General features: G+C 69.4%; 44 protein-coding genes and 1 tRNA gene (2 of these 45 only partly in view). 18 read left to right on the top strand and 27 right to left on the bottom strand.

The features are described from left to right. A protein-coding gene (gene mfd, locus LR394_RS31015) for a transcription-repair coupling factor (protein WP_269330051.1) crosses the window boundary here: on the bottom strand, positions 1-1,327 show its start. Its footprint begins 2,267 nt before the window's first position; only the first 1,327 of its 3,594 coding nucleotides appear in the window; it begins with the start codon at positions 1,325-1,327; its stop codon lies off the left edge, out of view. Between the two features lie 382 nt (positions 1,328-1,709). Between mfd and LR394_RS31020 the strand changes: the two genes are divergently transcribed. Continuing rightward, the gene (locus tag LR394_RS31020) at positions 1,710-2,897 is read left to right on the top strand and encodes an IS701 family transposase (RefSeq protein WP_456238334.1); all 1,188 of its coding nucleotides are present in this window, start codon (positions 1,710-1,712) and stop codon (positions 2,895-2,897) included. 294 nt (positions 2,898-3,191) lie between these two features. Here the strand turns inward: LR394_RS31020 and LR394_RS31025 are convergent, their stop codons facing one another. After that, positions 3,192-4,229, bottom strand: coding sequence for a glutathione S-transferase family protein (locus LR394_RS31025; protein ID WP_231448146.1), 1,038 nt, complete (start codon positions 4,227-4,229; stop codon positions 3,192-3,194). 136 nt (positions 4,230-4,365) lie between these two features. On the opposite strand from LR394_RS31025, the gene LR394_RS31030 reads away from it, so the two are divergent. Both LR394_RS31030 and LR394_RS31035 read left to right on the top strand, forming a co-directional pair. After that, complete coding sequence (locus LR394_RS31030; RefSeq protein ID WP_231448147.1) at positions 4,366-5,313, top strand: sulfite exporter TauE/SafE family protein; 948 nt, start codon at positions 4,366-4,368, stop codon at positions 5,311-5,313. A gap of 199 nt (positions 5,314-5,512) precedes the next feature. Next, entirely contained in the window at positions 5,513-7,858 is a 2,346-nt protein-coding gene (locus LR394_RS31035) for a fibrinogen-like YCDxxxxGGGW domain-containing protein (RefSeq protein ID WP_231448148.1), read from the top strand. 48 nt (positions 7,859-7,906) lie between these two features. Here LR394_RS31035 and LR394_RS43325 read toward each other — a convergent pair whose 3' ends face one another. The 3 genes from LR394_RS43325 to LR394_RS31050 all read right to left on the bottom strand — a co-directional run bounded on the left by LR394_RS43325 (position 7,907) and on the right by LR394_RS31050 (position 11,225). Further along, positions 7,907-8,794, bottom strand: coding sequence for a WecB/TagA/CpsF family glycosyltransferase (locus tag LR394_RS43325; protein WP_231448149.1), 888 nt, complete (start codon positions 8,792-8,794; stop codon positions 7,907-7,909). After that, complete coding sequence (locus tag LR394_RS31045) at positions 8,787-9,386, bottom strand: hypothetical protein (RefSeq protein ID WP_231448150.1); 600 nt, start codon at positions 9,384-9,386, stop codon at positions 8,787-8,789. The genes LR394_RS43325 and LR394_RS31045 overlap by 8 nt, the downstream gene beginning before the upstream one ends. Before the next feature lie 201 nt (positions 9,387-9,587). Next, positions 9,588-11,225 (bottom strand): hypothetical protein, encoded by a 1,638-nt coding sequence (locus LR394_RS31050; RefSeq protein WP_231448151.1) that lies wholly within the window; start codon positions 11,223-11,225, stop codon positions 9,588-9,590. 359 nt (positions 11,226-11,584) lie between these two features. On the opposite strand from LR394_RS31050, the gene LR394_RS31055 reads away from it, so the two are divergent. Genes LR394_RS31055 through LR394_RS42235 form a run of 8 tightly spaced genes read left to right on the top strand, consistent with a single transcriptional unit; the run spans position 11,585 to position 19,964 of the window. Beyond that, the gene (locus tag LR394_RS31055) at positions 11,585-12,640 is read left to right on the top strand and encodes a glycosyltransferase family 2 protein (RefSeq protein ID WP_269330053.1); all 1,056 of its coding nucleotides are present in this window, start codon (positions 11,585-11,587) and stop codon (positions 12,638-12,640) included. Beyond that, positions 12,640-13,974, top strand: coding sequence for an O-antigen ligase family protein (locus LR394_RS31060; protein WP_231448152.1), 1,335 nt, complete (start codon positions 12,640-12,642; stop codon positions 13,972-13,974). The genes LR394_RS31055 and LR394_RS31060 overlap by 1 nt, the downstream gene beginning before the upstream one ends. Next, the gene (locus tag LR394_RS31065) at positions 13,971-15,488 is read left to right on the top strand and encodes an oligosaccharide flippase family protein (RefSeq protein ID WP_231448153.1); all 1,518 of its coding nucleotides are present in this window, start codon (positions 13,971-13,973) and stop codon (positions 15,486-15,488) included. Before LR394_RS31060 ends, LR394_RS31065 begins: the two co-directional genes overlap by 4 nt. Position 15,489: 1 nt before the next feature. Further along, positions 15,490-16,368, top strand: coding sequence for a sulfotransferase (locus tag LR394_RS31070; RefSeq protein ID WP_231448154.1), 879 nt, complete (start codon positions 15,490-15,492; stop codon positions 16,366-16,368). Further along, positions 16,365-17,342, top strand: coding sequence for a glycoside hydrolase family 26 protein (locus LR394_RS31075; protein WP_231448155.1), 978 nt, complete (start codon positions 16,365-16,367; stop codon positions 17,340-17,342). The genes LR394_RS31070 and LR394_RS31075 overlap by 4 nt, the downstream gene beginning before the upstream one ends. After that, complete coding sequence (locus LR394_RS31080) at positions 17,339-18,544, top strand: hypothetical protein (RefSeq protein WP_231448156.1); 1,206 nt, start codon at positions 17,339-17,341, stop codon at positions 18,542-18,544. The genes LR394_RS31075 and LR394_RS31080 overlap by 4 nt, the downstream gene beginning before the upstream one ends. Continuing rightward, positions 18,541-19,458, top strand: a complete 918-nt coding sequence (locus LR394_RS31085; RefSeq protein WP_231448157.1) for a sulfotransferase domain-containing protein — start codon at positions 18,541-18,543, stop codon at positions 19,456-19,458. Before LR394_RS31080 ends, LR394_RS31085 begins: the two co-directional genes overlap by 4 nt. Next, on the top strand, positions 19,455-19,964 hold the full coding sequence (locus LR394_RS42235) for a serine acetyltransferase (RefSeq protein WP_269330054.1): 510 nt from the start codon (positions 19,455-19,457) through the stop codon (positions 19,962-19,964). The genes LR394_RS31085 and LR394_RS42235 overlap by 4 nt, the downstream gene beginning before the upstream one ends. Before the next feature lie 31 nt (positions 19,965-19,995). Here LR394_RS42235 and LR394_RS43330 read toward each other — a convergent pair whose 3' ends face one another. The 11 genes from LR394_RS43330 to LR394_RS31145 form a co-directional block, all read right to left on the bottom strand. Continuing rightward, complete coding sequence (locus LR394_RS43330; RefSeq protein WP_231448158.1) at positions 19,996-21,612, bottom strand: carbohydrate binding domain-containing protein; 1,617 nt, start codon at positions 21,610-21,612, stop codon at positions 19,996-19,998. 386 nt (positions 21,613-21,998) lie between these two features. After that, on the bottom strand, positions 21,999-23,552 hold the full coding sequence (locus LR394_RS31100; protein ID WP_231448159.1) for a PQQ-binding-like beta-propeller repeat protein: 1,554 nt from the start codon (positions 23,550-23,552) through the stop codon (positions 21,999-22,001). A 137-nt stretch (positions 23,553-23,689) separates the two neighbouring features. Next, positions 23,690-24,625, bottom strand: a complete 936-nt coding sequence (locus LR394_RS31105; RefSeq protein WP_231448160.1) for a sulfotransferase — start codon at positions 24,623-24,625, stop codon at positions 23,690-23,692. A gap of 180 nt (positions 24,626-24,805) precedes the next feature. Beyond that, positions 24,806-26,050, bottom strand: coding sequence for a sulfate adenylyltransferase subunit CysN (cysN, locus tag LR394_RS31110; RefSeq protein WP_231448216.1), 1,245 nt, complete (start codon positions 26,048-26,050; stop codon positions 24,806-24,808). Between the two features lie 8 nt (positions 26,051-26,058). Then, positions 26,059-26,967, bottom strand: coding sequence for a sulfate adenylyltransferase subunit CysD (cysD, locus tag LR394_RS31115; protein WP_231448161.1), 909 nt, complete (start codon positions 26,965-26,967; stop codon positions 26,059-26,061). A 12-nt stretch (positions 26,968-26,979) separates the two neighbouring features. Beyond that, positions 26,980-27,747, bottom strand: coding sequence for a 3'(2'),5'-bisphosphate nucleotidase CysQ (locus LR394_RS31120; RefSeq protein WP_231448162.1), 768 nt, complete (start codon positions 27,745-27,747; stop codon positions 26,980-26,982). Between the two features lie 37 nt (positions 27,748-27,784). Then, a complete protein-coding gene (locus LR394_RS31125; RefSeq protein ID WP_231448164.1) occupies positions 27,785-29,314 on the bottom strand; it encodes a sugar transferase in 1,530 nt (509 codons plus the stop codon). 190 nt (positions 29,315-29,504) lie between these two features. Further along, positions 29,505-30,137, bottom strand: coding sequence for an aminoacyl-tRNA hydrolase (gene pth, locus LR394_RS31130; RefSeq protein WP_231448166.1), 633 nt, complete (start codon positions 30,135-30,137; stop codon positions 29,505-29,507). Positions 30,138-30,457: 320 nt separating this feature from the next. Continuing rightward, positions 30,458-31,057 (bottom strand): 50S ribosomal protein L25/general stress protein Ctc, encoded by a 600-nt coding sequence (locus tag LR394_RS31135; RefSeq protein ID WP_231448167.1) that lies wholly within the window; start codon positions 31,055-31,057, stop codon positions 30,458-30,460. A gap of 441 nt (positions 31,058-31,498) precedes the next feature. Beyond that, positions 31,499-32,935, bottom strand: a complete 1,437-nt coding sequence (gene glmU, locus LR394_RS31140) for a bifunctional UDP-N-acetylglucosamine diphosphorylase/glucosamine-1-phosphate N-acetyltransferase GlmU (protein ID WP_231448168.1) — start codon at positions 32,933-32,935, stop codon at positions 31,499-31,501. 30 nt (positions 32,936-32,965) lie between these two features. Then, positions 32,966-33,037, bottom strand: a tRNA-Gln gene (locus tag LR394_RS31145). 347 nt (positions 33,038-33,384) lie between these two features. Here LR394_RS31145 and LR394_RS31150 point away from each other — a divergent pair. The 7 genes from LR394_RS31150 (at position 33,385) to LR394_RS31180 (ending at position 40,380) form a co-directional block, all read left to right on the top strand. Then, positions 33,385-34,377: an acyl-CoA desaturase gene (locus tag LR394_RS31150; protein WP_231448169.1), complete on the top strand. Its 993-nt coding sequence runs from the start codon at positions 33,385-33,387 to the stop codon at positions 34,375-34,377. Between the two features lie 107 nt (positions 34,378-34,484). Next, positions 34,485-35,198, top strand: a complete 714-nt coding sequence (locus tag LR394_RS31155) for a TetR/AcrR family transcriptional regulator (RefSeq protein ID WP_231448170.1) — start codon at positions 34,485-34,487, stop codon at positions 35,196-35,198. Continuing rightward, positions 35,195-35,698, top strand: a complete 504-nt coding sequence (locus tag LR394_RS31160) for a MarR family winged helix-turn-helix transcriptional regulator (protein WP_231448171.1) — start codon at positions 35,195-35,197, stop codon at positions 35,696-35,698. Before LR394_RS31155 ends, LR394_RS31160 begins: the two co-directional genes overlap by 4 nt. A 460-nt stretch (positions 35,699-36,158) precedes the next feature. Then, on the top strand, positions 36,159-36,926 hold the full coding sequence (locus LR394_RS31165; protein WP_231448172.1) for a DeoR/GlpR family DNA-binding transcription regulator: 768 nt from the start codon (positions 36,159-36,161) through the stop codon (positions 36,924-36,926). A gap of 189 nt (positions 36,927-37,115) precedes the next feature. After that, a complete protein-coding gene (locus LR394_RS31170) occupies positions 37,116-38,459 on the top strand; it encodes an ABC transporter substrate-binding protein (protein ID WP_269330088.1) in 1,344 nt (447 codons plus the stop codon). A 41-nt stretch (positions 38,460-38,500) separates the two neighbouring features. Further along, complete coding sequence (locus tag LR394_RS31175) at positions 38,501-39,496, top strand: carbohydrate ABC transporter permease (RefSeq protein WP_231448174.1); 996 nt, start codon at positions 38,501-38,503, stop codon at positions 39,494-39,496. Beyond that, entirely contained in the window at positions 39,493-40,380 is an 888-nt protein-coding gene (locus LR394_RS31180; RefSeq protein WP_231448175.1) for a carbohydrate ABC transporter permease, read from the top strand. The genes LR394_RS31175 and LR394_RS31180 overlap by 4 nt, the downstream gene beginning before the upstream one ends. 21 nt (positions 40,381-40,401) lie before the next feature. On the opposite strand, the gene LR394_RS31185 is transcribed toward LR394_RS31180, so the two are convergent. The 11 genes from LR394_RS31185 to LR394_RS31240 all read right to left on the bottom strand — a co-directional run. Next, positions 40,402-42,216 carry an ABC-F family ATP-binding cassette domain-containing protein gene (locus LR394_RS31185; protein ID WP_231448176.1) on the bottom strand — a complete coding sequence of 605 codons (1,815 nt, stop codon included), beginning with the start codon at positions 42,214-42,216 and terminating at the stop codon, positions 40,402-40,404. Between the two features lie 2 nt (positions 42,217-42,218). Continuing rightward, on the bottom strand, positions 42,219-43,166 hold the full coding sequence (locus LR394_RS31190) for a 4-(cytidine 5'-diphospho)-2-C-methyl-D-erythritol kinase (protein WP_231448178.1): 948 nt from the start codon (positions 43,164-43,166) through the stop codon (positions 42,219-42,221). Between the two features lie 55 nt (positions 43,167-43,221). Further along, positions 43,222-46,692: an ATP-binding cassette domain-containing protein gene (locus LR394_RS31195; protein WP_231448180.1), complete on the bottom strand. Its 3,471-nt coding sequence runs from the start codon at positions 46,690-46,692 to the stop codon at positions 43,222-43,224. A 94-nt stretch (positions 46,693-46,786) separates the two neighbouring features. Next, complete coding sequence (locus LR394_RS31200) at positions 46,787-46,927, bottom strand: hypothetical protein (RefSeq protein WP_231448181.1); 141 nt, start codon at positions 46,925-46,927, stop codon at positions 46,787-46,789. A 131-nt stretch (positions 46,928-47,058) separates the two neighbouring features. Beyond that, entirely contained in the window at positions 47,059-47,424 is a 366-nt protein-coding gene (locus LR394_RS31205) for a VOC family protein (protein ID WP_231448182.1), read from the bottom strand. Between the two features lie 10 nt (positions 47,425-47,434). Then, the gene (gene rsmA / locus LR394_RS31210; protein ID WP_231448184.1) at positions 47,435-48,289 is read right to left on the bottom strand and encodes a 16S rRNA (adenine(1518)-N(6)/adenine(1519)-N(6))-dimethyltransferase RsmA; all 855 of its coding nucleotides are present in this window, start codon (positions 48,287-48,289) and stop codon (positions 47,435-47,437) included. Between the two features lie 102 nt (positions 48,290-48,391). Further along, positions 48,392-49,510, bottom strand: a complete 1,119-nt coding sequence (locus tag LR394_RS42245; RefSeq protein WP_331283115.1) for a ubiquitin-like domain-containing protein — start codon at positions 49,508-49,510, stop codon at positions 48,392-48,394. 360 nt (positions 49,511-49,870) lie between these two features. Further along, positions 49,871-50,731, bottom strand: a complete 861-nt coding sequence (locus LR394_RS31225) for a TatD family hydrolase (RefSeq protein WP_231448186.1) — start codon at positions 50,729-50,731, stop codon at positions 49,871-49,873. Between the two features lie 106 nt (positions 50,732-50,837). Then, on the bottom strand, positions 50,838-52,637 hold the full coding sequence (gene metG, locus LR394_RS31230) for a methionine--tRNA ligase (protein ID WP_231448188.1): 1,800 nt from the start codon (positions 52,635-52,637) through the stop codon (positions 50,838-50,840). Positions 52,638-52,951: 314 nt separating this feature from the next. Continuing rightward, positions 52,952-55,777, bottom strand: a complete 2,826-nt coding sequence (locus LR394_RS31235) for a DUF6493 family protein (protein WP_231448190.1) — start codon at positions 55,775-55,777, stop codon at positions 52,952-52,954. Between the two features lie 3 nt (positions 55,778-55,780). Beyond that, positions 55,781-57,671 carry the 3' portion of a DUF6493 family protein gene (locus LR394_RS31240; protein ID WP_231448192.1) on the bottom strand. It continues 800 nt past the right edge of the window, so only the last 1,891 of its 2,691 coding nucleotides appear in the window; its start codon lies beyond the right edge, outside the window; the stop codon is at positions 55,781-55,783.

Below are 57,671 nucleotides of genomic sequence, written 5' to 3' on the forward strand. Positions count from 1 at the left end.
CGGCGAGGTCGGCTTCGGTGAGCATCTCGACCACCCGGCGGGCCAGACCACTGCCCTCGGTGATCACCACGACCCGCCAGCCCTCGTGCAGCCAGCCGGTGATGTCTTCCAGGGTCTTCTCGCGGTCGCCGCGGTAGGGCTCGGGGGCGACGATCTCGGGGACGAAGACGACCGCGCCCTCGTCACCCTCGTCATGGGCGGCCTGACCGGTCTCGTCCAGGCCGAACGGGGAGATCGTCCACCAGGGCAGGTTCAGTTTCAGGGCGTGGGCCCGGACGTCGGCCAGGGTCCAGAACGAGCCGGTGCCCAGGATCGGCTCCAGGTCGACCGGGACGGCGCTGCCCGCGGCCGCGCTGAGCCAGCTCGCCTGCAGGAACTCCTCGCTGGTGGCGACCAGGTCGTGGGCCCGGGCGCGGATCCGCTCCGGATCGGCCAGCACCACGTGGGTATGCTCGGGCAGCACGTCCAGCACCGATTCCATGGCGTCGACCAGGACCGGGGTGAGCGACTCCATGCCCTCGACGGCCACGCCCGCGGCGACCTTGCCGAGCAGGTCGGCCACGCCGGGCAGGCGCTCGGCCAGCTCGGCCGCCTTGGTCTTGACCTCCTCGGTCAGCAGGAGCTCACGGCAGGGCGGGGCCCACAGCCCGGACTCCGCCACCTGCAGGCTGCGCTGGTCGGCGACCGCGAAGTAGCGGATCTCCTCGACCTCGTCACCCCAGAACTCCACCCGCAGGGGGTGCTCCTCGGTGGGCGGGAAGACGTCCAGGATGCCGCCGCGCACGGCGAACTCCCCGCGCCGCTCCACCAGGTCGGTACGGCTGTAGGCGGCCGCGGCCAGGCGCTCGACCACGTCGGTCAGCTCGGCCTCCTGGCCGGAGTGCAGCGCCACCGGCTCCAGGTCGCCCAGCCCGCGGACCACCGGCTGCAGCACCGCGCGCACCGGGGCGACCACCACCTGCAGGGCGCCGTGCTCATCCTGCTCGGGGTGGGCCAGGCGGCGCAGCACGGCGATCCGGCGGCCCACCGTGTCGCTGCGGGGGCTCAGGCGCTCGTGCGGCAGGGTCTCCCAGGCGCCGAACTCCGCCACAGCATGTTCGGGCAGGAAGCAGCGCAGCGCGGCGGCCAGGTCTTCGGCCTCACGGCCGGTGGCGGTGATCGCCAGCACGGTGCGCCCGGCGCCGGCGATCCCGGCGGTCAGGGGGGCGCGCAGCCCTGGCGGGCCGGTCAGATCGAGGAGCGGTTCGCCGCCTTCGCGGGCGATCCGCAGGACTTCGCTCACGGCGCGGTCGGCGCCGATCAGGTCGAGGATTCCGGTGAGGCTCATGGCTCCGGTGACTTGACGCAGGGTTTTTCCGAACAGCACAACGCGCCGGGCTGCGCGGGCAGTCCGGGCCGTTGTCAGCTTACGGCGATTTCCGGGACGAGGCGGCGGGTCCGGCCCGGTCCGCCCGGCCGCGATTTGTGCAGGCAGTGCGGTCGAGGGCGGATTTCGGGCAGGTTCGGGCGCCGAAAATGAACGACATCTGGCGGACATCTGCGCTTGCTGGGGTGGCACTCTTCCGGCCATCAGAATTCTTGGATCTGGCGCAAACCGGTGCGACTCATAAAATGATCCGGATCCGGAAACGCACTCGGCACGGGGCCGGGATTCCGGCTGGTCGAATCCCCTCGCGGGAAAGCGACGCCTGGCACTGTGGAGGGGGCACGTGCACGATCCCGGGTACGAGAGATCCTTGAAGGTCGTCTACGATCGGATTGCACACAATTTCAGCCGAGCCGAACCTCGCAAGCGCGCCTGGAACTATCTGGTCGACCTTCCGAAAGCTCATTCAGCCGGGCTGCGGCGGGGCGAGACGGTCGGCCACTATTCCGGGGAAATCCGCGCCGACGGGGTGCAGCGGCTGCTCACCTCGGCCCGCTGGGACGAGTTCTCGGTGCGGGAGGAACTGCGCGCCATCGCCATTCAGGCCGGTGGGCGGACCGGCGGCACGCTGTTCCTGACCGAGATCGCCTTCCCCAAGAAGGGCCGCAACGCGGTCGCGGTGGAACGCCAGTACAGCCACGACACCCAGCGGGTGGAGAACTGCCAGATCGGCCTGCTGCTGTTCTATCTGACCGCCGACCGGCAGGCATTCCTGATCGACTCCGAGTTGTATCTGCCGCCGGCCTGGGTGAGCGACCCGAAACGACGTGAGCAGGCACAGATCCCGCCCGAAGTGGTTTACCGCAGCAAGTCGGCAATCGCGGCGGAGATGATTCGCCGGGCCTGGGAAAGCTCGATCCGGCCGGTCTGGGTGGCCTGCAATCTCGTCTGCACCGAGAAGCCCATCCTGCATCGCCTGTTGCGTCGTTACGGGGTTCAGCACCTGGTCGCGGGCAGCGCCGGAGAGATGCAGGCGGGCGGGGTGGGCCAGTTCGGGCAGTTCGGCAAAGCCCTGACCGACGAGTCGCAGAACCCGCCGGCGGCCGGCACCGTGCCCGGCCACGAGATGCTGCAGCTGCGCAACACCGTGCTGCATCGCTTCTCCACCCGCAGCCCCGATCCGGCCCGGATCGAGATGTCGTATCTGATGCTCTCGGGCACCAACCGCAACGCCCGGGCCCGCTCGTACTACACGGCCTACCTGCGCCCCCATGCCGGGCTGGCCGAGGTGGTGCCGATCGTGCAGTTGATCGAGGGGGCGGCGGCGCACTGCCGGGCGGTGAAGCAGAAGACCGGGCTGGGGCACTACGAGGTGCGTAGCTGGCGGGGGTGGTACCGGCACGTCACGCTGGCCTCGGCGGCCCAGATGGCGCTGGAGCTGGCCCGGCACGACAACCACGGCGATCTGCGGCCGCAGTACGTGGACCTGCGCGATGTGGCGTACTCCGGGAAGGGGCAGACCGCCGTCTGATCCTCCCTTGGTCTTGTCCGCTCCCCAGGTTGTGCTTGCAGCTGGGCGAGGGGCTGCTTCGGCATGCCATCCATCGAGCCGGATTCGGACTGGCTGCGGACCCATACCCACCCGCCCCCTTCCCCTCCTGCTCCGGCTTCACCAGCGCTGGTCGCCTTTGCCAGCTCTGGTTGCGCTGGAAGCGCCCGATCCGTGCTTCCAGCGCGACTAAAGCTGGCAAACCTGGGACGGATGGGGGGTGGGGATGGGAGGGCGGCGGAGTGCTGAGCCGCCGCCCTTCCTTAGCTCGGCCAGTTACAGGGGATTGTGTTCGGAGGGCACCCGCTCGCTCTCGCGGACAGGGCTGGGAGGGGTGCCGTCACCGAACGGGCGGCCGCCCAGCTGCTCCCGGTGGTGCGGGGTAAGCCAGTTCGAGAGGTCCGGGCCGGCGGGGACGATCTGGGTGGGGTTGATGTCCTCGTGGACCACGTAATAGTGCTTCTTGATGTGGTCGAAGTCCGTGGTGTCGCCGAAGCCGGGGGTCTGGAACAGGTCGCGGGCGTACGCCCAGAGCGCCGGGAACTCGCTCAGCTTCTGGCGGTTGCACTTGAAATGCCCGTGGTACACAGCGTCGAACCGGGCCAGGGTGGTGAAGAGCCGTACGTCGGCCTCGGTGATGGTGTCGCCGACGAGGAAGCGCTGGTTCGTCAGACGTTCCTCCAGCCAGTCCATCGCGTCGAACAGGCGCTTGTAGGCCCGCTCGTAGGCCTCCTGGCTGCCGGCGAACCCGCACCGGTACACGCCGTTGTTCACGTCCTTGAACACCCGCAGCGCGACCTCGTCGATCTCGTCACGCAGGTGTGAGGGGTAGAGCTGGGGCGCACCCTCGCGGTGAAACTCCGTCCACTCGGTGGAGAAGTCGAGGGTGATCTGGGGGTAGTTGTTGGTCACGACCTGGCCGGTGGGCACGTCGACCATGGCGGGGACGGTGATCCCGCGGGGGTAGTCCGGGAAGCGGGCGAAGTAGGCGTCCTGGATGCGGGGGATGCCAAGCACCGGGTCCACGCCGCCCGGGTCCAGGTCGAAGGTCCAGCTGCGGCGATCGTGGGTAGGGCCGCACACCCCCATGGAGATCGCGTCCTCCAGGCCGAGCAGCCGGCGCACGATGATCGCGCGGTTGGCCCAGGGGCAGGCCCGGGCCACCACCAGGCGGTAGCGGCCGGCCTCCACCGGATAACCGTCGGCGCCGTCCCGGGTGATCCGGGTGGCGATGTAGTTGGCGTCGCGGGTGAACTCCTGTCCACTCGTCACGTAGGCGCCGGCCGTCGAGTTCTCCGAGTTTTCGTTGCTCACGCAATCATTCTGCCTCCTCGGCCGCCCCGCCGCCTCCCCCCGTCCCCCGGTTGACATCACCCCAGCCCAGCCGGTCCTTCGTAACAGTCCCTTCACAGGGGTGTGCAGAATCTTCTCTACCTTTTATAGTCACCCGATGGACTTTGATCCGTTGATGGCCCTGGCCGCGTTCGGCATCGGCATCGTGGTCGGCCTGACCGGGATGGGCGGGGGCGCCCTGATGACCCCGGTGCTGGTGCTGTTCTTCGGGGTGACCCCGATGGCGGCGGTCTCCAGCGACCTGGTCGCGGCGGCGGTGATGAAGCCGGTCGGCTCGTGGGTGCACCTGCGCCGCGGCACGGTGAACCTGAAGCTGGTGTTCTGGCTGTGCGCCGGGTCGATCCCCACCGCGTTCTGCGGCGTGCTGGTGGCCCGGGCCTTCGGCAGCGGCGAATCGGTGCAGCACGCGATCAAGATGGCACTCGGCGTGGCCCTGCTGATCGCGATGACCGGGCTGTGCGTGCGGATGTACCAGGGGTTGCGCGAGCGGGCGGCGCGACGCGACGGCCGGGTGGAGCCGGAGACCGAGGCCTTGCCCCAGGTGGCGGTCCGGCCGATCCCCACGTTGCTGGTCGGGGCGCTCGGTGGGCTGATCGTCGGGATCACCTCGGTAGGCAGCGGATCGCTGATCATCATTGCCCTGATGGCGCTGTACCCGGCACTCAAGGCGGCCCAGCTGGTCGGCACCGACCTGGTTCAGGCTGTGCCGCTGGTATTTTCGGCCGCGCTCGGGCACATCCTGTTCGGCGACTTCCAGCTCGACCTCACCCTGGCCCTGATCGTCGGCAGCGTGCCCGGCGCCTGGCTCGGCGCCCAGCTCTCCACCCGACTGCCCGGCGCCCTGGTCCAGCGCGCGCTGGCGTTCGTGTTGCTGGCCTCGGCGCTGAAACTGTTCGGTGTGGGAAATGTGGAAACCGGGATCATTCTGCTCTCGGCGCTGATCGTGGCTCCCCTGGTGTGGATGGGACTGCGCCGTCGTCACGGATTCACTGCGCTCGCAGTGGCCGGCGAGGACGAGGCGCGCGAACCAGAACCCGTCCCATAAAACCTGACATCGATGGCACGAGAACGGCCGCTCCTCAGGGGATCTGAGGGGCGGCCGTTCCGCTTTGGTGAGCATCAATCCGTAGTCGGGATATACGCGTAGTAGTTTGTTTTACATATTTCTAGTTTTCTTCACCCAAGGGTCACGTACAGGGCAATACTGACTCCACTTTCTTCTCCCTTGGACAGCTGGAGATCTCATGCGTACAGCTCTCTCCGGCCGACAGCGGACGCTTGCGGGGTTACTGGTCACGGCAATGCTGGGCGCTGCCCTCACCGTGACTGCCCCGATCGCGAATGCCGCTGTCGTCCGCGACGGTTCGTCGTCCGCTGCGGCCGCCGCCTCCTGTTACGAGATCAAGCAGGTAGCTCCCACCTCGCCGGACGGCGTCTACTGGCTGCAGACTCCCACCCTGGTCGCCCCCGCCCAGTTCTACTGTGACCAGACCACCGACGGCGGCGGCTGGGTCCTGGTCGGCCGTGGCCGGGACAACTGGACCTTCCAGTCCGACGGCCAGGGCACCCCGGCCGAGATCAACGCAACTCCTTCCGGCACTGATGCTTTCACCCCGGTCACGCTGCCCGCCAAGACCATCGACGCGCTGCTCGACGGCGGCCGGCCGGACGCGCTCACCGAGGGGGTGCGACTGAAGCGGGCCCGCAACGTCGACGGAACCACCTCCCAGGAAGTGCGTTTCCGGCTGTCCAACCGCTCCCGCTGGACCTGGGCGATCAACGCCGCCCTGCCGATCACCAACTGGTCGATGACCGCCACCGGCAACAGCGGCACCGGCACGGCCTCCGGTAACAGCGCGAGCACCGGGAACTGGGGCTCCGACCAGACCTGGGCCCGGGTCAGCACGACCACCAACAGCAACGAGAACTACCGGGCCGGATGGGCTTACGGCAGCTCGGCCACCGGCAGCACCAGCGACACCAGCTACATCTGGAAGAACTCCAGCTCGGCCCGGGCGATGCCGTTCACCCAGGTCTACCTCCGACCGCGGCTGCTCTCGAGCGCGGTGAGCTACCCGGCGATCACCGACAGCGGCACCGAGGCCAGCACCCAGCGGGCGATGGCCGACAGCCGCACGCTCGCGAACCCCTGGGGCGTGGGCGGTCTGGCCAGCGGAGTGGACAGCGTCGACACCACCGAGGTCAAGGCCCTGGCCCAGGTGGGCAACCGGATGATCGTGGGCGGCAACTTCGCCTATGTCCAGCAGGACGCGGACGGCACCGGCCGGGTGGAGCAGGCCCGGCTGGCCGCCTTCGATGTGGATACCGGGGAATGGCTGGACGATTTCCGGCCCACCCTGGACGGTCAGGTCGAGCGGCTGATCGCGTTGCCCAACGGAAATGTCGTGGCGGGCGGCAACTTCAGCACGGTCAACGGTCAGGCCGCGCCGGGCATTGTGGCGCTGAACCCGACCACCGGGGCGACCGACACCTCCTGGCAGGTCAACCTGGAGCAGCGGCAGAGCAGCCAGCCCTTGTACGTCCGCGGGCTGGAGATCTCCGGCGGATACCTCTACATCGGAGGGAATTTCACCCACGTGTCCGGCGGTACCCGGCCCACGGCCGTCTACTCCCGTTCACTCACCCGAGTTTCGGCGAGCAACGGTACCCCCGACGAGAACTGGCGGCCGGAGGTGCTCGGCAACATCAACGCCATCGAGGGGTCGGCCAACGGCGAACGGGTCTACGTGGTGGGCCGTTTCGAGACGATCAACCAGACCGCCACCGGCTACTTCGCCGTGCTGAGCACCGCCGACGGGGCTGCACTGGTGCCCGGCCTGGCCGCGCCGCAGTTCAGCAACGCCAGCTCGCGCTACCAGCAGGGAGTGGTCGAGGTCGGCGACAAGGTGTACGAGGGCGGGGCCGAGCACATGATGTTCGGCTATGACACCGCCACGCTGAACCTGGCCTCCTCGGCGATCGCCCACAACAAGGGTGACTTCCAGGTGCTCACCGCCAAGGACGGCATCGTCTACGCCAGTTGCCACTGCTCGCAGTGGCTGTACTCAGGGGCGAAGAACTGGCCCAGCCCGACCGGCTGGAACCAGGCCGACAACATCGAGTACATCGGCGCCTGGGATGCTGCGACCGGCACCTACCTTCCGGAGTTCCTTCCGGCCGGGGTGGCCTCGCGCGGCAAGTTCGGCGCCTGGGCCCTGGAATTCGACAGCAACGGCGTGCTCTGGGCCGGCGGCGACTTCGTCAGCGGCCGCAACACCAACGGAACCCGGGTCTGGACCGGCGCGTTCATGCGCTTCGCCCCGATCGACTCCACCGCTCCTGGCGCACCCGCGGATTTCACCAGCCGCGTGGTCACCAACGGGCTGCGGCTGACCTGGAGCCCGGCCACCGACTCGTCGGGCCGGGCGGTGCGCTACGAACTGATTGCCGACGACCGGGTGATCACCACGCTGAATGCAGCCACTGTGCTGCTCGACCCGCCCACCGAGACGACGCGCTATTTCGTGCGAACCATCGACCGGGCCGGTAACCGCAGCGCCAGTACACCGGTGCTGACCTACACGCCATAACAATGGACGAGGGGGCACCGGTTTTCGAACCGGTGCCCCCTTTTCGCGCTACCTACGGAAGAACCAGGCCCCAGCCAGCCGGAGCAGGAACTCGGGGTTGCCGACAAGGTACCGTCGAGCCAGCCGCCGGGGCTCCAGCCACATCCGCCAGAGCCACTCCAGCCCCCAGCCGACCATCCACTGCGGCGGCCTCCGGTTGTTACCGCTGATCCAATCGAAAAGACCACCGCAAGTCAGCATTACGCCGTTGACCTGATACCGGTGCTGCTGAACCCACTGCTGCTGCCGCGGATCGCCGAGCCCGACCAGCACCACCTTGGCCCCGCTGGCCACGATCGCCTGGACCACCTGCTCATCCTGATCCGGGGTGAAGAACCCGTCGTGGGTATACGTCTTCAGACCGGGCACTTGCGCTTCCAGCCGAGCTGCAGCTTTCTGCGCCACTTCTGGCTGGCCACCCAGCAGGAACAGGCCGAAATCCCGCCGTTTGCACATCTGCGCCAGCGGCAGCGCCACGTCGGTGGTGGCGACCCGTTCTTCGGCCGACAGTCCCAGGAGGCGGCTGGCCCAGACCAGGGACTGGCCGTCGAGATAATTGACATCGTTCGCCCGGAACAGTTCTCGGGTTTCGGGCCGGCGGGCGCTCAGATTGACGACGTTCGCGTTGACCCCGGCGGCGGTTCGGCTCACGCCCTGGTCGACCCAGGCCTCGACCGTGCCCACGAGTTGCTCGATGGTGCAGTTGGAAAGCTTCAGGCCGAAGAGTTCGGCCTGGTCGTAATCCGGTACCGAGGTACTGATCCGCAGATCGCTGCCGGGTACGGTCCGGATCAGGGGTTGCGGCTGGACCTGCCTGCTTGGAGACGCTGGTGCTCGAGTCGGTTCCGGAGGCTCACCCCGGGTGGGGAGCGCGGTTTCGGTTCCCGGCTCAGGCACCACCGCGGGCCGCCCTCCGGGCTTCTTCCCGGGCCTGTCTCGCCTGTCTCCGGGCCAGCTGGTCGGCTTCGCGGGCCTGTTGCCGGGCGAGTTTGGCGGCTTCCTGCTTGATCTCCCAGAGCGGTCTGACCTCGACCGGTTCTCCGTCCGGGGGTGTGTACTCGATCCGGTCGATCCGGGAGACCGACTGCTGGGTGGCGACCAGGGTGGTCAGCGTGGCCCCCGCCTCCACGGTGACTGCGGACGTCAGCGCGGCGATGGTCCCATCCATGGCGATCTCCTGGTTGTTGACGGCGGCCGGTTGTGACATCGCGAGGCTGATGAACGAGGCGACCGGGAACAGGTCGACCGGACCGGGTTCACCCAGCACGCGGAAACCCTTGACGGAGAAGTCTTCGGTGGTGTGGTTGCGAACGGTGACGGAAACCATCTGGAGGGCCGGGGAACGGGTCTTGCGCAGGAAGGACTTGAGCTGCCTGACGTTCTCCTGCTGGCCGCTGGCCGGGAAGTCGACGGTGACCCGCAGGTCGCCGGTCTCGTACACGTAGGTTCCGCCGCCCTGCAGGCCTTTCACCGGTTCGGCCTCGGCCACCGGCTCCGGTTCAGCTTCCGTCGAAGCCGAAGCCGAGGCTGCCTCCGACGCCGAGGAAGCCGGGGCCGGCTTGCTGGGACTGGGCGAGGCTACGGCGAGTTCACCGAGGCTCTGCTCCGACCCGGCACAGGCCACCAGCGCACCGGCGGTTACCAGGATCAGGACAGAGCTCAGCCCTCGTCTGCGGGCACCGGGCATGACTCACGAGCCCTGAGGCGAGCCGGAACCGGACCGGGACTCGCTGCGCACCAAGGGAATCGGCGCAGTCGGCGGTGCTGATCCGGTCGAGTCGGGATCGGAGCGGCTCGAACCGGGCCAGCCGGTGGCCCGGTTCACCGCAGACTTCGGGCGTGTCTCGGGTACCGGCGTCTTCGGAGCCGGATCAGCACCCTTGGACGCCCCCTGAACGTTCCCCGCCGACGTCGGCGCCGCCAGGCCTCGCTTGCCGAGAAAGACCCCACCGAAGACATGACCACCGCAGTCCCCGACATCGCGCACCGTGATCCGCACCGCATCGAGGGCGGTGGCCCCGGACTGCCCGACCAGCACGGCCTCTTCGACCAGCGACCCCAGCGCAAGCACCACCGAGCGGCGGACCGCACCCTGGGTGGCGACCACCACCAGGCCCTGGCCGGACGAGGCAGCCGCGATCTTCTCGCGCACCACGTCGAGCCCGGCCGCCGGCTGGGCCCGCAGCAACCGGACCCGGGTGATCCGCAGCCCCGAGGCCGAACGCTGTGGTTCTACCGTCTCGCCGAAACCCTTGACCTCGTCCTCGGAGACAATGACCAGTTCCACCTTGCTACCGGACTGGTGCAGCAGTTCGGCCACGCCGTGCGCGACCCGCCCGGTGCGTTCGGGCCGGGCGTGATCAACGAACAGCAGCGCGGGCAGAGCGTTCTCGGCCACGGCCCGGGCCACCCGGGTGCGCAGGACGTACAGCGCATCGTCCGGCTCACCGGGGCGTGGGCGGACGGCAGCCGCCACCACGCCGGCCCCGATCAGCCCTTCCATCTGCTCGGCGCTGCGCAGCCGGCGGTCGGTGACCTCGCGGGCGAAAGCGCCCACCGCACCGAGCAGCAGGGCCACCAGCAGGCCGCCCATCATCACCAGCCGGCGCTGCGGGGACACCAGCGCCTCGCCGGGATCGGGGGCGCTGACCACCTGCCCCGGGTCGATGCTCATCCCCTTGAGCGAGTTCTGCTTCACCGCCAGATCATTGATCTGCTGGATCAGCAGGGTCTTGGCGCTGCTGTCGTCCTGTGCCTGGGCCGTGGTCGGATCCGCCCCGGCCAGCGACTTGTTCACCTCACCGAGGCGATCCTGCAGGTCTTCGATGTTGCTCTGGTTGGCCTCGACCAGCCCGTCGCGCCGCTCGGTGGCCCACTTCCCCCGGCTGCTCAGGTAGGCAGCTGCGAAAGCATTGGCCCCGGCTGCGGATTCGGCCGCGGTACCGGCCTGGAACTGGATCGACAGCGTGGTGGTGCCCGAGGCCGGGCGGATGGTGACGTGCTGCAGCATCCAGCCCGGGTCCGGCTTACCCGACAGCGACTCGGCCGCAGCCGCCGCAACCACCTTGGACGAGGCGGTTTTCGCCTCGGTGTCCACGTCGATCAGCTGGCTGCCGGCCTTGGTCTCGTCGAACGGCGAGATGGTGATCGCCCGCAGTTCGACCAGAGCCACCGAGGTGTAGGTGCGCGGGCCGAGCGCGAGGTAGGCCGCGGCCAGGCCGAGCACCACCGCCCCGACCAGCAGCACGGCACGCCACCGGCGCCGCGGCACCGACAGGTACCGGGCCAGCTCGGTGCTCTGCGGGCCGTAGGGCGCTGCCACAGACATGCATCACGCTTCCTTAAGAGAAGTCCCCCATGACGCCCTGATCGCCGTCAGCATAACCCGGCGTTCACTCAAGTAAAGGTCTTTTGTTACGCAACGGGCAATGTTCTTAGGTGTTACAAAAGAGGCGGAATTTGGTAGCGGAATCGTCGTACAGTTGCCGCCCATCACCCTAAACTGGGCGCCGTCCGGAACCGGCCGGACACTGGCCGTGATCGATCCGGCTCGGTACTGCACGTCAAGCGCGACCTAACCAGGCATCAAGTCCAATCCGGTGAAACGGCGACTCGGGGGCTGCGATGAGCGAGCACCACCCTGCACCGGCGGCGACCCCGGGGGCAGCCTCGACGGAGGCTCCGGCGATGGAGGCTCCGGCGACGGACGCCCCGGCAGCGGCCTCGGTCACTGCGGTGGTGGCCACCCGCAACCGGCCGGAGCAGTTGCGCCGGGCACTCACCGCGATCCTCGAGCAGGACCATCCCGGTCCGCTGGAGTGTCTGGTGGTGTTCGACCAGAGCGAGCCGCACGACCTGGGCCTGCCCGACCACCTGGCCGAGCACTTGACCGAGCACCTGACCGAGCGCCCGGCCGAGCAGCTCACCGAAAACGAGCAACCGGCCGAACCTCAGAGCGACACCAGCCCCACCACCGGCCCACCCCGCCGCACGGTCCGGATCCTGCGCAACACCCGCACCCCCGGCCTCCCGGGCGCCCGAAACACCGGAATCACCCAGGCCACCGGAGAATTCGTGGCCTTCTGCGATGACGACGACGAGTGGCTGCCGGGCAAACTACGGGCCCAGTTCGAGCAGTTGCGTCACCACCCCGAAGCCTCAGCCGTGGCCAGCGGCATCCTGGTGCACTTCCGGGGCCAGGACCGGCCTCGCCTGCCCACCGCCGAATCCCTCTCGCACGCCGACTTCCTGCGCGACCGGCAGATGGCTGTCCACCCGAGCACCCTGGTGTTCCGCCGGGCCGACCTGCTGGACGAGACCGCCGGCATCGGCCTGGTCGACGAGGAGATCCCCGGCGGCTACGGCGAGGACTACGACCTGTTGCTGCGGGCCGCCCGCCGGGCCCCGGTGATCGCCGTCAGCCGGCCCCAGGTGCGGGTCTACTGGCACGAGTCGTCCTACTTCTTCGACCGCTGGCAGACCATCGTCAACGCCCTGGGCTACCTGCTGCGCAAGCATCCGGAGTTCGCCGGCGACCGGGCCGGCCTGGCCCGGCTGCACGGGCAGATCGCCTTCGCCTACGCCGGGATGGGTCAGCGCCGCCCGGCCCGGGCACACGCCGTCCGGGCCCTGCGCGGCAACTGGCGGGAGAAGCGCTCGGTACTGGCCCTGCTGGTCAGCACCGGCCTGGTGCGCGCCCAGTTCCTCAGCAACCTCAGCCACCGCTTCGGCCGAGGCATCTGATGCCCGCCCAGCCACCTACGTCCTCAATTCCCGATCCACCGACCCGGCCACCGGCGTCCTCCAGCACCGATCTACCCGCCTGGCCGCTGGCCGCGGCGTTCGGCGGTTACCTGGCCTGGTGGCTGCTGGGGCTCGGGGACGGCGTGTGGATCCTGTTCGCCGTCCCGATGCTGGTGCTGCTGATCGCCCGGGGTTCGGTCCGGGTGCCACCCGGGTTCGGTATCTGGCTGCTCTTCCTCGGCTGGGTGCTCGCCTCGGCAGTGCAGATCGACTCCGGCGGGCGGATGTTCGGCTTCGCCTTCCGCTTCTCGCTCTACCTGGCCGCCACCATCACCTTCGTCTACGTGTACAACGCCTCCTCCGGCCTCGGGGTGGAGCGGGTGGCCGCCGTGATGACCTCGTTCTGGCTGCTGGTGGTGTTCGGCGGGTTCCTCGGCCTGCTGGTGCCCGACGGCGGGTTCGCCAGCCCGATGTCCTACCTGCTGCCCGGCGGCCTGCAGCAGAACGAGCTGGTGCGCGAGATGGTCCGCCCGACCTTCACCCAGGGCGACCCGAACGGCTACTTCCAGATGGCCACCCGGCCCAGCGCCCCGTTCAAGTACACCAACGGCTGGGGCTCGAACTACTCGCTGCTGCTGCCCTTCGTGTTCATCACGCTGAGCCGGATGCGAAAGAACCTGCTGTTCTGGGGGCTGGCCGCGATGGTGCCGCTCTCACTGATCCCGGCCTTCTCCACGCAGAACCGGGGCATGCTGCTGGGCGCGGGCATCGGCATCGTCTACATCGCGGTGCGGCAGCTGCTGCGCGGGCAGGCCCTGGCACTGATCGGGATCGGGGTGTTCGCCGCCACGGTGATGGCGATGACCGTGGTGATCCCGGTCGGCGCGATGATCGAGAGCCGCACCGAGACCGGCGACACCAACGACACCCGGTTGTCGCTGTACTCCGAGGCATTCGAGCGCACGCTCGATTCGCCGGTGCTGGGCTACGGCGCTCCGCGGCCCTCGATCGGGCCGGAGGGGAACCCATCGGTCGGTACCCAGGGCCAGTTCTGGCAGGTGATGTTCGCCCACGGGTTCGGCGGGCTGGTGTTGTTCGTGGGCTGGTTCCTGTTCCTGGTGGTGCGTACCGCCCGGCCTCCCGACAACACCCATCTGTGGCTGCACGCGGTGCTGGTGATGGTGTCGGTCGAGCTCATGTACTACGGCCTGATGGGCTCGGTGCTGGTGATCGTGATGACGGCGGCGGCGGTCTGCCTGCGCGACACCGACAACGCCGAACGCCGCCAGGCCCGGCCGCGCGCAGTTCTCGGCCCACGGGCAGTCGCCTCGTGACCACGACCACCAGAGCGCATCGCGACCTAGCGGCGGTGGCCAAGGGCGGCTCGATCGCCGCCGCCGGGGCGGTGATCTCGGCGGTCGGCGGGCTGCTGCTGACCATCGTGGTCGCCCGCGGGCTGGGGGCGGCCGGGGCAGGCCTGTTCTTCGAGGCGGTCGCGGTCTTCATGATCGCGCAGAGCCTTTCCACCCTGGGCGCGGACACCGGCCTGATGCGGGCTCTTTCCCGGGCTCGGGCGCTGGGCCAGGCCGGTGAGACGCGCCGGCTGATCGCCGTGGCCATGATTCCGGTGGCCCTGGGCTCGCTGCTGCTGGCCGGGCTGCTGTGGTGGCTCACGCCCTGGCTGCTCGATCTTCTGGCCAACGGCAGTTCCGATCATGGCCGGGCCGAGCAGTACGTGCACCTGATGGCCCCCTTCCTCGTGGTGGCCACCACCGCCACCGTGGCCGCGCAGGCCACCCGGGCGTTCGGCAGCGTGGTCGGGTTCGTCGCGGTACAGAACGTGCTCATCCCGCTCGGCCGGCCGCTCGGCATCGGCATTGCCGTCCTGGCCGGCTGGACCGGACTGGTCGTGCCGCTGATCTGGACCCTGCTGTTCATCCCGGCCCTGCTGGTAGCCGGCTGGACGCTGCGCCGCCAGGTCCGGCGCACGGATTCCGACGAGGTTCACCCGCCGCGGCCGTTGCCGCAAATTGCCCGGGAGTTCTGGGCATTCAGCGCGGTCCGGGGTATCTCCGCGGCGATCGACGTTTTCCTGGTCTGGTGCGGGGTGCTTCTGGTGGCCGCGTTCCTGACCCCGGCCGAGGCCGGGGTGTACGCCACCGCCAGCCGATTCATCACCTCCGGCACACTGGTCCTGCAGGCCATGCGGTTGGCCATCGCTCCCCAGATCAGCGCCCTGATGAGCACCGGGCAGACCGAGCGCGCCGGGCGGATCTACCGGGTGGCCACGCTCTGGATCGTCGCCTCCTCGTGGCCGCTGTACCTGGCCCTGGCCTGCTTCTCCGGTCTGCTGCTGGACCTGTTCGGCCCCGGCTTCGGGGTCGGCGCCACCGCGATGAGCATCCTGGCCCTGGCCATGCTGGTCAATCTCGGCACCGGCAATGTCGGCACGGTGCTGCTGATGGCCGGGCGCTCACACTGGCTGCTACTGAACAAGTCGCTGGCGGTGGTCACCATGGTCGGCCTGAACCTCTGGCTGGTACCCCGTTACGGCCTCGAAGGCGCCGCGATCGCCTGGGGCGCAGCCATGGCGCTGGACAACCTGATCGCCGTGGTACAGGTGCGCTGGGGGCTGGGACTGCGCGGCTACAACGCCACCACGGCCTGGACCTGCGCTCTGGCCGTCATCATCTACGGCGGTGGCGGACTGCTCGCCAAAGCCACGATCGGCGAGGGTTATCTGGCGCTGACGGCGTACCTGCTGGCCGGCACCGCCGCCTACGCCGCAGTGCTCTGGCATTTCCGGGCCCGGATGGAGCTCGGCGAGATCACCAGGAAGGTGGGCTGAGATGATCAAGCGGGTTCTGCCGGACTCCGGGAAGAACGTGGTGCGCAACGGTTTGCGGGGCTGGGGCCGGGCCACCGCCGGGCTCCGGCCGCTGCCCGACTTCCTGGTCATCGGCACCAAACGCGGCGGCACCACCTCGCTCTGGAACTACCTGCTGAGCCATCCGGGCGTGCTGCCGATGTTCCCCTCCCCGCTGAACATCAAGAGCCCGCACTACTTCTACTGGCACTACGCCAACGGCCCGCTCTGGTACCGCTCACACTTCGCCAGTACCCCGACCCGCACTGTGCTCAGCCGGCTCCGAGGCGCCCCGACCCGCACCGGCGAAGCCTCCCCCAACTACCTGTACGACCCGCGGGTACCGGCCCGGGCCGCCGAACTGCTGCCCACCGCCAAGGTGATCATGCTGCTCCGGGATCCGGCCGAAAGAGCCTATTCGCACTACAAGGAGCGGGTCCGGGCCGGGGTCGAGGACCTGTCCTTCGAGGATGCGCTGGCCGCCGAGCCCGGGCGGCTGGCCGGTGAGGCCGAGAAGATGCAGGCCGACCCCTACTACTACAGCCGGCCGTACGACTACTACGCCTACCAGGACCGTGGTGTCTACGCCCCGCAGATCGAGCGCTGGCAGCAGCAGGTTCCGGCCGAGCGCCTGCTGATCCTGCGCAGCGAGGACTTCTACGACGAGCCGGCCACCGTGTTCAACCAGGTCACGCGGTTCCTCGAACTGCCCGACCGGCCGCTGCAGAACGCCCGACGCTACAACTACCACGCCGCCTCCGGCATGGAACCGGCCACCCGCAGCGCCCTGCACGAGTTCTTCGCCGAGCCGGTGGCCGATGTGGAGAAACTCCTGGGTCGCGAAATGGGCTGGCTCCAGTGAGATATCGCCTGACCGCCCTGATCCTGACCATGAGCCTGCTCAGCGCCTGCTCGGACTCGGGCTCGAACCCGGACGGCCCGCAGCCTTCCGCCGCCGTGCCCACGGTCTCGCCCGAGGGCCCGCACCGGCCGGCTATCGGGGCCTGGGCCCAGCCGACCGGTGGCCACAACCGGGACCGGCAGATGGCCGCGGTCACCCAGCTGGAGGCCGATCTGGGGCACAAGCTGGCGATCGACCACTTCTACGTCACCGACTTCGCCGAGGTGCGCACCTGGGACTGGCGGCTGCAGTGGGACCTGGAAGAGGGCCGGATCCCGATGATCTCGATGGGCTCGGGCGCCGACACCCAGCTGGTCGCCTCCGGGATGTTCGACCCGCAGCTGGAGTCGTACGCCGAGGCGATCGCCGACAGCGGGGCCGAGCGGGTGCTGATCCGCTACGCGTTCGAGATGGACGGCGCGCTGAACCGCGACTGGGTGCGCTCCGGGCCCGACTTCATTCGGGCCTGGCAGCACGTGCGCTCGAAGTTCGAGGGTCTGCCGGTGGAGTGGGTCTGGTCGCCGAACGCCCCGGCCTTCGACGGCACGAACGGAGGCGTGGACCAGTACTGGCCCGGCGACGACCAGGTCGACTGGATCGCGGCCGACGGCTACAACTTCTACACCTGCGCCGACCACCGCTACTGGAAGAGCTTCGACGAGATCTTCACCCCCTTCCTGGAGTGGGCCGAGTCCAAGGAGAAGCCCTTGATGCTGGCCGAGTTCGGCAGTCTGCGCGATCCCGAGCAGCCCGCCCGGCAGGCCGAGTGGATCGCCGACTCGGTGAGCCGGGCCTCCACCCATCCGCAGCTCAAGGCCCTGGTCTATTTCAACTCCGACGGCCAGGGCTGTGACTGGCGGCTGGACTCGTCCGACCACACCAACGCCATGCTGCCGGACCTCGGGCTGGCCGACCAGGTTGCGGAGCTGGAGTGAACTGGGACGGCCGGAAACCGGCGGCGGGTCTGCGTCTTCTGGTGGAGCAGCTGTGGCCTGCGGACTCTGACGTCGTGGTCACTCTGGGCGCGCCTCCCGCCGGGCACCAGGTGCTCGAACAGTACGCGGTGATGCCCTCGGTCGAGGCCGCTCGGATGCTCATGCCGATGGACCGGCGGGTGGCCACGGCATCGCTGCTGGCCTACAACAAGCTGCGGCGACCACGAGTACGTGCCCGGAAAGTGGCCAGCGCTGCAGCCTTTGGATCAGGGCTGGGTAAATGGATGACGCGCGGGGTCCTGTCGGTCTGTCTCCCGCCTTCTGCGGCTGATTCCGATCAGAGACTGCTCGGGCATCTGAGCACGGTTCTGGGACCGGGCGTCGCGGCCATCGGCGTGGCTGCGCCCGCACCCAATCGGAAGCCGACGCTGCAGCTGTTCGATCCGGCCGGGCAGGCCAAGGCCTTCGTCAAGGTCGGCTGGAACGACTACACCCGCGGCCTGGTCGATCACGAGGCCTCGGTTCTGGCCGACCTTTCCAGCTCTTCGGTTCCGATGCTTCCCCGGGTACTGCATTCCGGAAGCTGGCACGGAAGAAGCCTTCTGGCCACAGCACCGATGCCACCCGGAGTGACCCGCCACCTTCCTGGGGCCGGACCCCGACCCGACCTGATCAGTCGCATCGCCACCGGCCGCCGGTCCGAGCGATTCGGAGAGTCGGCGTACCTCAAGAAAATTAAGGACGATTGCCGGCGCGTGGGTGCGTTGCTGCCGGATGGTCTCGCCGAGCGGTACCGGCAGCGGGTGCTGCGCGATCACGAGGATCTGGCCATGGATTTCGGTGCCTGGCACGGAGATTGGTCCCCCTGGAACATGGGAACCGTAGGCCGGCAGGTCTGGGTGTGGGACTGGGAGCACTACGCCGATCTGGCACCGGTCGGCCTGGACCTCGTTCACTACACCTTCCAGCGCCGGTTCGTGCAGGGCGGGGCTACGGTCGGCGCCGCACTCGACACGGCCCGGCAGGTGGTGCCGTCGCAGTTGCCCGAGGTGGGGGTGGATCCGGCGCTGGCTCCGGCGCTGGTGGATCTGTACTGCCTGGAAATGCTGCTGCGGGCCTGCCGGATGAAGCAGCAGGGAGCCGGGCAGAACGAGCGGTTCATGGCCGGGGCACTGGCCCACGCAGGAAGCAGGGCAGCATGAGGGTGGCCTTCGTGGGCGGGGTCGGGCGCAGCGGCTCCACCCTGATCGAACTGGCGCTGGGCCAGTTGCCGGACGCCTGCCCGCTGGGCGAGGTACGCCACCTGTGGCAGCGCGGGGTGGCCGAGAACCAGCTCTGCGGCTGTGGTGAGCCGTTTGCAGCCTGCTCGTTCTGGAAGAGTGTGGGTGAGCAGGCGTTCGGCGGCTGGGACCAGGTGGACCTGGCCGAGGTGCAACAGCTCAAGTCCGCAGTCGACCGGTCCCGGCACGTGCCTCGCCTGTTGCTGCGGCCCAGTTCGGCGGTGGCCCGGTACACCGAGCTCTACCGGCGCATCTATACCGCGGCCGGCGAGGTGAGCGGCCGGGCCCTGGTGATCGACTCCAGCAAACACATCTCGTTCGCAGCCTGCCTGGCCGTGGATCCGGAGGTGGACCTGCGGGTGCTGCACGTGGTGCGCGATCCCCGGGGCGTGGCCCACTCCTGGAGCAAACAGACGGTGCGGCCCGAGGTCACCAGCGGCGACGTCTACATGCCGCAGTACTCGGCCGGGCATGCAGCGTTGCAGTGGGATGCCCACAACGCCATGTATGCGGCACTGCGGCTGCGGCTGGGCGCGGCGCAACGGCTGCTGCGGTACGAGGACTTCGTTGCCGATCCACGCCGCTCGCTGGTCTCGGTGGCGCAGTTCCTTGAGGTTGAGCCGCTGGCCCAGTGGCAGGAACACCCCGAGAGCCGAGTGCTCGAGCTCGGGGTGCAGCACACGGTGGCCGGTAACCCGATGCGGTTCACCCAGGGGCCGGTCGAGGTCCGGGCCGACCAGAGCTGGCGGACCGGAATGCCCCGGGCGGCCCGGATCACGGTCACCGGCAGCACATTTCCGCTGGCCTGGTACTACGGATACGGAGTGACGGGATGAAGCTCGCGGACCTGACGCAGGACTGGTCGGCCAACCGGGGCTATCCGAAGAGCCAGGTGGTGCTGGTGCTGTTCCGGGCGGCCCAGCAACTGCGCCGTACCGATGCCTCGTGGGCCCGGCCCGCGTACCTTCTGGTCGGCACCGGCTACAAGCTGATCAGCGAATGGCTGCTCGGCGTGGAGCTTCCGGTGCGCACCGAGGTCGGGCCCGGTCTGCGGCTGCGGCACGGCGTTGGGCTGGTGGTGAATCCGCACGCCCGGATCGGCGCCGGGGTGATGCTGCGGCACGGCGTGACCATCGGCAATCGGCGCGCCGAGACCGATTGCCCGGTGATCGAGGACGGTGTGGAACTCGGCGCCAACGTGGTGATCATCGGCTCGGTGCGGATCGGGGCGGATGCCCGGATCGGGGCCGGCAGCGTGGTGGTGCACGACGTACCGGCCCGGGCCACCGTGCATCCCGGGCCGGTCGTGGTGCGGCCGGCGGCCGAGGACCGTTCCCCGTAGGACTGCCCACGGGGAACGGCTCTGCGGCGGCTCAGCCCAGCGGCTGCAGGTACGGGTCCTGCCCGGCCTCGGCGAAGCCCTCCATGCTCTGCTTGTTCGTGGTGATCCGGTAGTCGCAGTACTGCTTGCCGTTACCGGAGTTGAAGTGCACCGCCGCCTTGATGTTCGGCAGCGCCTTCATCGCCGGCACCATGTCCGCGTACCAGTCACCCATCGCGGCCGGGTTCTTCGGGTCGAACGACGAGCCGAACTCGGCCAGCATGAACGGCTTGTCGCCCAGGCCCTTCTTCTCCAGCCAGCTGTAGAAGGTGGTCAGCACCGTCTTGGTGTCCCGCCAGGGCGAGCCGTGGCAGAGGTGGAAGTTGTACGGGTCGTAGCCGATCCAGTCCACGTAGGCGTCCCCGGGGTACATCCCGGCGATCTTCTCCTCGTTGCCCAGATAGCCGGTGGGGTTCCAGACCCAGACCGCGTTGGTCACGCCCTGCTTCTTGAGCACGTCGTAGATGTGCCGGTAGGCGGCCACGTACTCGGCCGAGGTGCCGAAGTCGTTGCGGGTCACCCCGTCCATCTCGTGGTCGTAGCCCAGGAAGAACTTGTGCGGCCAGGCCTTCAGCCGCTGGGCCTGCGGGATGATCACCGACTCGTCGTACTTGCCGGCGGCGATGTCCTTCCACTTCGCGTGGCCCCCGTTGGACCAGGTGTTGGACACCCAGGCGAAGAACAGGATGCGCCGGCCGTCGGCCCCCAGCTCCTTCTCGTCCGCGTCCGGGAACTGGCCGTTGGCACCCTTGTTCGACCAGTCGTGGTAGCGCTTGACGATGTCGAAGGTGCGCCCGGTGCTCTTCTCCAGATCGGTGAACGGGGTGACCCAGTCATTGGCGGTCTTGCGGGTGTACATGCCCCAGAGGGCGCCGCACGAGGGCACGAGCTTGTCGTCCAGGGTGCACTCTTCACCGGGCTCGGGCTGGGTCGGCTCCTCCGGCACGGTGGTGCTGGTGGCGGTGCCGGTCGGGCCGGGCTCCTTGGGCGGCTCGGTGCTGGTCGGCACCTTGGTCGGGGTGGGCTCCGCGGTGGCCGGGGGCGGCGGGCTGACCACCGGGGCGTAGGTGCTCATCGAGACGTCGTCGACCACCAGCGTGCTCGCCGCCGGCAACTGCCAGGCCACCACATTGAGGTCGAGCGTGCTGTCCTGGGCCTGCGACCGGTAGGCGAAGGTGAGCTGGTGCCACTCGGTGTCGCGCAGCGAGACCTGATCCGTCCCCTCCCCGAGCAGTTCCCCGTGGCGCACCTCACGCACCCGCAGCTGGGTGCTGACGTTCGGCGTGCTGGTGCGGACCCAGGCGCTGACCCGGAACTCGCTGCCCGCAGCGGTTCCCGGCGCCACGTTGGCGACGTCGTTCAGAGCCACGGTCGACTTCTCGGCGGTGCCGATCTGGATCGCGCCCCCGGCACGTCCTTCTGAGACCACGTCCAGCCGGCCGGGACTCTTGATCTTCCAGCCGTTCCCCCCGGACTCGAAGGTCCCGTTGGCGACCAGCTGTGTCTCGTGCCGTTTTTCGGCCTTCTCGGGTTCGGCCCGGCCGCCTTGGGCGAACGAGACCGCCGCCCCGGCCGCCAGGCTGGCCACGACCGCGGTCGCGATCGCCACCCGTCTGGTTCTCCAGTTGCTCCCCCGGCGTTGAATCTCCGGCATTCCTTGCTCCCCGCGTTGATTGGTCGGCAGATCTGAAAGTCGGATCTCAGAAAGACGGGGAGGACACTAACAGCGAACAACACCCATTCGTCACCGGAACATAACACTGGGCCTCAAACCCGACCCGACCCCTTCGATTACTTAAGCCGACCGCTGGAGAAGCCTTCTCCGATACCCGGCCGAAACATTCCCGAACCCAAGAACAGTGCCGCTGAGCTGCGTCTTTCATCAACTTCAGGACCTCGTCGGTAAATTGCCACCGGCCAGTGGCAATTTACCGACGAGAAGGCCTCCGGATTCCTTAGGCGGGAATTGACGTTTTCCTGGCGGATACCCGCAGTTCACCCACCGACCACGACCGGGACGGAAGCGGGTGACAACGTGGACGAAGCGTTTTCGTCGGCCTGCACCACGTCCACCCGGTAGGTGTGCGTACTGCCCGGGGTAAGCCCGCTGTCGGTCAGCACGACCACCGGCTGCCGCCAGAACAGCACGTGCTGGACCGGCGAAGTGGCCACCGGAGTGCTGGATCCGTCACGGTAGAGCCGTACTCGCAGATCGGTGTTGTCCAGATCGAGTGGCACGGTGACCCGCATCTGCACCGAAGTGCCGCTGGACGAGACCAGGGTGGGCGCCGCCGGCCGAGCCGGTGGGCTGTCCGGCGTCGGGGCGAACCGGGCCAGCCCCACCTGGGCTCGTTTGTTCACCGACGTGAACTGTCCTCCCACCCACAGATTCGTGCCGTCGGTGGTCATCGTGCGCGGCCCGAGACCGCCCACCCCCGCGTTGGTGTTGGGGTACCAGGGCCCGAGGAAACCGTTGTCGAGCCGCTGCGCCAGCAGATGCCGGGAACTGGACTCCGGAACCTGCGGGAAGGCGTCCGGGTCGTTGTAGGCGTTCTGGCGGGCGCAGTCGTGCGCGTGCGAGCCCTTGTAGAGCCAGCCCCGCACCACCTCGACCGACTGGGTACCGCCGAGGCAGGTGTTCTTCCAGATCAGGTTCCCGGAGGAAACCGAGGCCGCGAAGGTTCCGTCGAAGCAGCCCCCGCCGGTACCCTCGGCCCCGAAATAGACCACTCCAGAGGCAATCACCGAATCACGCACCACCGAAGTGCAGCCGTTCGTCACCGGCGGCATGGCCGAACCCGCGGCGAACGGCAGACCAGCGCCGCTCGTTCCGTCGAGAGCACCCACCGCCCGACGCGCCGCACCGGCCAGCGTACTGAAACCGCCTCCGGCGTAGACTTTGCCGCCGTCGGCCGAGGATGACAACGTGTACACGACGCCGTCCGCACCCGGGTTCCAGGGCAGCAGCCCGCCGTCCGCGGCGCGCACCGCTGCCAGCCGCTGCCGTGGAGTGTTGTTCACCCGTCCGAAACTGCCTCCGAACCAGACGGTTCCGGAGGAGGCGGTGATGGCGGTGACGGCTGCCGCGGGCTGTGGAGCGAAAGCCGTGATGCGGTTGCCGGTGGCTGTGCTGAAGGCCACCAGCCGCCCCGCCGGCTGGCCGTCCACCTGGGTGAAGTCACCGCCGACATACAGCACCGACCCGTCCGGCGAGGTGGCGAGGACCCGGGGCCGTACGTTGAAGGTGTGGTTGAACGGAAGCAGCGCTCCGCTGGAGGAATCGAAGGCCGCCAGGTAGCGCCGAGCCGTCTCCTGGGTACCGGCGGCCGCACCCGGAGGACGCACGGAAGTGAACTCTCCGGCGGCGTAGACGGCGCCGTTGGCGTAGGCCAGATCCCACACCGGGGCGTTGGTCTGCCAGGTGCTGGACACCGTTCCGGAATTGACCCCGTCCTGCGAGGCCTGGGCCGGCGGACCGGCGATCACCACCAGCGCCGCCGCAGTCACGGCAGTTCCCACTGATGCCAGTGCTTTTCGGATCATGCTCATTGCGCCTCCCCGTTGGCCGGGCATATGCCCACGGAGTCAGGGTAGGACGGCCCGAGCCCGTTCACCGGGCGAATCGCCCGATTGCCGACGAACGGTCAAAGCCGGGCAAAGCTATTGCTGCACAGGGATTCTGGCGACTACCGACTCAGGCGCCCCAGGACGTCCTCAGTTCCCGATCGCACCTGATCCACCACGGAATCCGGCAGACCCACGGGCTCCCGCAGTTTCGCGGCGCTGTCCATCGGGCGGAACGCCGTGCGCGAGAGCCCGGACCACTGGAACGCGCCGGAGTTGCCGGTGTCGGCGCCGGTGGCCTGCTGCACCGCGGCCCGGGTGGCCTGGTCGTACGTCAGGCCGCAGTCCCGGTAGAGGTTCTCGAAGGCCGGCACCGGCTGCGCGGCCAGGTCCTCGTAACGCCGCAGCAGCACCCGGCCGGCGTCGGCCTGCCCCAGCACGGCCAGGTACACCGCCCGCCAGACCGCGATGATCTGCTCGACCGGATCGCCGGAGCGGGCGGCCCGGCTCAGGCGTTCCCGCTCGGGCTCGAGGTGATCAGCCATCAGCGCGGGCTGGTTGAGCAACTCGGCCGGATCGACCACCCAGCCCAGCTTCTGCCAACTGGCCACCAGAGTGACCGGGTCGCGGACCAGAACCACGACGGTGGCGTCGAACTCGGAGGCCAGCCAGCCCGCCGAGACGCTGGCGTACGGATCGTCGAGCAGCGCCGTGCGCCCGGTGAGCCGGCCCCGGCCGAACTCGGTGCAGTACTTGGCCGCCCGCATCAGATCACCGGCCGAGCGGTTGCGGCGCAGTTCCGGCAGCAGGGAGTAACGCAGGCTCAGGGTGCGCGCGAAGGCGGCGCGCCAGCGGGCCTGGTCGGAGCCGGGGATGTAGTGGAAGTAGTGCTCGACGTCGGCGTTCAGCACCCCCGGGCTGCGGCCGGGCGGACGCGAGGGATTCATCGGCTCGTTGACGTAGACGACCTCGCCGGACAACTGGAGCATCTTGCCCACCCAGCTGGTGCCCGAGCGAGGCATCCCGGTGACGACCACGGGCTTTCGAGCAGTCGCCACCGGGTACCTCCAGGCTTAGGGAGTGTTTTGGAAGTCGCTGCCGTAGCGAGGAGGTGCCCGGTGGTCGTCTGGCAAGCCGTTGGGACGCCCTCGTAGCGGTGTTCTACGTGGGCGTTCCAACGGCGCAGTCCAGGCGGCCACCGGGTGCCCCGCAGTAGGCATGGACTTCCAAAACACGACCTAGTCGGCTGCGGTGATCATGCCCGCACCGACCGTGCGGTTGGTGTTCTCGTCGATCAGGATGAAGCCGCCGGTCTCCCGGTTACGCGCGTACTCGTCGCACAGCAGCGGCTGCGTGGTGCGCAGCCGGACCCGGCCGATGTCGTTGAGCCGCAGTTCCTCGGCCGACGGGTCGCGGTGCAGGGTGTTCACATCGAGCCGGTACTCCAGCTCCTTGACCATCACCCGGGCACTGCGCGAGGTGTGCTTGATCCCGAGCTTGCGGCCCGGGCGCAGCGCGTCCTCGGACATCCAGCAGATCATCGCGTCGATGTTCTGGGCTGCCTTGGGGGCGTTCTGCGGGCGGCAGATCATGTCCCCCCGGGAGATGTCGATCTCGTCGTTCAGCCGGACCGTGACGGCCATCGGCGGGAACGCCTCGGCGACCGGGCCGTCGGCGGTCTCCACCGCGGCCACCGTGCTGGTGAAACCCGAGGGCAGCACCATGATCTCGTCGCCGGCCTTGATCGTGCCGCTGGCCACCGTGCCCGCGTAGCCCCGGTAGTCGGGGTACTGGGCCGACTGCGGGCGGATCACGTACTGCACCGGGAACCGCACGTCGATCAGGTTGCGGTCGCTGGAGACGTGCACGTGCTCCAGGTGGTGCAGCAGCGAAGGCCCTTCGTACCAGGGCATGTTCTCCGAACGGGAGACGATGTTGTCGCCCTTGAGCGCGGAGAGCGGGATCACCGTCAGGTCGGCGACGTTGAGCTTGTCGGCGAACCGGGTGAACTCGTCGTGGATCTGCTCGTAGACCGCCTGCGAGTAGTCCACCAGGTCCATCTTGTTCACCGCGAGCACCAGGTGCGGGACCCGCAGCAGGGTGGCCAGGAAGGCGTGCCGGCGGCTCTGCTCGACCAGGCCCTTACGCGCGTCGACCAGGATGATCGCCAGGTCGGCGGTGGAGGCCCCGGTGACCATGTTCCGGGTGTACTGGATGTGCCCCGGGGTGTCGGCGATGATGAATTTGCGCCGCGGGGTGGCGAAGTAGCGGTAGGCCACGTCGATCGTGATGCCCTGCTCCCGCTCGGCCCGCAGGCCGTCGGTCAGCAGCGCCAGGTTCACGTAGTCGTCGCCCTTGGCCGTGCTCGCCGCCTCGACCGCGCTGAGCTGGTCCTCGAAGATCGACTTCGAGTCGAAGAGCAGGCGGCCGATGAGGGTGCTCTTGCCGTCGTCCACCGAACCCGCGGTGGCGAAGCGCAACATGTCCACTGTCAGAAATACCCTTCGCGCTTGCGGTCTTCCATCGCGGCCTCGCTGAACTTGTCGTCCCCACGAGTGGCCCCGCGCTCGGTGATCCGGGTGGACGCGACCTCGTCGATGATCTTGTCGAGGGTGTCCGCGTCACTGCGTACGGCCGCCGTCAGGCTGGCGTCGCCGACGGTGCGGTAGCGCACGGTCTCGGTGAACACCGTCTCGTTCGACTTGGGCTGGCAGACCTCGTGCACGCCGTAGAGCATCCCGCCCCGGTCGAAAACCTCACGCTGGTGCGCGAAGTAGATCGAGGGCAGGGCGATCTTCTCCTGCTTGACGTACTGCCAGATGTCCAGCTCGGTCCAGTTCGACAGCGGGAAGACCCGGATGTTCTCGCCCATCTGGATCCGGCCGTTGTAGGTGTTCCACAGCTCGGGCCGCTGGTTCTTGGGGTCCCACTGGCCGAACTCGTCGCGGAACGAGAACACCCGCTCCTTGGCCCGGGCCTTGTCCTCGTCCCGCCGGGCGCCACCGAAAGCGGCGGTGAAGCGGTACTTCTCCAGCGCGTCGAGCAGCACCGGGGTCTGGATCCGGTTGCGGGTGCCGTCCGGCGGCTCGCTGACCAGGCCGCGGTCGAGCGCCTCGGGGACGCTGGCGACGATCAGCTGGACGCCCAGCTCGGCCACCCGGCGATCGCGGAAGTCCAGCACTTCCTGGAAGTTGTGGCCGGTGTCCACGTGCATCACCGGGAACGGGATCCGGGCCGGGGCGAACGCCTTCTCCGCCAGGCGCAGCATCACGATCGAGTCCTTCCCACCGCTGAACAGCAGGACAGGTCTCTCGAGCTCGGCCACCACCTCCCGGATGATGTGGATGGACTCGGCCTCCAGCGTCTGCAGCTGGGAGAGCCGGTACTCCGACGTGCTCATCGGGCGATCACCTCAAGAAACTTCGGCGGGCGTGTGGCGGGCAACGGCAGCCAGAATGGTGTCAGCGAACTCTGTGCGACACACAAGCAGGTCCGGCAACTTCGGGTCCGGACGGTTGTACACCAGCGGCGAGCCGTCGATCCGGCTGGTGTGCAGCCCGGCGGCGCGGGCGACCGCGACCGGGGCGGCCGAGTCCCACTCGAACTGGCCACCGGCGTGCAGATAGGCGTCGGCCTCGCCGAGCCAGACGCTGGCGCACTTCACCCCGGCCGAGCCCATCGGCACCAGCTCCGCGCCGAGCTCCTCGGCCACCTGCGTGACGAAGGCCGGCGGGCGGGAGCGGCTGACCGCCAGGCGGATCGGGCCCTCGGCGCGAGCGGGCACCACCGGCGGGTCGTCGGTGCCGTAGGTGACGTCGCGGGCGGGCAGCGCGATGGCGCCCTCGGCGAGCTCACCGGCCTCCCAGAAGGCGACGTGGACGGCCCAGTCGGTGCGCGGGCGCTCGGAGAACTCGCGGGTGCCGTCCAGCGGGTCGATGATCCAGACCCGGCCGGCGGTGAGCCGGGCCGCGGAGTCCGCCGCCTCCTCGCTCAGCACGGCGTCGCCGGGGCGGTGGTAGTCCAGCAGCGAAGAGAGCACAGCCTGGGCGCGGGCGTCACCCTTGTCCTTCAGTTCCTTGCCCTCTGCGTGTCCGGTTCTCACGTCGAGCAGTGCGAGACCGGCCGCATGAGCCAGTGTGCGGGAAAGACGCGCGTCATCCCCACCGGGCCCCATCGTCATTGCAAGTTCCCTTCGCAGCAGCCGAAGCGGCATTGTCTCAGTAAGCGCCGGCTCCTTTGACCACTGCGCGCAGGGTCCGCCAGAGGATCGAGAGGTCCAGGGCGATCGACCAGTTGTCGGTGTAGCGCAGGTCCAGCCGCAGCGACTCCTCCCAGTTCAGGTCGCTGCGCCCGCTCACCTGCCAGAGCCCGGTCAGGCCGGGCCGGACCTTCAGCCGCCGGGCCGCGTCGGCGCTGTAGCCGGCCACCTCCTCGGGCAGCGGCGGACGGGGTCCGACCAGCGACATGTCGCCGCGCACGACGTTCAGCAGCTGCGGCAGCTCGTCCAGCGAGAAGCGGCGCAGCACGGCGCCGAACCGGGTCACCCGAGGATCGCGGCGCAGCTTGAACAGCACCCCGTTGCCGTCGCTGAGGGCCATCAGCGCGGCCCGGCGCCCGTCCGCGTCCACCACCATCGAGCGGAACTTGAGCATGGTGAACTCGCGGCCACCGGCCCCGACCCGGGTCTGCCGGTAGAGCACCGGGCCCGGGCTGGTCAGCTTGACCCCGATCGCGATCGCCGCCAGTACAGGCAGGGCCAGCACGGTCAGCAGGGTGCCGACGATCCGGTCGAAGGCCAGCTTGCCGAGCATCCGCCCGCCGTTGCCGGAGGGCCGTTCCAGGTGCAGCAGAGACAGCCCGGCGATCGGCCGGATCGACAGCCGCGGCCCGGCCACCTCGATGATGCCGGGCGAGACGATCAGCTCGACCCCGCGTTCCTCCAGCGCCCAGGACAGCCGGCGCAGCGCCTGGCCGGACAGGTCCGGGTGCGAGACCACCGCGACCACGTGCGCCCCGGTGTCCTCCACCGCGTCCAGCACCCGGCCCGGGTCGCCGACCACCGGCACGTCCTGCACGTGCGAGACCTCGGCCCCGGCCAGCGGCACGCAGGCACCGACCGGCACCAGGCCGTGCTGCGGCTCGTTGTCCAGTTTCTCGATCACCGAGACCACCACGTCGGCCCGGCCCACCACGAGCACCCGCTGCAGGGCCAGACCGCGCGCCCGCAGCCGGTAGATCCAGGACCGCAACTGCCGGCGCACCAGCAGGGTGAACAGGACCGTGGCCGGGATCGCCAGGAACACGTAGCCGCGCGCCACCTCGCTGCGCAGGCCGTAGGAGACCACCGCGATCGCGCAGAACATCACCAGCCCGCCCTGCAGCACCCGGCGGAACTCCTCGGTGCCGGTGCCCAGGAAACGCCGCTCGTAGCCGCGCTGACCGGCGATGATCAGCACCCACAGCACCGGCAGGGTGAGGCTGAGCTGGAGGTAGGCGCCGGCCGGGGCGCCGAAGCGGGCGAACAGCGCCAGCAGACCGGCCAGCAGCGAGGCCAGGAAGTCCCCGGCCAGGGCGTAGTGCTGGTAGCGGCGCATCAGGGTGTCGGGCTCGACGCTGCCACCCAGACCGACGTGCCGGCCGGTGGCCGAGACCGGCCGGGAACCGCGGGCGAGCGGCGGGGCTGCCGCGATCGGAACCACCTCGTCCAATTGGCGCAGGCTCCTACCGCGGGGCTCCATGACTGCCATTCGCCCTCCCCCTGGACTTAACACTCAATTAAGCTTTCCTTATGGCAGTCAGAGCCTGCCGGGAGGATCCCCGATGATCTGTCCGGCTTGAGTGAATATAGACCGAACGCCGTACTTTCACCTGACAGTTGCCGTCAGTTCACCTGATGTCACCACTTAAAACCGCACGTTCTTCGACGCTCGGTTCACATCAGACACTCTTCGTATTGTAAACGCCCTGAATCCGGGCAAAGTTGGACCGCGCGAGCTCCTCCAGAGCGTCTGCGCCCTCCCCGATCAGCAGCGCCACCTCCTCGCTCTGGGCCCCAGGAAAGTCCTTGAGCACGAAGTCGGCCGCCTCCATCCGACCGGGCGGTCGGCCCACACCCAGCCGCACCCGTCCATAATCTTTACTTCCCGTTGACTTACTGATCGAGCGCAGCCCGTTGTGACCGCCCTCGCCCCCGCCCCATTTCAGCCGCAGGCCGCCGAACGGGATGTCGAGCTCGTCGTGCGCCACGATCAGCCGGTCCGGGGTGAGGCCGAAGAACTTCAGCAGCCCGGCCACCGGCCCGCCCGACTCGTTCATGTAGGTGCTCGGCTTGGCCACGATCATCCGGGCTCCGGGCCGTGCGCCCATCGGGGCCCAACGGCCGTCGTAGACCTGGGCCCGGGCGCGGTGTGTGGTGAACCGCCCACCCATCCGGGCCACCACCTCGTCCGCCACCCGGGCGCCGATGTTGTGCCGGTTGCGGGCGTAACGCTCGCCCGGGTTGCCGAGCCCGACCACCAGCCAGGGCAGGTCACTCTCGACGGTGGTGGGGTCGGGGGTTGCGGCGGGCATCACGGGCTCCGGTCTCGTGGGGTAGAGCAGTTCGAACTAGGGACGCTGTGGGCACGCTGGCGGCTCGGGTCCGGTTCCGCAGCGGGCCGGCTCATGCGCACTCCGCTGAGCTTCACCAGACTTTGCGTAGCATCGCCAGGTTGCGCGCCAGCAAAACCCCAGGTGGACGAGGCATTCCCGGCAACAAACTCTGGTGAAGCGCCGCATTAGCCGGCGGAGCCGGCTGTGGTGGGGCCGAGCCGTGGGGCGGGGGCAGACATGCCTCAGGGCCGGTCCCGCCGACAGCGGAAACGGCCCTGAGGCGAAGAATCAGACCTGGATCAGGCCTCGGCGCCTTCGGCGGCGGGGGCGGCTTCGCCCGCGTCCTCGGCGGAGACGGAGCGGGCGGCGTCGGAGACGACGAGCGCGACGGCCTCGGCGTCACCGGCGAGCGTGGCGCCGGCCGGCAGGGTGATGGCGCCGGCCAGGACCTGGCCGCCGACCTCGAGGCCCTCGATGCTGTGCTCGATGCCGTCCGGGATCTTGGTGGCCTCGACCTCGAGGCTCAGCGAGGTGAGCTCGATCTGGACCAGGCCGCCCGGGGCCGGGTCGCCGGCGAAGTGCAGCGGGACGTCGACGGTGACCTTCTCGCCCTGGCGGACGATCAGCAGGTCGATGTGCTCGATGGTGCCCTTGAGCGGGTGACGCTGCACGTCCTTGGGCAGGGCGAGCTGGCTCTTGCCCTCGATCTCGATGGTCAGCAGGGCGTTCGCGTTGCCCTTGAGCGCGAGCATGGTCGCGTGCCCGGGCAGCGCGACGTGGACCGGGTCGGTGCCGTGCCCGTAGAGCACCGCCGGCACCTGGTGGTCGCGGCGCAGCCGACGCGCAGCGCCCTTGCCGAAGTCGTTACGCGGCGTGGCGCTGAGCTTTACCTCGGACACAACAGTTCTCCTCAATCACGGGGCGCGACCGAGGGGCCACGCGCAGATTCATCTGAACGAACGATATGAAGACGGCTCGCCCGGCGGAGTCACAGGCGCTGTGCGCGTAGTGGTGTCCGCGTCGATCACGGTTGCTCGTGTTGCCCACAACCCTCGCCGAGGTAACCGGACCACTGTACATGACCGGAGCAGGCCGAGATTCGCCCGTACACCCGACCCGACCTAGGCCTTTATGACGATCTTGCCGAAGACCGGGGCCGGGACGGACGAACCGGACGTTGCCGCCGGGCGCCGGAAGGGCGCGCCCGGAAACGGATTCCACGCAGTCGGACCATCCGGGGCCGACCACCGCGTAACCGGCCGCAACCCACCGGGACGAGTACAACGTCCGTTATCGAAGCGAATCCGGCCGCAGTGCCCGGACCGGTCGCAAGCGGCCGGTCAGGCCCCGGGGTCCGCCACCGAGCTCTCGGCCGCGCGGGCCGAAGGAGTGCCTTCTCGGCGCTTGGCCACCCAGCCCTCGCTGTTGTGCTGACGCCCCCGGGCCACCGCCAGCGCCCCGGCGGGCACGTCCTCGGTGATCGTGGAGCCGGCCGCCGTGTAGGCGCCGTCGCCGATCGTGACCGGGGCCACGAGGACGGTGTCGCTGCCCACCCGGGCGTGCGCGCCGACCGTGGTGTGGTGCTTCTTCACCCCGTCGTAGTTGGCGAAGATGGTGGCCGCGCCGATGTTCGCGCCGGCCCCGATGGTGGCGTCGCCGGCGTAGGTGAGGTGCGGCACCTTGGCCCCGGCGCCGATGGTGGCGTTCTTGGTCTCGACGAACGCGCCGATCTTGCCGTCCGGGCCGAGCACGGTGCCCGGGCGCAGGTAGCTGAACGGGCCGACACCCGCGCCGGCCTCGATCCGCGCGCCGACGCAGTGGCTGCGGATCACCGAGGCGCCCTCACCCACCACGCAGGCCGACAGCGTGGAGTCCGGGCCGATGGTGGCGCCGGAGGCGACCGTGGTGCCGGCCAGGAGCTGGCTGCCCGGCTGCAGGGTAACGTCCGAGGCCAGCGCCACGTCTACGTCCACCCAGGTGCTCGCCGGGTCGACCACGGTGACCCCGGCCCGCATGTGGGCGACGAGCAGCCGGCGGTTGAGCTCGGCTCCCAGGGTGGCCAGCTGCACCCGGTCGTTCACGCCCTCGACCTGCCAGAGGTCGGCGGTGGGGACCGCCCGGACCGCCCGGCCGTCGGCGTGGGCGATGCCCAGCACGTCGGTCAGGTACATCTCGTTCTGGTCGTTGTCGGCGGTGATCCGGCCGAGCGCGTCGTTCAGTACGTCCGCGTCGAAGGCGTAGATGCCGGAGTTGATCTCCCGGACGGCCTGCTGCTCGGGCGTGGCGTCGCGCTGCTCGACGATCCCGGTGACGTTGCCCGCGGCATCGCGCAGCACCCGGCCGTAACCGGTCGGGTCGCCCACCTCGGCGGTGAGCACGGTGACGGCGGCCTGCTCGGCCCGGTGGGCGGCGACCAGGGCGGCCAGCGTCTCGCCGGACAGCAGAGGCACATCGGCGTAGGTCACCACGACCACGCCCTTCAGCGGACCGAGGGCGCGCAGGCCGGCGGCCACCGCACTGCCGGTGCCGGGGACCTCGTCCTGATCGGCGATCACGGCCTCGGGGGCGATCTGGGCGACGTGCCCGGCGACCAGCTCGCGCTGGTGGCGGACCACGACCGCGAGGTGCTCGGGGCGCAGACTCCAGGCGGCGGCGAGGGCGTGCCCGACCAGCGAGCGGCCCGCGATCGGGTGCAGCACCTTGGGGGTCCGCGAGCGCATCCGTTTGCCCTCACCAGCGGCCAGGACGATGACGGCGGCCGGCTGATCTGTACTCACGGACGAACCTTCCGATGCGCTGACCTGACGCTCCCCCCACCTGATTCGAACAGGTATCTCAAGGCTCCAAAGGCCTGTGTGTTGCCGTTACACCAGGGGGGAAGGCCGCCCGCGGACCGCTAGGACCGGTGGGGGCCGGGACCAGTCTGCCAAGTCCGGGGCCTTCTCGTCGCATCGGTATCGGGCGAAGTCGCGAACGTTGCCCGAATCGTTGCCCGAATCACCGCCCGGACCGCTCCCGGCCGAAGGGGTCCCGGGTGAGCCGGGCGAGGGCAGAACTTCACCTCGCAGCCCCTGCCCACCTGGCGGATCTCGGGTTACGCTTTCGTAAGTTACGGATCGTAGGTTGCCCGTCGCGGGGCGCTGTGCGTTGCGGGCAAGCAGAGTCCGGCGGTGCAGATCAGCTACTCCGACGTGTGCGCAGCCTTCCCGGCAGATGGGATCCCACCGTGAGTTCACCGGCAGCCGCCGCGCCCGTACCCAGCACTCCCGATGCACCCGGCCCGACCCGGACGAGTCAGCCCCGGGGCCCGGTCCGGGGTGAGCCGCACGTCGACCCGAACCCCAAACGGCGCGGGGAGCAGACCGCGCTGTTCATCTTCATCGCGGTGCCGTTCGTGGCCCTGCTGGCCGCGATTCCGATGGCCTGGGGCCGGGTGCTGAACTGGCACGACCTGGTGATCGCGTTCGTCCTCTACCTGATCTCCGGCCTCGGCATCACGGTCGGCTTCCACCGTTTCTTCACCCACGGCGCGTTCCGGGCCAACCGCCCGCTGACCATCGCCCTGGCCGTGGCCGGCTCGCTGGCGGTCGAGGGGCCGGTGCTGCGCTGGGTGGCCGACCACCGCCGGCACCACGCGTTCAGCGACCGCGAGGGCGACCCGCACTCCCCCTGGCGCTACGGCGAGACGGTGCCGGCCTTGCTCAAGGGCCTCTGGTACGCCCACATGGGCTGGCTGTTCGACCCGGAGAACACCAACCCCCGGCGCTACGCCCCCGACCTGATGCGGGACAAGGGTGTGATGTTCGTGTCGCGCTCGTTCGGCCCGCTGGTGATCGTCTCACTCGGCCTGCCCGCGCTGCTCGGCCTCGCGATCACCGGGGCCTGGCAGGGCGCGGCCACCGCCTTCTTCTGGGGCTCGCTGGTGCGCATCGGCCTGCTGCACCACGTCACCTGGTCGATCAACTCGATCTGCCACGCGCTGGGTGAGCGGCCGTTCAAGAGCCGCGACCGCTCCGGCAACGTCTGGTGGCTGGCCCTGCTGTCGTTCGGCGAGTCCTGGCACAACCTGCACCACGCCGACCCGACCTGCGCCCGGCACGGGGTGCTGCGCGGCCAGATCGACTCCAGCGCCCGGGTGATCTGGTTCTTCGAGAAACTCGGCTGGGCCACCCACGTGCGCTGGCCGGACACCACCCGGCTGGCTGCCCGCCGAGCCTGAGCCGGGTCCGGAGCGGGCCCGAGCCGACCCCTGCGTACACCCCCTGCGCCGACCCGGGCGCAGGACCGTCTTCCACACCGATCGTGTGAGTTGGGCATGATAGCTGCGTGAGTACAGGCCACCAGTCCCCGACGCCCGACCGTCCGCGCGCGTCCAGGAGTGTCGGCCGATCCCGGATGACCGGGGCCCAGCGACGCGAGCAGCTGCTGGAGATCGGCCGGGGCCTGTTCGCCGCCAAGGGCTTCGAGGGCACCAGCGTGGAGGAGATCGCGGCCACCGCCGGGGTCTCCAAACCCGTGGTGTACGAGCACTTCGGCGGCAAGGACGGGCTGTACGCGGTGGTCGTCGAGGTGGAGACGCGCAAGCTGCTCGAGGCGATGACCGCGGCGCTGACCAAGCCCAACCATCCGCGCCGGGTGCTCGAGATCGCCGCGATGACGCTGCTGGACTACATCGAGGCGGAGACCGACGGCTTCCGGATCCTGGTGCGCGACTCGCCGATCAGCGAGCCCCGCGGCGGCTTCTCCAGCCTGCTCAGCGATGTCGCCACGCACGTGGAGTACATCCTGGCCGAGCAGTTCGCCGACCGCGGGTTCGACTCCCAGACCGCCCCGCTGTACGCCCAGATGCTGGTCGGCATGGTGGCCTTCACCGGTCAGTTCTGGCTCGACCACCGCAAGCCGGACAAGGCCATGGTGGCCGCCCACATCGTGAACCTGGCCTGGAACGGGCTGACCGGGCTGGAGTCCACCCCGGGCCTGCGTGAGGAGCGGGCCGGGCGGGCCGAGTACCGGACCGCGGCCAAGGCGCTCGACGAGTGAGCGGACAGACCGTCGACGAGGTCGACCGGATCGTCGCGGCCTGGCGGCGCGAGCGGCCCGACCTGGATGTCGCTCCGCTGGAGGTGCTTTCGCGGGTCAGCCGGCTGGCCCGGTTGCTGGACAAGGCCCGTTCGGCCGCGTTCGCCCGGCACGAGCTCGAGACCTGGGAGTTCGACGTGCTTTCCGCGTTGCGCCGCAGCGGGGATCCGTACCAGCTCTCCCCCGGCCAGCTGGTCGGCCTGACCATGGTCACCAGCGGCACGATGACCAACCGGATCGACCGGCTGGCCTCGCGCGGCCTGGTTCGCCGGCTGCCCGACCCGAGCGACGGGCGTGGGGTGATGGTCCGGCTGGAGGCGGGCGGCCGGGCGGTGGCCGACGCGGCGCTGGCCGACCTGCTCGAGGTGGAGCGCTCGGTGCTGGCCGCCCTGGACCCGGGCGAACACGACGACCTCTCCCGGCTGCTGCGCGACCTGCTCACCGCCTTCGAGGCGAGCTGAGCGCCACCACCCCGGCCACCGACGTCCGCAAGCTCTCGAAGCGCCACCCAGCCACCGCGTCCTCCAGCGGTTGAGGCGCCACTCAGCCACAGCGTCCAGCAAGCGGTTGAGGCGCCAGCCAGCCACAGCGTCCAGCAAGCGGTTGAGGCGCCAGCCAGCCACAGCGTCCAGCAAGCGGTTGAGGCGCCAGCCAGCCACGGCGTCCGTAAAAAGTTCCCGAAGGCCCACCTTCCAAGGTCACTCGACCCTGCCGTCCGGCCGCGCGACCGAGGACCGTTCCCACAGGTCCACTTAGCCACGAAAACGGACAATCACGACCCGTTCGGGCGCCCGGACGTGTCCGTTTGGCTCAAGATGCTGCCCGTTTTCCCGCACCCCCTTGTGGAGTTGCTGTGCCTGAGGTTTACATCACAGACACATGCTCCGGGCCGGTTCGGCCACGGACGGGCGGAGGCGGGCAATGGAGCTCTATGCCTATGAACGACGGCGCTGGCTGGTCGATCAGGCACGGCAGGTGGGACGGATCGATGTTGCGGAAGTGGCCCGTGAGCTCACGGTGGCCAAGGAGACGGTGCGCCGCGACCTGACGGCCCTGGAGGCCGAGGGACTGCTGCGGCGGGTGCACGGCGGGGCGATCCCGGTGGAACGCCTCGGCTTCGAGGGAACGCTGGCGCTGCGCAACACTTCTCGCACCGACGAGAAGGGCCGGATCGCCGATCACGCGATCGGCCTGGTCGGCACCGCGGAGTCGATCTACATCGACGAGGGCTCGACCACCCAGGCGTTCGCGGAACGGCTCACCCCGCGCCGGCCGCTCACCGTGGTCACCAACTCGCTGCCGATCGCGCTGGTGATGGCCCCGCGCGAGGCGGTCTCGGTGGTGCTGATCGGCGGGCGGGTCCGCGGCAAGACGCTGGGCACGATCGACCACTGGGCGCTGCGGATGCTCGAGGACTTCGTCTTCGACCTGAGCATCCTGGGCGCCAACGGGCTCACCCTGGAACGCGGCGCGACCTGCCCGGATGCGGCCGTGGCGGCGGTCAAGGCGCGGGCGGTGGGCTCCAGCCGGCGAACCGTGCTGCTCACCGATTCCTCAAAGCTTGGCTCAGATTCCTCGTACCGGTTTGCGCAGGCCCGTGACTTTTCGACTATCGTCACCGACCGCTCGGCCAACGAAGGTCAGATCCGGCGCCTGCGCGCCATCGGGATAGAGGCGGTGATGGTGTGAGGCCGGCCGGATCGATCGGGTCAAGCCCGTTCATACTTCGCGTTCCTTCGTCGGCAGCCAGTTCTGACAACCTTGTCATCACCTTAGGTAATTAATACTCAACTTTCTGTAGTCGAAGCAGCAGTTGGTCCCGCACAAGTCGAGGAGGATTTCGTGACCAGGACGAAGAACAACTGGCGGATCGGTCTGATGGCAGGAGCCATCACGACCGCTCTGGTCACCACCGCGTGCGCAGGCGCAGGCGGTGGTGGAGCCGGCGGGGGTGGCGACTCGGACGAGGAGTCGATCAATGTCCTGATGGTGGGCAACCCTCAGATGGTCGACATTCAGGAACTCACCGCCGACACCTTCACCAAGGACACCGGCATCAAGGTGAACTACACCGTGCTGCCCGAGAACCAGCTGCGTGACAAGGTCACCCAGGACGTGGCCAGCCAGGCCGGGCAGTACGACATCGCCAGCGTCGGCGCCTACGAGACGGCGCTGTGGCAGAAGAACGGCTGGCTGCACGAGATGAGCTCGTTCGCCGACGCCGACTCGACCTACGACAGTGCCGACCTGCTCGCCCCGGTGGCCGACAGCCTCAAGGGCGAGGACGGCAAGCTCTACGCCCTGCCGTTCTACGGCGAGTCCTCCTTCCTGATGTACCGCAAGGACATCTTCGAGAAGGAAGGGCTGAAGATGCCGGACAAGCCCACCTGGGACGAGGTGGCGAAACTGGCCGCCGAGGTGGACGGCGCCGAGCCCGGGATGAAGGGCATCTGCCTGCGCGGCCTGCCCGGCTGGGGCGAGATGTTCGCCCCGCTCACCACCGTGGTGAACACCTTCGGGGGCACCTGGTTCACCCAGGACTGGCAGGCCCAGGTGAACTCGCCCGAGTTCACCGAGGCGGTCGACTTCTACGTGAAGCTGATCCGCGAGCACGGCGAGGAGGGCGCGGCCTCGGCCGGCTTCACCGAGTGCCTGAACGCGATGAGCCAGAGCAAGGTCGCCATGTGGTACGACGCCACCTCGGCCGCCGGCTCGCTGGAGAACCCGGAGAGCAGCAAGGTGGTCGGCAAGGTCGGCTACGCCTACGCCCCGGTCAAGGAGACCGAGTACAGCGGCTGGCTCTGGTCGTGGAACTGGGTGATGCCCAAGACCACCAAGAAGACCGACGCCGCCTCGAAGTTCGCGCTCTGGGCGACCAGCAAGGAGTACGAGAAGACGGTCGGCGAGAAGCTGGGCTGGAGCCGGGTTCCCTCCGGCAAGCGGGCCAGCACCTACGAACTGGCCGAGTACAAGGAGGCTTCCGGCGACTTCGGGGCGCTGACCCTGGAGTCGATCCAGAACACCGACCCGACCAACCCGGGTGTCCAGCCCCGCCCGACGGTCGGCGTGCAGTACGTGACCATCCCGGAGTTCCAGGACCTGGGCACCAAGGTCTCGCAGTCGATCAGCGCCGCGCTGACCGGCAGCGGCACCGTGAAGGAAGCGCTCGACTCGGGCCAGAAGGAAGCCGAAGAGGTCGCGAAGAACTACCAGGGCAAGTAGTCAGCCGAATCCCCCGTCGTCTCGAACCCTGAGGAGTGGCAATGTCTACCGTTGCCGATACACGTCAGGATGAGAACGCGGCCCCACCGGCACGCCGGGCCACCGGGACCTCTGCGAGGTCCCGGTGGATCCGGCGCGCTCCGCTGCTGCCGGCCCTCATCTTCACGATCGTCATCACCCAGATCCCGTTCCTGGTCACGCTGGTCATCTCGTCGCTGCACTGGAGCGCGCTGAATCCCGGCGACAAGAACTTCCTCGGTCTGGGCAACTACAACGAGTTCGTCGGCCTGGACAACTACGTCACGGTCTTCACCGACGGCCGGCTGCGCAGCGCGGTGTTCAACACGGTCACCCTGACCGTCGGCACCGTGGGCCTGAGCCTGCTGCTCGGCCTGGGCCTGGCCATCCTGCTGGACCGCAAGTTCCCCGGCCGCGGGCTGGCCCGCACCCTGCTGATCGCGCCCTTCCTGATCATGCCGGTGGCCTCGGCGCTGCTGTGGAAGCACGCCATCTACAACCCGTCGTACGGTCTGATCAACGGCGTCCTGAACTGGGTCTGGCAGCTCTTCGGGGCCGACCAGGGCCCGACCATCGACTTCGTGTCCAACTACCCGATGCCCGCGGTGATCATGGCGCTGGTCTGGCAGTGGACCCCGTTCATGATGCTGATCCTGCTGGCCGGCCTGCAGGCCCAGCCGACCGACATCCTCGAGGCGGCCCGGGTCGACGGCGCCTCCAGCGTCAAGATCTTCCGCTACATCACCCTGCCGCACCTGCGGCAGTACCTGGAACTGGCCACCCTGCTCGGGGCGATCTACATCGTCCAGCACATCGATGCGGTCTTCTCGATCACCCAGGGCGGACCGGGCAGTGCGACCACCAACCTGCCCTACGAGATCTACCTGACCACCTTCCGTAAGTTCGAGTACGGCGAGGCGGCGGCGGCCGGCGTGGTCACCGTGATCGGCACGATGATCGTGGCCACCTTCGCGCTGCGGGTGGTCAGCTCGCTCTTCCGAGAGGAGCAAGGCCGATGAGCACTTCGACCCTGGAGAAGCGGGGCACGTTCCTCAACCGGCGCAAGAAGGACAGCCGCGGTGAGGGCGACATCGCCGAGAAGGGTGGTCCGGTCTGGACCATCGTCGCCTGGGTGGCCACGCTGCTGTTCTTCGCCCCGGTGGCCTGGATGGTGCTCACCTCGCTGCACACCGAGGCGGACGCGGCCACCAACCCGCCGACGCTGTTCTCCGGCATCACCTTCGAGAACTACGGCGCGCTGTTTGACCGGGGCGTCGGGCCGTACCTGATCAACTCGGCGATGGCCAGCATCGTCTCGACCCTGCTGGTGCTGGCGCTGTCGATCCCGGCCGCGTACGCCCTGTCGATCCGTCCGGTGGAGAAGTGGACGGACGTGATGTTCTTCTTCCTCTCCACCAAGTTCCTGCCCGCGATCGCCGCCCTGCTGCCGATCTACCTGCTGGTCAAGCGGGTCGGGATGCTGGACAACATCTGGGTGCTGGTGATCCTCTACACCGCGATGAACCTGCCGATCGCGGTCTGGATGATGCAGTCGTTCCTGGCCGAGGTGCCCAAGGAGATCCTCGAGGCCGCCTCGGTCGACGGGGCCGGGGTGCTGCGCTCGCTGTGGAGCATCGTGGTCCCGATGGCCACCCCCGGCATCGCGGCCACCAGCCTGATCTGTTTCATCTTCAGCTGGAACGAGTTCCTGTTCGCGGTGAACCTGACCGCGACCATCTCGTCCACCTCACCGGTGTTCCTGGTCGGCTTCATCAGCAGCCAGGGCCTGTTCCTGGCCAAGCTCTGCGCGGCGGCCACGTTGGTCTCGCTGCCGGTGCTGATCGCCGGGTTCGCGGCTCAGGACAAGCTGGTCCGCGGCCTCTCGCTGGGCGCGGTCAAGTAGGGGTCTCGCCGGAACCGCTGGTCAGCCAGCGGTTTCGGCGGCCTCCAGCCACTCTTCCTCGAGGGCTTCCTTCTCGGCCGTGATCTGGCGCAGTTCGGCGTCGAGCTTGGCCACCGCGGTGTGATCGGTCGCCTTCTCGGCCATCTGCGCGTGCAGTTTCTCTTCCCGGGAGCCGAGTTTCGCGATCTGGCGCTCCAGCCGGGCCATCTCCTTGCGGGCGGCGCGGGCGTCGGCGGCGCTGGTCTCCTTAGGGGCCACAACTGTAGACGCCGTTGAGGACGCGGTCTCTTCCTGGCGGGCCCGTAGGGTGAGGTACTCCTCCACTCCACCAGGCAGGTCACGGATCTGCCGGTCGCCCAGCAGGGCCACCTGGCGGTCGCACAACCGCTCCAGCAGGTACCGGTCGTGGGAGACCACGATCAGCGTGCCGGGCCACTCGTCCAGCGTGTCCTCGATCGCCGCGAGCGTGTCGGTGTCCAGGTCGTTCGTCGGCTCGTCGAGCAGCAGCACGTTCGGCTCGCCCATCAGCAGGCGCAGCAGCTGCAGCCGGCGCCGCTCGCCACCGGACAGATCGCCCACCCGGGTCCAGATCTTGTCCTTGGTGAAGCCCAGGCGCTCCAGCAGCTGGCCCGCGGTGACGTCCTTGTTGCCGATCCGCACGGTGCCGCGGACCTTCTCGACCGCCTCCTGCACCTTCTGGTCGGCGACGGCGTCCAGCTCGCGCACGTCCTGGCTGAGGATCACGGCCTGAACCGTCTTGCCCCGCTTGACCTTTCCGGAGGCCGGGACCGGGGCGTCCGGACCACCCAGCATCATCCGCATCAGCGTGGTCTTGCCGGAGCCGTTGACCCCGACGATGCCGATCCGGTCACCCGGGCCCAGCCGCCAGGTGACGTGCTCCAGAAGGGTTTTCGCCTCGTCGCCGGAACCGACCGTGACGGTGACGTCCTCCAGGTCGATGACGTCCTTGCCGAGCCGGGCGGTGGCCATCTTGGCCAGGTTCATCTGGTCGCGCGGGGGCGGCTCGTCGGCGATCAGGCTCTCGGCCGCGTCGATCCGGAACCGGGGCTTGCTGGTCCGCGCCGGGGCGCCGCGCTGCAGCCAGGCAAGTTCCTTGCGCAAGGTGTTCTGGCGCCGTTCCTCGGTCACCGCAGCCACCCGGGCCCGTTCGGCGCGAGTCAGCGTGTAGGCCGCGTAACCGCCGTCGTAGCTGTCCACGACCCCGTCGTGAACCTCCCAGATCCGGCCGCAGACCGCGTCCAGGAACCAGCGGTCGTGGGTGACCACCAGCAGGCCGCCGCGACCGGCGGGCCAGCGCTGGTTCAGGTGGCGGGCCAGCCAGGCCACGCCCTCCACGTCCAGATGGTTGGTGGGCTCGTCGAGCATCACCAGGTCGTGCTCACCGATCAGCAGCGCGGCCAGGCCGACCCGGCGCCGCTGCCCGCCGGAGAGCCGGCCGAACTTCGCGTCCAGCCCGCCGACCAGCGGGGCCTCGAGTCCGCCGAGCAGACCGCCGAGCACGTCGCGCACCCGGGCATCGCCGGCCCACTCGTGCGCCTCCAGGGTGCCCATGACCGCCTGCCGCACGGTCATTTCCGGATCGAGGCGGTCTTCCTGCCAGAGCGCGCCGAGGCGCACGTCGCGGCCCATCGTGACCCGGCCACCGTCCGGCTCCTGCTGACGGGCGAGCACCCGCAGCAGGGTGGACTTGCCCTCGCCGTTACGGCCGACCACACCGATCCGGTCCCCGTCGTCGAGACCGAGAGAGACCGCGTCCAAAAGCGTCCGGGACCCGTGCACCACCGTGACGGATTCCGCGTTGAGAAGGTGAGCCACCGTTATCCACGTATCGATTCGACAAGCCGGGCGCCGGGAACCGGGCCGGTGGCGCGGCGGACATCGACCGCTGCGCCGGAGGCGGTCAGGGCGACCGCGAGATCAAGGGCCTGGCTGGAGTCGCGGGCCAGGAACACCGTGGTCGGGCCGGATCCGGAGACGATGCCTCCGAGCGCACCGACCTTACGGCCGATCTCCAGGGCCTTCTCCAGGTGCGGGGCCAGCGCCAGCGCGGCGGGCTGGAGTTCGTTGTGCAGCGTGCGGCCCAGGCCCTCGGCGTCACCGGCCCGCAGCGCGGCCATCAGCTCGTCGTCGATCTCGGGCACCGGCGTGGGCTGAGCCACCTCGCCGGCCGCGCGCATCGCGTCGATCTTGCCGTAGACGCCGGGGGTGGAAAGACCGTGATCGGCCAGCGCGATCACCCAGGTGTACTCGCCGCGGGCCAGCACCGGGGTGAGCACCTCGCCCCGGCCACCGCCGATCGCGGTGCCCCCGAGCAGCGAGAACGGCACGTCCGAACCCAGCTGGGCGGCCAGCTCGTGCAGCGTCTCGCGGTCCAGCCCGGCGTGCCAGAGCGCGTCGCAGGCCACCAGGGCGGCGGCCGCATCGGCAGAGCCCCCGGCCATGCCCCCGGCCACCGGGATGCCCTTGCGCAGCTCGAAGGCCACGTCGGCGGACTCCAGGCCGATGTGCGCGGCCAGCAGCTCGGCGGCCTTGACGGCCAGGTTGGAGCTGTCGGTGGGCACCTCGTCGGCCTGGATGCCGTCCACCGTGATGCTGACCCCGGCGCCGGGCGCGGTGGCCCGGGCGGTGAGGTCGTCGAACAGGGCCACCGCATGGAACACGGTGGCCAGCTCGTGATAGCCGTCTTCCCGGACCGGGCCCACCCGCAGCTCAAGATTGATCTTGGCGGGCGCGCGCACGATCACCGCTTCCGTCGTCGCCGCCATGCCCGCCACTCTATTCGAGCTTGGCCGGGCTGCTTCACTCAGCCCGCCCGCGCGCTCACCCGGCCAGGTGCCCCCACTCGTCCTCCAGTTCCACCCAGCGCCCCTGGGCCACCGAACGACCGTTCACCATCACGACCACCTGGTCCGCCCGTTCCAGCGCAGCCCGCTTGGACGTGGAGCCGACCACCGTGACCCCGTGCTCGCGCAGCGCCTGCCACAGGTCCAGCTCGGTGGCCACGTCCAGCGCCGAGGACACGTCGTCGGCCACCAGCAGCTCGGTCCGCGGGGCCAGGGCGCGGGCCAGCGCCAGCCGCTGCAGCTGACCACCGGACAACCGGGTGCCCTTGTGCCCGATCATCATGCTCAGCCCCGCTCCGGACTCGACCAGGTCGCGCTCCAGCTGGGCCGTGGCCACCGCGCTGTGCACCTCCACGTTGTGCCCGAGCGCGATGTTGTCGGCGATCGAGCCGGACAGCACCCGCGGTACCTGCCCCACGTAGCCCACCTGGTTCGGCCGCAGGAACCGCTCCGGCGCGGTCACCTCCGAGCCGTTCCAGGCCAGTGAGCCGGTGTGGTGCACGATCCCGGCCAGCGCCCGCAGCAGCGAGGACTTACCCGCGCCGACCGGCCCGACGACCAGCACCAGCTCGCCCTGGCGCACGGTCAGGTCCACGTCCCGGGCCCCGACGATCCCGTCCTCGTGCACCGCGCTGAACCGGGACAGCCGCAGCTCGCGCAGCGGCTCCCGGTCCGGCAGCACCGGGCTGGGCGCGGTGCCGGTGGTGATGTCCAGGTCCGGCACCGGGCGGGAGTAGTTCAGCTCGCCGATCATCGCGTGGGTGCGGGTGCTCCAGACCCGGGCCGAGGGCAGCTGCGAGACGAACGAGGCGGTGGTCCAGGCGAACCAGCGGGCCGAGCCCAGGGTGGAGACCGCGATCAGCACCCCGGCCGTGGTCAGGGTGCCCTGCAGGAACAGCGCCCAGGCCCCGATCGGGAGCAGGCCGGTGGTCAGCGCCGGGGTGGAACGCGACCAGACCTGGATCATGATCTCCTCGCGCTGGCGGTCGCTGCGGGTGCGGTCCAGCCGGGCCAGGTGGTTCAGCACCGAACCGGTGGCACCGCTGAGCTTCACCGTGCGGGCCGCCGACAGCGAGGAGACCAGCGAGGTGGCGAAGGCCGCGCGGGCCTTCACCGTGCGGTCGGCCGCCTTCTCCAGCTTCGGCCCGAACAAGGTGGCCGCCAGGCCGGAGAGCACCATCGTGGCCAGGAAGAACAGGGCCGGCACGATCGAGCCGGAGATCGCCGTCATCCCGGCCATCACCAGGATCGCGACCAGGTTGTCGATCATGTTGTCGGCCAGCTGCACCACCCGCTCGGTGTCGCCGGACTGGGCGATCACCGCGGCCGGGGTGTGGTTGCTGACCCGGCGTTCCCCGGTCTGGGCGTGGGTCAGCCGGGCGCTGATCCGCAGCATCTGGCGCACCCACCACTCCGGGAACCAGCGGTCCGGGAACCAGGGCAACGGCGCGGTGACCAGCAGGGCGGCGACGATGCCGACGGCCGGCCAGAACGCCTCACCGGTGCCGTCGATCAGCTGGGCCCACAGCGCCGGCAGCACCGAGCCGTCCAGGCCGAGCAGCAGCATCACCAGGAACACGCCGCAGGCCGCCAGGCCGTAGCGCGGGTCGTTCACCAACAGGGTCATGATCTCGCGGACGGCCGAGCCCTTGACCGGCTCGGCGACCGAGGGCGGCTGAGTCCGGGCCGGAGCCTCGGCCACGATCGGCGCCGGAGGATCCGCCAGGAGCACCCCGGATCGCTGCTCGGGCAGGTGGCTGCCGACCTGGGCCAGCGCCGGGGCCCGCCGCTGACCGGTCGCGGCCAGCTTGGCGTAGCGCTCGGACTGGGCCAGCGGGCCGGCCTCCACCACGCGCCCGCTCTCCAGCACCACCACCTCGTCGCAGTCGGCCACCGAGGACAGCCGGTGCGCGATCACGATGCCGATCCGGCCCGCCAGCAGCCGGGCGCTGGCCCGCTGCACCTGCAGTTCGGTGACCGGGTCCATCCGGGCGGTGGCCTCGTCCAGGATCACCAGGTGCGGGTCGCGCACCAGGATCCGGCCGAACGCCACCAGCTGCTCCTGACCGGCGCTGAGCACGTAACCCTCGTCGCCCAGCCGGGTGTTCAGGCCGTCCGGCAGCCCGGCCACCCAGGACTCCAGACCGAGTTCGGCCATCACCCGCCCGGCCGAACCGGTCAGCTCCGGGTCGAACAACGCGATGTTCTCGGCCAGGGTGCCGGCCAGGATCTCGGTGCGCTGCGGCACCACCGCCACCCAGCGCCGCAACTGCTCGAGGTCGATCTCGGTCAGGTCGGTACCGGCCAGGTACACCGTGCCCGGGGGGACGTCGACCGAGCGGGTCAGAAGCTTGGTCAGGGTGGACTTGCCGGAACCGGTGCGCCCGATCAGCGCGTAGGAGCGCCCGGGCACGAAAGTCAGTGAGACGTCGTGCAGCACCGCCCCGCGCTCCGACTCACCGGGGTAGGCGAAAGTCAGGTTCCGAAGGTGCAGTTCGCCGTCCGCCGGAGCCTTGCCCCCTTCCGGCTCGACCGCCGAGGCGGCCAGCTGCTGCACCCGCCCCCACGCGCCCAGAGCCTGCTGCAGGTGCGGCACCATCCGGCTGATGTGGTCCACGGTGGCGCCGAAAGCCAGTACCAGCAGCCAGATCGAGGTGAGCCGGGCGGCGTCGATCTGACCGGCGTTCAGGGCCCAGACCCCGGCCACCACCACGACCGAGATGGAGACCCGGACGATGACCGACGCGACGACCGCCAGTTTCGCGCTCAGCCGCCAGACCACCCGGCCACGGGCCAGCACCCGGCTCGCCCGGTCGGCGTAAAGCCGCAGCACGTAAGGGCGGCCCAGGGTGGTCCGGACGTCGTCCTGACCGTGGATCGACTCCTCCATCACGGCCGCCAGATCGGACCAGGCCTCTTCCTCGTGCATCCGGGCCGGGTTGATCCGCTGGATCGGCCGGGCCAGGACCACCACCATGAAGACGACCACCAGGATCATCCCCAGCCCGGCCGGCCACCAGACGAAAAGCGCGGTGACGATGGAGAGCAGGGCCACCGCGGTGTACTGGAACATCCGCAGGCCGCTGTTACGCAGCTCGCTGGCCACCTGGTAGATGTCGCCGTCGATCCGGTCCAGCAGCTCCCCGACCGGCGTGCCCTCCAGCGTCTGCAGAGGCTGGGCGAAGGCCACCTGGCACAGCCGGCGGCGCAGATCGGCCGACCAGTCGGCGGTCAGCCGGGCGGCCACCATGTTGACGGCCAGATCGCCCACCACGTAAAGCGTCAGGCCGATCGCCAGCAGGGCGAACATCACCCAGGAGCGCTCCACCAGGACCGGTCCGGCCAGCGCGGCCGCCACGGCCTGCCCGGCCCCGCCGAACACCACCAGCGCAACCACGAAGGCGCATTGTCGGGGCGAGGTCTGCCAGAGATCTCGGAGCAGGCGCATGGCAGGAGGATCCTTCGGGAGGCTGGGGGCGGCCTCCCTACATTGCCGTCAGATGCGCCTGCGGCTCAAGAGAATTTTCGACGCTACAGAAACCTCAGTCCCGGGTCTGCGGGCCCGGCCGCACGCCCTGGCGGGGCAGCCGGGAGATTCCGGCGTCCAGGTCGATGCTGATCGCGTTCATCGTGGCGACGCTGATCGTCGGTGCACCCGGAGTCTGGCTTTCGGTCGTTGACATGCCCGAACGCTATGACCCCGGAACGCGCCGCGCCTCCCGACGACACGGACTTATGCCCGCGCCGGGGCGAATATCCGCTGTAAGGGCCTGCCGGTTCCGGCGAAACGGCCGAAGGAGATTCCCGACACTTCCTACTTCAGCAGGTTCTGGGTCAGGTTCACCGGCGTGCCGTCCGGGTCCTGGGTGTGCGCCACCCGCTGCCCCCAGGGCATGTCGTTGGCCGGGCCCATCACCTTGCCGCCGGCGGCCTCCACCTTCACCGCGGTGGCGTCGGCATCGGCCACCTCGATCGAGAGCAGGGCCCGGGTCGGCGAGTGCGGCTCGATCGCCGTTTCGGCCACGATCCCGAGCTCGCTGTCGCCGATCTGCAGGCCGATGTAGAAGACCGCGCCCTCGGCCGGCTCGCGCGAGGTCTGCTTCGCCCCGAAGACCTGGATGTAGAAAGCCGCCAGACGCTCGGCGTCGGGAGTGAGCAGGATCGGCTGGACCGTCGGCATGGCGGCCAAATTAGCGTGCGGCGGCCAGCTCGGCGAACTGTTCCACGGTGAGTTTCTCGCCCCGGGTCCTCGGGTCGATCCCGGCCTTGCGCAGCGCGGCCTCGGCGGCGTCGGCCGAGCCCGCCCAGCCGGCCAGCGCGGCCCGCAGCGTCTTGCGGCGCTGGGCGAAGGCGGCGTCCACGCAGGCGAACACCTCTTCGCGGGTGGCGCTGGTCTGCGGATGCGGCCGGGCGGTGAACTGCACCAGGCCGGACTCCACGTTCGGCACCGGCCAGAACACCTGCCGCGAGACCGCCCCGCCCCAGGTCACGTCGGCGTACCAGGCAGCCTTCACCGAGGGCACGCCGTAGGTCTTGTCCCCCGGTCGCGCGGCCAGCCGGTCGGCCACCTCGGCCTGCACCATGACCAGCCCGGAGCGCAGCGTAGGGACCCGCTCCAGCAGGGTCAGCAGCACCGGCACGGCCACGTTGTAGGGCAGGTTGGCGACCACCGCCGTCGGGGTGCGCCCGTCGACCTCCAGCTGCGCGGTCTGGACCAGCAGGGCGTCCGAGAGCACGACGCTGAACCGGTCCACCGCCTCCGGGGCCCGCGCGGCGATCGTGGCCGGCAGCTCGGCCGCCAGCTTGGGGTCGATCTCCACCGCGACCACGGCGGCCCCGGTCTCCAGCAGCGCCAGGGTCAGCGAGCCCAGGCCCGGGCCGATCTCGGTGACCAGGTCGCCCTCGCCGATCTGGGCCAGGCGGGCGATCCGGCGCACGGTGTTGGCGTCGACCACGAAGTTCTGCCCGAGCTGTTTGGTCGGGCGTACGCCGAGCCGGTCGGCCAGCTGACGGATGTCGGCGGCGCCGAGCAGGGACGTGGACACAGCGGCCGACCTTACCTTGCCCGGTCAGTCACCAAAAACAACGGACGGGTGTGCGCCCCGATGGGGTCACACCCGTCCGTTGCTGGTTGCGCAGGAAGAAACTCAGAGCTTCTTGCCGCAGACCGGCCACTGCCCGGCGCCGGCCTTGTTGTAGAGGATCTTGGCCCGCTTGGTCTGCTCCGCGGAGCTGGCGTCGGCCGGGTTGCCCGAGCCGCCCACCGAGGCCCAGGTGCTGGTGCTGAACTGGTAGAGCCCGTAGTAGCCGGCCGGGTTGACCGCCTTCGGGTTGCCACCGCTCTCGCACTCGGCCAGCGCGGCCCAGTTCAGGCCGTCGGCCGCGCCCCCGGAGTCGCCCCCGGAAGAGGCCGGGGCCGACTTCTCCTTGGTGCCGACCTGGACCACCTCGGTCACCGCCTTGCGGGTGACCTTGGTGTCGACCAGCTGGCGCTTGGTGATCTTGCCGTCGGTCCTGGTGATCTTCCAGACCGTCTGCTTGACCCCGTCGCGGCCCTCGGTGACGACCTTGGTCTCACCCTCGTAGAGCTTGCCGGTCTCGGTCTTCTTGGTCTTGTGGTCGACCGACTGGGTCTTGGTGACTTCCTTCTGGGTGACCCGGGCCAGCTTGACGGTCAGGCCGTCACGCAGCGGCGTGCTGGGCACCTGGGAGAGCTTGTCCAGCTCGCCGACCTTGACGCTCTCGTCGGTGAGCAGGTCCGAGACGGTGGCCGCGGTGCTGGTGATCTTCTGCTTCTCGCCGTCCGCGACCAGCGTCACCGTCTTCGGCGTGCTCAGCGACATGGTCATCCCGGCCCGGTCGATCCGGTCGGACCGGGAGGCGGACAGCTCGGCGCCCTCGGACCGCACCCCGAGAGCCAGCAGCGCCTTGTCCACGCTGAGCTCGGTGGTCCAGTAGGTGCGCTCCTCGCCGTCCACCGTGAGGTTCAGCGGGCGGGCGTAGCGCACCACCACGGTGTCGCCCTCGCCGACCTTGGCGTCGATGCCGGGAGCGACCAGGTCGCGCTCACCGACCGAGATGTTCTGGTCCTCGAGGACCCCGGCCACGTCCTTGGCGAAGGAGGTGACCTCGGTGGTCTTGCCGTCGACCGAGAGGGTGACGGTCTGGTTCGCCTGGCTGTACCAGACGCTGCCGCCGACGGTAGCGGCGAGAACTGCTGCCTGCGCGAGGTAGCGCGCCGATCTGCTGTGGACGAGCGAGCGCACGATGCTCCAAGCCTCGTTCTCCCCGGGTACGGTCGGCGGAGGCGATCCGGAGGGTGATCGCGTCAGCCCCTCGGAGTACGTGGGGCCTCCGCCGGGAGGGTCCGATCCCGGCTGTCGACCGCACACCGTAATCGAACCGAGACCGAATCCCAAGCCCAGTACCCCCGAACGGGGTTCTGGACAAGTCCCCGCGAAATGGATCAACGCAGGTCAGCGGGGCTTCCGGGAGTGCCGTAAGACGGCGGAAATTGCTGTGGTTCAGGGCATTCCACGACCCCCGAAAAAGCTTCATCGACAGATGTCAGAAACTGCTCCGTAGGGGTTCGACTGTGGGGTAGACGTGAACTCCGTTACCCCCGGTCACCACGTTCCGTAGACCCGTTGCGAGGTGGCGTCGAGCGCGGCACAGACCTCGGCCAGATCGCGCTGCACTGTCTCGGCCATGAACCGGACGGTCAGCGGCACCAGGTAACTGGCATTGACCCGGCCTCGGTACGGCATCGGGGTCAGGTACGGCGCATCCGTCTCGACCAGTACCTGCTCCAGCGGGACCACCTGCAGAGCCTCCCGCAGGTCGGCGGCGTTTTTGAACGTGACCGTACCGGCGAAGGACAGGAACCAGCCCCGGTCGGCGGCCAGCTGGGCCATCGCCGCGCCGCCGGAGAAGCAGTGGAACACCGTCCGCTCGGGCGCGCCCTCCTCCTCCAGCACCCGGATCACGTCGTCGTGGGCGTTGCGGTCGTGGATCTGCAGCGCCTTGCCGAGTCGCTTGGCCAGATCGATGTGACGGCGAAAAGACTCTTCCTGAGCAGTTTTACCGGCATCATCGTCCACCCAGTAGTGGTCCAGGCCGGTTTCGCCCACCACCCGGATCCGGGGATGTGCGGCGAGCTTCTCGATCTCCTCGAACGCCTGCGAGAAGTCACCGGCGGCAGCGTGTTTGGTGGCCTCGGTGGGATGCAGGGCGACACCCCCGAGCAACTGCGGGAAACGCTCGACGGCCTGGGCGGTCCAGCGGGCGGCCGGCAGGTCGCAGCCGATCTGCACCATCCGCGTGACGTTGACCGAAACTGCCTGAGCGATCAGCTTTTCCACGGTCTCGTCGGAGACGAGCTCGCCCGCCTCGGTGTTGCGCGCGTGGTCGAGATGGGTGTGGTTGTCCACCACGGGCAGCGGCAGCGCGTCGGGCAGCGGGACCGGGCCGGTTTCCTTCTTGCTCAAAAGCTTTCCTTACAAATGGGGGGACGTAGGTGCGCCCTGGTACTGGCAAACAACAAATGGTGGACGTGCGTGCGCAACTTGCGCACGCACGTCCACCATTTGTTTGTTACTGGTCCTTGGCGGCGAGGCGGGCGAGTTCCTCCTCGATCACCGACTCGTCCAGCTTGCGGAAGATCGGCGTGGGCGCCGCAACGACGGTGCCGGGCACGATCGGCGCCGACTCCCAGGCCGCCACCGTCTCGCCCAGCTTGTAGTTACCCATCAGCACCGGATAGCCCGGGCCGCCGTCCAGGTCCTCCACCTCACGGATCTCCGGCAGCGGCGAGACCGTGCCGGTACCGCCGAACGCCTCGTGCACCAGCTGCGAGCTGTGCGGCAGGAACGGCGAAAGCAGCACCCGGCAGTCGTTGATCGCCTGGGCGGCCACGTGCAGCACCGTCTTCATCCGCTCGAAGTCGGTCTTCTTCAGCTTCCACGGCTCGGTCTCGGACAGGTACCGGTTGACCTCGGCGACCACCCGCATCGCCTCGGTCAGGGCGGCCTTCTGCTTGTGCCCCTGAAGCAGGTCCCCCACGGTGGCGAAACCGGCCTGGGTGGTCTGCAGCACTGCGGTGTCGATCTCCTGCAGCTCACCGGCCTCGGGGATCGCACCCAGGTTCTTGTGGATCAGCGAGGCGGTGCGGTTGACCAGGTTGCCCCAGCCGGCCACCAGCTCGTCGTTGGTGCGGCGGACGAACTCGGCCCAGGTGAAGTCGGTGTCCTGGTTCTCCGGCCCGGCCGCGCAGATGAAGTAGCGCAGCGCGTCGGGCTGGTAGCGGGACAGGATGTCGCGCACGTAGATGACCACGCCGCGGCTGGAGGAGAACTGCTTGCCCTCCATGGTCAGGAACTCGCTGCTGACCACCTCGGTGGGCAGGTTCAGCACGCCGTACCGGCCCGGCTCGCCGCCCTTGGCGCCCTTACCCGCGTAGGCCAGCAGCTCGGCTGGCCAGATCTGCGAGTGGAAGGTGATGTTGTCCTTGCCCATGAAGTAGTTGGAGGCGGCCTCGGGGTCGTTCCACCACTTGCGCCACTGCTCCGGGTCGTCGGTGCGCCGGGCCCACTCGATCGAGGCCGAGAGGTAGCCGACCACCGCGTCGAACCAGACGTACAGGCGCTTGGCGTTGTTGTCCTCCCAGCCCTCCAGCGGCACCGGGATACCCCAGTCGATGTCCCTGGTCATCGCCCGGGGCTTGAGGTCCTCGAGCAGGTTGAGCGAGAACTTCAGGACGTTGGGCCGCCAGCCCTCCCGGGTCTTCAGCCACTCGCCGAGCGCCTCGGCCAGCGCGGGCAGGTCGAGGAAGAAGTGCGTGGTCTCGACGAACTTCGGGGTCTCGCCGTTGACCCGGCTCTTCGGGTCGATCAGGTCGGCCGGGTCGAGCTGGTTGCCGCAGTTGTCGCACTGGTCGCCGCGGGCGGAGGTGAACTTGCAGATCGGGCAGGTGCCCTCGATGTAGCGGTCGGGCAGGGTGCGGCCGGTGGACGGGGAGACCGCACCGGTGGTGGTCTGCTCGATCATGTAGCCGTTGGCGTGATCGGTGCGGAACAGCTCCTGCGCCACGGCGTAGTGGTTGCGCGTGGTGGTGCGGGTGAACAGGTCGTAGGACAGGCCGAGGGCGTGCAGGTCCTCGACGATCATCCGGTTGTAGCGGTCGGCCAGCTCGCGCGGCGACACACCCTCCTGCTCGGCCTGCACCAGGATCGGCGTGCCGTGCTCGTCCGTGCCGCTCACCATCAGCACGTCATGTCCGGCCATTCGCATGTAGCGGCTGTAGACGTCGGAGGGCACGCCGAAGCCGGCGACATGGCCGATGTGACGAGGGCCGTTGGCGTAAGGCCAAGCGACCGCGGTGAGGATCCTGGTCATGTCCTGAATCTTTCCATGTTCTGCAACCTGCTTTCCCCCGGCCTGCTCCGTCCGCGTGCCGGGCCGGGCCGGCGATCCTCCTTCTCACGGATCTCCACACTTCCGGCGCCCTCATCGAGCTGCCCTGTCACTGTTCCCTCTCTTCCGGCACCCGACCTTCCAGCGGCCCACCTCCCGGCACCCGACCTCCCGGCACCCGGCCTCCCGGCAGCCGACCTCCCGGCAGCCGACCTTCCCGGCAGCCGACCTCCCGGCAGCCGACCTCCCGGCAGCCGACCTTCCCGCGGCTGGCCTTCCGGCGCCCGGCCTTCCCGCTACCGACCTCCCGGCGCCCTGCCTTCCCGCAGCCGACCTTCCGGCGCCCGAGCCGCCTCAAGTGCCGACTGCAGCCGACGCGCCTCGGAACGCAGCCGGCTGGAACCGGACCGGCCCGCGACCTCGGCAAGGCCGGGCACATCCGAGCCAGAGCCCTCCCCCAGCGCCGACGGCCCCGCCTGCTGAACCGACTCGACCGTCAGGGCCACCAGATCGGCGAGCCGGGTGATCGAGGTGTGCGACTGAGCGGCCAGGCAAGGCGGGAGCGCAGCGATGAGGATCTGCCCGAGCGGCGCCCAGCCACCGGCCTCCCCGATCCCCCTCAACGCCCCCACCACACGGTTGAGCTTCAGGCCGTGCTCAGCGATCTGACCGCCCAGGAGCTGACCGAACGCGCGGGTGTCGAGCTGCCCCCGGCCGATCAGAGTGATCAGCGCATCGGTGGCACCGGCCCGTTCGGCGGCATCCGGCAGATCGAGGCCGATGCAGTGCAAGAGGTGGCCGGCGGCCCCGATCGGGCCCAGGCCCTCGGCGTGAGCACGCAGTGCATCGCCCGCGCCGCGGCCGAGTTCAGGAATGTCCCGAACCAGCTGGGCCGCCATCACATCGCGGTCGAACGGCAGCAAGGACGGCCAGAGCGTAAGCCAGGAGGTGTCACGGTACTGGCTGCGATCGTTGCGCGGGACCGGCAGATGCCAGAGCCCGTGCCAGGGCGAAGGGACTGCGGAAGCGGGGCTGAGGGCCACGATCTGGCTGGACTTGAGTTCAGGGTTCTCGTTCCAGTACTCCCAGGGGCGGACCTTTCTGGTCCAGGTGTGAAAGGCGGCCTCAGCCCGTGCACTGTGCAGGGGCTCGAGACGGCTCAGCCCGATCTCGCCCGGGATCGCGGCCCGAACCCGGTGGCGGTCGGCCGGGGACACTCGCAGCCAGGCCTGTTCCAGGTCGAGGGTCCAAGGTGTACTGCCCACGGCCGCATGCTGCTGGAGACGTTCGATCAGCGCATCGGCTTCCAGAACACCGGCGGCGCTGGTCGGGGTGGACAGCAACACGGGCACCGGCGACCACCAGATCCCGTGAGCAATCTCCCGGAGCCGGCTGCGCAGCACGTTCCCCGGCCCGGCCGACTTTGGACGAAAGCCCGGCCGGGCTGACCCAAAGCCGGTCAGGTCAGACTCGTTGAAGTCAGACCCGGTCAAGGCGGACCCGGGCTCGCCGAGCTGGGCGATCACCTGGGGCTTCCGGTCAGTCTCAGCACGCTCGGCGCAGGCCTGCGCCGACTGCACGCACGCCGCCAGGACGTCCAGCAGACTGCCGGCACCGTCATCCTCGTCGAGATACGGATCGGCCTCCGACGGTGGCTCTCGGGGAAGCCATTTCAGCGTGCCCTCGAGCAGCGGAGTCATGGTGGCGCGCAGCTTTTCGGGCTCGCGCCAGGACAGCTGCACCAAGGCCCCGAGAATCCGCTCGATCTGAACGAGGTCGGCCGGAGCCCACCAGTCCCGGCTCTGGAGCAGAACCGCCAGTTCTTCGGTGAGCTCCTGCGAGTCGGTGATCGGCACCAACGCGGCGGACGGCGGCGGTACCGGAAGCACCGAACCGGCTGCCGGGGCTGCGAGCGGTTCCATGATGAAGAGCTGAGCCGCCCGGTCCCGCAGATCCGGCGGCAGAGTCTGCGCCACCGATCCGATGTGTTCCCTCGCCGAGGCGCTCAGGTGACCCGCGTACGGAGCGAGCAGGTTCAGCACCATCTTCTGCAGTGCCGCATCGGGGTGCCCGAGCCCCGTGGACAAGGCCGGCAAGAGCTTCTCCCGGGCATCTGCTGCCTGCTCGTCCGACCGGTTCTTCAGAGCGGTTCGCAGCCAGGACAACTGAGCCCGGAAGAGCCCCTTGTCGAGCCGGGCCAGCACCGCCACCGTCGCCTCGCGGAGGACTTCGGTGGGCAGATCGCCCTGCTCGTCGAGCGCCCGCAGGCGCTGCTGGGCCAGACTCGCCACGTTGGCCGGGGCCGCCGCAATCAGGCTGAGGTACTGACCGATCCGGCGAACCACCTCCTCGCCCTTCGGATCGATGCTGTCGTGCAGGGCGATCAGGCCGTGCAGATTCACCTGACGATCGTTCGTCTGCAGGGCCGCGACACAGGCGTCGATCAGCTCGCTGCGGGCGAGCAGTCCCTCCTGGTTCAGGGTGAGCAGCATCTGGCGCCGACCGGGCTGGTCGAACAGATGACCGGTGTCCCGAACCTCCAGGGCCCGGATGATCAGGACCGACCAGGACGGGCGGGCCCGGACGTCGGCGAGCACCCGCTGCACGTTCTCGATCCACAGGCGCAGGAATCCGGGAGCGTGCGGCAGTTCACCCGATCCCCGCCGGGTGAGTTCCAGAGACAGGTGGAAGAACCAGGCCCGGCTGTGGACGTCGGTCTCGCGGACTCGGCCGACCAGATCAGCGGCCAGCTTCGGACTGCCGGTGAGCTTTCGGGCCTCGAGCACCTGAAAGAGCCGGCCGATCAGCTCGTCCAGACCGCGGCCGTTCGAGGCGTCGATCTCGATCCGCCGCAGCGCCGCCGGAATCCTGGAGGCGGGGAGGGTACCCACCACCGCGACGGCCGTGGCAGCCATCAGACCGTTGGGGCCTCGGCGAGCATTCCGAAAGTAGTTGCTGTACTCGACATCGTCTCCGGTCCACCACCTTCCGGCTGCCCTCGCGAAGCCGGCCACCTCGGGCGCGAGCACCCGCCGCTGGGCATCGGTCAGCTCGAGCAGTGCGGTGGTGGTGCCCTCGGCACCCTGCTTGCGCATGACGAGGAACAGTTCGTCCCATTCCATCGGTCAGTCTCCTACCGCGACAGGGGCCAGAGCAGCCTGGAGACGCCGCGCTTCGGTGCGCAGACGACTGGCACTCTTGCGGATGGCCAGGTGGTTCAAACGAGAAGCCAGATCGGTCTGCTCGCCCACCTCCCACGAGCCACCTCGATGAACCGCCTCGACCGCCAGCGCGACCAGATCGGCCAGACGGGCGGGTGGTACCTGGGCACCGGTGGGCAGACAGCGCGCCAAGGCTTCGACCAGGATCGGCCGAAGCGCAGACCAGGCCCCGGCCTGCCCGACCGTCTGCAGGGTCTCCACCACGCGGTTCAGCTTCAGATCGCTTCGGGTGATCAGGTGCCCCAGGAGCGCCCCGAACTGCCCGGCGTCGAGATCGCCCCGGCCGATCAGCGCGATCAGGCCTTCGGCGGTGGCCGCCCGGTCGCCCGCTTCCGGAAGGTTGAGGCCGTAGCAGTACAGGAGCAGGCTCATCGCGCCGGCCGGGCCCGGAGCCTCGGCGTGCAGGCGGACGACTTCACCTGCCCCACGGTGGGCCTCAAGATCCTCCCGGCTCAGATGGGCGGCCGTGATGTCCGGCTCGAAAGGCAGCAGCGACGGCCACATCGAGAGCCAGGGACTCTTGCTCCAGCCCGGTCTCCCGCCGTCCGGAGCGGGCAGGTGCCACAGCTGGTTCCAGGGTTCGAGCGTGTCGCTGTCCGGGGTGATCGAGCCGACCAGGCGGGTGCCGAGCACCTCCTGTGTGATCGGGCCGAAACCGTCCCGCTGGGCCTGGGTCTGGGTCCAGCCCTCGAGCCGCACCTCCGCCCTGACCTCGGACAGGCCGACCAGATGCTCGGCGTTCTCCGGCCCGGCAACCCGCCGCACGTCCTCCAGCAGGCCGTCCCGCTCGGCCGGGCAGACCCTCAGCCAGGCCTGGATCAGGTCGTGCAGCCACGGCCGGCATCCGGCGGACTCGACCAGCAGCAGACGACGCCGCAGCTCCTCCCCCTCGATCACCCCGTCGACCGTGCTGGGCGTGGCCAGCAGCACCGGTACCGGTGCCCAGCGGATGCCGGAGGCGACCTCCCAGATCCGGCGGTTCAGAACTGCTCCCGGCCTCAGCCCGGCCATCCGGCCGGACGGGTACGGCAGGTGCTCCGGGTCCAGCTCCTGACGGTGGCGTTGCTCCGACGGGCGCTCGGCGCAGGACTGGGCTGAACGCAGGCAGAGGTTGATCGCCTCCAGGGTGCTGACGTTGATGTACTCGCCAGGGCTGCCCTGCTGGTAGTGACGCGGCGGCGGCTCACCCTGAAGCCAGCGGAGTTGCCCGAACAGCGGAGCGAGCGCACGGTGCAAGTGCTCCGGATCGCTCCAGGACCAGCGCACCAGGGCCTCGAGCATGCGCTCGATCTGCTGCGGATCGACCTGCATCCAGTACTCGTAGCTCTGGTAGAACACGGCCAGGACCTCAGCCGCTTCTTCGGGTGTGTCGAGGAGTTCCAGCGGCGCCGCAGGCTGCGCGAGCGGAAGTTCCGGGTCACCCAGTTCCTCGGTAGGCACCTCGGCGCCGAACAGCCCGGCGGCCCGGCCATGCAGATCCGGCGCCAAACCGGCTGCAGCAGAGGAGAGTTCCGAGAGCAACGGGCCGGGTAGCTCCTTGACGTACGGGGCCAGCAGCTCCAGAGCGCTCTTCTGCAGCGCCGGGTCCGGATGCCCGAAGCCCACCGCCACGGCCCGGGCCAGGGGCTCCCGGCCTCCCGGGTTCCGCTTCAGCGCGGCTCGCAACCAGCCCAGCTGGGCCCGGAAAAGGCCCTTGTCCGGCCGGACCAGAACCGCCTCCGAGGCCTGCGCCAGCTCGGCGACCTGCAGCCGGCCGGCTGCATCAAGAGCCTGCAGGTGCTGCTGAGCCACCATG

The organism is Kineosporia babensis (genome assembly GCF_021129305.1).
Lineage (GTDB): Bacteria > Actinomycetota > Actinomycetes > Actinomycetales > Kineosporiaceae > Kineosporia > Kineosporia babensis.

Bases quoted from the DNA above. Each gene is read 5' to 3' on its own strand.
- LR394_RS31030 (WP_231448147.1), top strand. From the start codon at position 4,366: ATGGACTTTGATCCGTTGATGGCCCTGGCCGCGTTCGGCATCGGCATC.
- LR394_RS31035 (WP_231448148.1), top strand. From the start codon at position 5,513: ATGCGTACAGCTCTCTCCGGCCGACAGCGGACGCTTGCGGGGTTACTG.
- LR394_RS31050 (WP_231448151.1), bottom strand. From the start codon at position 11,225: ATGTCTGTGGCAGCGCCCTACGGCCCGCAGAGCACCGAGCTGGCCCGG.
- LR394_RS31055 (WP_269330053.1), top strand. From the start codon at position 11,585: ATGGAGGCTCCGGCGACGGACGCCCCGGCAGCGGCCTCGGTCACTGCG.
- LR394_RS31060 (WP_231448152.1), top strand. From the start codon at position 12,640: ATGCCCGCCCAGCCACCTACGTCCTCAATTCCCGATCCACCGACCCGG.
- LR394_RS31070 (WP_231448154.1), top strand. From the start codon at position 15,490: ATGATCAAGCGGGTTCTGCCGGACTCCGGGAAGAACGTGGTGCGCAAC.
- LR394_RS31085 (WP_231448157.1), top strand. From the start codon at position 18,541: ATGAGGGTGGCCTTCGTGGGCGGGGTCGGGCGCAGCGGCTCCACCCTG.
- LR394_RS42235 (WP_269330054.1), top strand. From the start codon at position 19,455: ATGAAGCTCGCGGACCTGACGCAGGACTGGTCGGCCAACCGGGGCTAT.
- LR394_RS31100 (WP_231448159.1), bottom strand. From the start codon at position 23,552: ATGAGCATGATCCGAAAAGCACTGGCATCAGTGGGAACTGCCGTGACT.
- cysN (WP_231448216.1), bottom strand. From the start codon at position 26,050: ATGTTGCGCTTCGCCACCGCGGGTTCGGTGGACGACGGCAAGAGCACC.
- cysD (WP_231448161.1), bottom strand. From the start codon at position 26,967: ATGAGCACGTCGGAGTACCGGCTCTCCCAGCTGCAGACGCTGGAGGCC.
- LR394_RS31120 (WP_231448162.1), bottom strand. From the start codon at position 27,747: ATGACGATGGGGCCCGGTGGGGATGACGCGCGTCTTTCCCGCACACTG.
- LR394_RS31125 (WP_231448164.1), bottom strand. From the start codon at position 29,314: ATGGCAGTCATGGAGCCCCGCGGTAGGAGCCTGCGCCAATTGGACGAG.
- pth (WP_231448166.1), bottom strand. From the start codon at position 30,137: ATGCCCGCCGCAACCCCCGACCCCACCACCGTCGAGAGTGACCTGCCC.
- LR394_RS31165 (WP_231448172.1), top strand. From the start codon at position 36,159: ATGGAGCTCTATGCCTATGAACGACGGCGCTGGCTGGTCGATCAGGCA.
- LR394_RS31170 (WP_269330088.1), top strand. From the start codon at position 37,116: ATGGCAGGAGCCATCACGACCGCTCTGGTCACCACCGCGTGCGCAGGC.
- LR394_RS31175 (WP_231448174.1), top strand. From the start codon at position 38,501: ATGTCTACCGTTGCCGATACACGTCAGGATGAGAACGCGGCCCCACCG.
- LR394_RS31180 (WP_231448175.1), top strand. From the start codon at position 39,493: ATGAGCACTTCGACCCTGGAGAAGCGGGGCACGTTCCTCAACCGGCGC.
- LR394_RS31190 (WP_231448178.1), bottom strand. From the start codon at position 43,166: ATGGCGGCGACGACGGAAGCGGTGATCGTGCGCGCGCCCGCCAAGATC.
- LR394_RS31195 (WP_231448180.1), bottom strand. From the start codon at position 46,692: ATGCGCCTGCTCCGAGATCTCTGGCAGACCTCGCCCCGACAATGCGCC.
- LR394_RS31200 (WP_231448181.1), bottom strand. From the start codon at position 46,927: ATGTCAACGACCGAAAGCCAGACTCCGGGTGCACCGACGATCAGCGTC.
- LR394_RS31205 (WP_231448182.1), bottom strand. From the start codon at position 47,424: ATGCCGACGGTCCAGCCGATCCTGCTCACTCCCGACGCCGAGCGTCTG.
- metG (WP_231448188.1), bottom strand. From the start codon at position 52,637: ATGACCAGGATCCTCACCGCGGTCGCTTGGCCTTACGCCAACGGCCCT.
- LR394_RS31235 (WP_231448190.1), bottom strand. From the start codon at position 55,777: ATGGAATGGGACGAACTGTTCCTCGTCATGCGCAAGCAGGGTGCCGAG.